Source organism: Falsigemmobacter faecalis, assembly GCF_003863335.1.
Classification (GTDB): Bacteria; Pseudomonadota; Alphaproteobacteria; order Rhodobacterales; family Rhodobacteraceae; genus Wagnerdoeblera; species Wagnerdoeblera faecalis.
Map to the genome: position 1 here is coordinate 1 of NZ_RRAZ01000025.1, position 53,873 is coordinate 53,873.

Genomic DNA, 53,873 nt, shown 5'->3' on the forward strand with positions numbered 1-53,873 from the left:
CCGCTTCGGCGAGGAGTGTCTCAGCGCTCACGGGTGCATGACGCTGGCAAATGCGAAGGAAAAGATGGAGACTTGGTTGAGCGACGACAACACTGAACGACCGCATGGCGCCATTGGCGACAAGACGCCCTGCGAGCTGGCAAATCCGGGGCCCGCTTCCGGCCCGAGCCCCGGCCAAACACCCGAAAACTCCAGCCTCGGGTGATCCGGATTAGGGGCTCACTTCAAAGGTCGGAAAACTCTGCCTCCGGGTGGTCCATAGTTGGGTAGCGGATCAAACAACAACCGGGCGCAAGTCGCGGCCGGAGGGAAGTTCAGTGGCAGGTCACCTGCGGGCGCCCCATCGAGCGCCTTGTTCTCAAATGCGCCTGCAACTCTTTCTTGAGAACGCCACGTGTCTGAATGAACAAGCTTTTGTAAATCGTCTCATGCGCCACACGCTGCGCTGGACTGCTTGGATACTCACGCATCAACCAGCCTGCAATTTGTTCGGGAGACCATGTACGCAAGAGTTTTGCCGATATGATACGACATAGATGGACCTTGCCCACCAGCTTGCAGGTCTTAGGCCGACGGGGCCGATCCCACGCCGCTTGATCCGCAGAGGTCGCGCGATAGGCAACACAACCGCCATTGCGGTTGACCTCGCGGCTGATCGTGGAAGGCGCGCGCTTCAGCCTGCCTGCTATAGCGCGCAAACTATCCCGCGCATGCAAGCCTCGTGAAATCTCTTCACGCTCAGAGCATGACAGGGCCTGACAGGATCTGACACGCGATGGAGGGCGAAGGCCACCAGTGCGTGCCAATAGGGGATGGACCGACGAGGAAGCGCGATCAAAGCTTCGTCCGATCGCATTCATGGCCTCCCCGCGGTGCCAAGGATCCCAAATCCAGGCCTTCTGCTGATCGGTAAAAAATACGCCGGCGATATGCCATGGATCACAGTCCTTCTCTCATTAAAGAATAAAGTGTTGCCGCCACCCGTTGAACCCACCGGACGAAGCTGCCGCTCGGATCGAGTCAAGGATCTGCAGCAGGCTGGCACCGACCAGACGCTCAGGCGAAATCGAGGGACGTCCAAAGTTGAACCGCACCGGGTTTACCGGAGGCTTTTATTCGTTAGCTAGGCGGCCATTTGTTTTGTGTCCGGAGCCGCGTAGAAATTGGCCTCTGCTTCTGCTGGCGGTATGTTCCCGATAGGCTCAGCAGGCGCCGATTATTGAACCAGTCGATCCATTCCCAGGTCGCGTATTCCACCACCCCGCAGCCCTGCCATGGTCCACGCCGGTGGATGACTTCGGCCTGGAAGAGACCATTGATGGTCTCGGCCAGAGCATTGTCATAGCTGCCACCGACGCTTCCGACAGAGGGTTCGATACCGGCCTCTGCCAGCCGGTCGGTGAATCGTATCAACAGATATTGGCTGCCCCCTGTCGCTGTGATGGATAAGGCCCATGCCCTTTGCGGGGCGGCGTTCATGAACCGCCTGATCGAGGACCCGCCTGGGCTGAAGTGCTGACCCGCCAGCCCAGGATACGGCGGGCATAGGCCTCAATGACAAATGCAACATAGACGAACCCCTTCCATGTGGCGACATAAGTGAAGTCACTGACCCACAGCCTGTTCGGTGCGGACACGAGGAATTGGCGGTTCACCCTACCCAATGGACAGGGCGCTTTGTTGTCCGGAATGATTGTCCGATGCGGCTTGCCGCGGATAACGCCTTGAATGCCCATGCCTTTCATCAGCCGTGCCACTGTGCATCGCGCGACATCAAAGCCCTCGCGGCTCAGCTGTCGCCAGACCTTCTGAGCGCCATAGACCCGCCAGTTCTCCTCGAACACACAAAGGCCCCCCGGGCGAAGAGTCTCGTCCCGGCGCGCCCGAGCCGACAGCCGAGACGGATCGCCACGCTTTGCCAGATGATCATAGCAGGTGGACGGGGCGACCGGCAGCACGCTGTAAGTCGGAAGTCGCCATGGTCACTCGGACCAGGGGCGTGACCATGGCTTCGCCCCATGGGTACCACGATGGGCATCAATAAAACCCACCATTACTTCGACCGGCGGTCGGGCATCTGCGGTCATGCCCGAAGCAGTGCCGCATTGCCTTCGATCATGGCAACATACGCGTTCGCCAGTGCGCTTGAACCAGTGGCGCCTTCACTGGCTCACCCCTGCGCAGGATCTCATTCGCCTGCCACCGCGATCCATGCTCTGTCTTATTGTCGAAAACCCGACGCACCGCGCGGTCGCGCACTTCAGGGGAAAACTTGTTCCTAGTCTTGCTCATGATGCTCCATCTTACTCAGGAGTTGGAGCCTCCGGAAAACACGTTGTGTTTCAGTTGATTGCGGCCCGGTTTCAATGGGACCGCGACCACAAGGAAGAGAGAGCGATATGACAGCAGTGACTGTCATCACAGGCATAGACGTCTCGCGCGACTGCCTTCATTGGCTCTTTTGGCCAAAGGGTCAGACGGGCGAATACGCCCGCGGGTTACGAGGCCCAGGTCGCCCGCCTGAAGGCACTCAGCCCGACATTGAAAGTGGGGTTTGAGGCGACAGGCGGGTTGGAATGGCGGCTTTGGCAGGCCTTGTTGCAGCGGGTATAGCCGCTGTCCGGCTGCCTCAGGCTCAGATCAAAGCTTTTGCCAGATCTCGTGGTACACGCGCTAAAACGGACCGGATTGATGCAGAGCTTCGTGCTGCTTTGATGATTTTTCGCCGTGAGGCCGGTCGGGAATTGGCTGATGAAAATTTTGTTACATTAAGGGCTTACACGATAAATCGGGCGCATTCGTGGAGATAGAGAAGCGTCTGAAAGCGGAAAGTCCGGGGCGATTGAAACAGGATGCGCCAGCGGACATAAATGATCGTGGCGATCAAAGCCCGGATTCGAACGCTGATCTGTGCTTCTGATCAGATGCACGAAGATGAGAGGCTGCTGCGCTCAGGACCGGGTATAGGTCCTGTTTGCGCCCGCCTTTTGAGTGCCGAAATGCCCGAACTCGGCTCCAGGAAAGCTGGACAGGCAGCAGCCATGGCCCCCATCGCCGAGGCCAGCGGCGCGCTGAGAGGACGCCGTATGATCGCTGGAGGACGAAGAGATTTGCGGCAAGCGCTGGTTCAGGCAGCGCGCGCGGCCTCCTTGCACAATCCGCTCTGAAGGCGGCAGCCCAGCGGCTTTGCGATAAAGGGAAAGCCCCATAAAGTCGTGAGTACTGCTATCGCCAGGCGGCTTGTGGCGATTGCAATACTCACATCAAGGGAGATATGGCTCGCGCGAGCCGCCTGGAGACACAGTTACCGGGATGCCCCCCCGAGCGCAGAGAGCGCCTGCCGGCCTTGCCATGAACGGGGCAGGGGGGCCCTTTGTCAGCCGTGTTTCACCATGACATGGCGCACAACGGTGTAATCTTCCAGCGCATAGCCCGACAGATCCTTGCCATAGCCCGACTGCTTCAGCCCGCCATGCGGCATCTCATTGGCCAGCATAAAGTGCGTATTGATCCATGTGCAGCCATAGCGCAGCCGCGCCGCCGTCGCCATGGCGCGGCCGACATCCTTCGTCCAGACCGAGGAGGCCAGACCATAGGCGCTGTCATTGGCCCATGTAACCGCTTGATCTACCTCAGTAAATGGCGTGACGGACACCACAGGGCCAAAGACCTCGCGGCGCACAATTTCATCCTCCTGGGTGGCTCCGGCGATCACGGTGGGGCGGTAGTAATAGCCTTCTTCCATGGTTTCGCCACCCGTCGTGACCTCAACATGGCTGAGCTCGCGGGCGCGGTTGACGAAACTTGCCACCCGCTCACGCTGGCGCTGGCTGATGAGCGGCGGGATCTCATTGAGGCTGTCATCAGCACCCGCCAGTTGGATGGAAGCAGCAGCAGAGGTCAGATCGGCGACCAGATTGTCGTAGACCTTTTTGCCCGCATAGACACGGCAGGCGGCGGTGCAGTCCTGGCCTGCGTTATAGAAAGAAAACGCCCGCAGGCCTTCGACCACTTCCGAGATATCGGCGTCATCAAAGACCAGAACCGGGGCCTTGCCGCCGAGCTCAAGATGGGTGCGCTTGACGCTGCGCGCCGCCGCGTCGAGCATTTTTTTGCCGGTCGCCACATCGCCCGTCAGCGAGATCATATCGATGCCTGCGTGATGGATCAGATGGTTGCCCACCGTCTGACCGCGTCCGGTGACGATATTGACCACGCCTTCGGGCAGCTCTTCGGCGAGGATCTGCGCCAGTTTCAGCGCCGTCAGCGGCGTCTGCTCGGAGGGTTTAAAGACCACGGTATTGCCGCCCGCAATCGCCGGGGCGAGCTTCCAGGCCATCATCATCAGCGGGTAATTCCAGGGCGCAATAGAGGCCACGACCCCCACCGGATCGCGCCGGACCATCGAGGTATGGCCGGCGAGATATTCCCCCGCCAGCGCCCCGTGCTGGTTGCGCACCGCGCCGGCGAAAAAGCGGTAGCAGTCCACAATCGCGGGGATTTCGTCATTTGTCGCAAGGCCGATGGGCTTGCCGCAGTTCAGCGCCTCAAGGGCGGCGAAGGCCTCGGTCTCGCGCTCAATCCGGTCGGCGATCCGCAACAGCGCGGCAGAGCGTTCGGCAGGCGTGGTCAGTGACCAGCGCTGAAAGGCAGTTTGCGCCGCCGCAACCGCGCGGTCGACCTGGCCCATTGAGGCCTCGGGCACATCTAAAATCACTGCGCCGGTGCGGGGGTTCAGGATTTGCTCAGGCTGCTCTTCGCCCTGCTCAAAAGAAGCGCCGATCAGCAAACGGGTCTCAATGGCGGTCATCTCTCGGGTCTCCTTTGGAAGATCATTTGCCCATGCCAGCGGTCTCAGAGCCGCCGCGGGTCAGGTAATAGGCTGCAAGGATTGGCAAAAAGGTCACCAGAAAGACCACGATGGCGACCACATTGGTCACCGGCCTCTGGCGGGGCCGCACCAGCTCATTCAGCATCCAGATCGGCAGGGTAGATTGCTGCCCGGCGGTGAAGGTGGTGACGATCACCTCATCAAACGACAGCGCAAAGGCCAGCATGCCGCCCGCCAGCAGCGCCGAGCCAAGGTTCGGCAGCAGCACATAGCGGAAGGTCTGAAAGCTGTTGGCCCCCAGATCGGCCGAGGCCTCGGCAATCGCGCCTGACAGGCGGCGCATTCGCGCCACCGCATTGTTGTAAACGATCACGATGCAGAAGGTGGCGTGGCCCAGCACGATGGTCCAGGTCGAAAAGGGGATCTCCATGATGCCAAAGGCCGAGCGCAGGCTCATGCCGGTGATCACACCGGGCAGGGCGATCGGCAGCAGGATCAGCAGGGTGATCTGATCGCGGCCGAAGAATTTCGTGCGGCTCATGGCGGCAGCGGCCAGGGTGCCGAGCACCATGGCGAGGGCGGTGGAAATCGCCGCGACCTTCAGCGACAGATAAAGCGGTGGCCAGATGTCGGGACGGTCATTCCAGGCCACGCCAAACCATTTCAGCGTGAGGCCAGGGGGCGGGAACTGATAGCTGCGCTCTTCGGTGGTGAAGGCGTAAAGGAAGATCAGCAGGATCGGCAGATGGAGGAAGAGAAGGGCGACAATCGCCCCGATCTTCAGCCCAAGGGAGGCGCGTTCAGAGTGCATCAAAGGCCCCCATCTTCCGGGCAATGGTCAGATAAATCACCATGATGATGATCGGCACCACCGCAAAGGCTGCCGCCAGCGGGATATTCCCGGCGGTGCCCTGCAACTTATAAACCGCCATGCCGATGAAATTGGCGCTGTTGCCGATGATCTGCGGGATGATGTAATCGCCCAAAGTCAGCGAGAAGGTGAAGATCGAGCCGGCGATGATCCCCGGCAGCGCCAGCGGCAGGATCACCGTGCGGAAAGTCTGGCCGCGGTTTGCGCCCAGATCGGCAGAGGCCTCAATCATGCTGCGCGGCACCCGCTCAAGTGCGGCCTGCATCGGCAGGATCATATAGGGCAGCCAGACATAGACAAAGACCAGCCAGGTCCCGAAAGGCGAAGTGGAAAGCGAGCTGGACGAAAGCCCCGGCACCGACAAAATCCCGTCGATCACAAAGGAGGTGCCGGTCCCGGCGGCAGCCCAGGTCAGAATGCCTTCTTTGGCCAGGATCAGCTTCCAGGCATAGACCTTGACCAGATAGCTCGACCACAACGGCAGCATGATGCCGAGGTAACAGACCGCCTTCATCGCCCCCTGCGCATGGCGCGCGGCGTAATAAGCGATCGGGAAAGCGATCACGGCGGAAGCCAGGGTGACCGCCGCCGCCATAAACAACGTGCGCAGGATGATATCGACGTTCTGCGCGCGAAAGAGTTCAGCATAGGTGGAAAGTGTGAATTCTTCCTTCACCATGCCCGAGAATTCGTCGATCGAATAAAAACTCTGCAACAGCAGCGCCGCGAGAGAGCCAAGATAGACCACCCCCAGCCACAAAAGCGGCAGCGCGATCAACAGCAGCAGCAGCACCCCCGGCCTGCGCCAGAACAGCCCCGTCAGCCGGTCCCAGGCGCCGCGCGTGGGTAAAATCGCGGGGGCGCGGCTCATCCCTCGCCCTCCATGATGTTCAGCGCCTCGGGGGCGAAGCTCAGCCGGACCTGATCGCCGGTGGCGGGCAGGGGCACGCCTGCGGGCACAAAGGCCGCAAGCTCTGTGCCCTCGGTCTGAATGGCGACGCGGGTGCCCGAGCCGAGATAGCGCAGGGCGGTGACGCGCCCGCCCAGGGGGCCATCTGCGCTCAACCGGATTTGTTCGGGGCGCAGCGACGACCAGCGGGCAGGGCCACCCAGGCGCGCCGTCAGATCGGGGGGTAACACATTGGCAGAGCCCACAAAATCCGCAACAAAGCGTGAGCGCGGCGCGTCATAGACCTGCGCAGGGGTGCCGATCTGCGCGATGCGGCCCTCGGAGAAAACGGCCAGGGAATCCGCCATCGACAGCGCTTCATGCTGGTCGTGGGTCACAAAGACAAAGGTCAGCCCAAGGCGCATCTGCAGCGCCTTCAATTCATCCTGCATGGCCTCGCGCAGCTTCAGATCCAATGCGCCAAGCGGCTCATCCAGCAGCAGCACCCGGGGCCGGTTCACCAGCGCCCGCGCCAGCGCCACCCTTTGGCGCTGCCCGCCCGAAAGCTGCGAGGGTTTGCGGCTGCCAAAGCCCGAAAGCTTCACCAGCTCCAGCATTTCTTCTGCCTTTTCAAGGCGCTGGCGCTTTCCCTCGCCCTTGACCATCAGCCCGTAGGCGACATTGTCGCGCACGCTCATATGGGGGAAAAGCGCATAATCCTGAAAGACGGTATTCACGTTGCGCAGATGCGGCGGCACCCGCGAGACATCTTCGCCAAAGATCCGGATCTCGCCCCCGGTGGGGCTTTCAAAGCCGGAGATCAGCCGCAGACAGGTGGTCTTGCCCGATCCGGACGGCCCGAGCATGGCGAAAAATGAGCCCTCTTCTATGACCAGATCCACACCGTCGACGGCTTTAACCAGGCCGAAGTGACGGGCGACATTACGAAATTCTACGGCAGCGGCCATTATGTCTCCGGGGGGCAGTCAGGCATTTGGGGGAGGTCCGGCCCCGCAGGACGCGGGGCCGGACAGGGGATCAGCGCCCGCCGATCACGCCGATGTAGTCAGAGACCCAGCGGTAATAGGGCACGCAGGCCCCCTCGCCGAGCGAGCAGTTGGAGACCGGCGTGGTCCAGAAGGCGATCTTCTCAAAATCATCCGAGCCGTTCGCCGTGCAGATCTCAGGCGTCAGCATGCCGCGCTTGTCGGTGCAGGCGGCGGGCACCGAGGGGTTCGCGCCAAACCAGACCGAGAGATCCGATTGCAGCTTGGACGAAAGCTGATGCTCAAACCACATATAGGCGCAGTTCGGGCTTTTGGCGTTGACATGCAGCATCGAGGTATCGGCCCAGCCGGTCACGCCTTCCTGCGGGAAGGTCGAGGCGAGCGGCACGCCATCCGCCTTCAGCAGGTTCACCTGGAAAGGCCAGGAGCCCGAGGCCGCAAGGCCTTCGTTTTTGAAGTCGTCGATCTGGATGAAGGCGTCATGCCAGTAACGCGAGGTCAGCTTGCGCTGCTCGCGCAGCAGATCGAGGGCGGCTTTATATTGATCCTCATTCAGCTCATAGGGCGATTTGATGCCCAGCTCGGGCTTATGATGCATCAGATATTGCGCGGCATTGGCGATATGGATCGGGCCGTCATAGGCCTGAACGCGGCCCTGGTTGGGCTTGCCGTCGGGCAGATCCATCGGCTCAAAGACCACATTCCAGGACTTCGGCGGCTCAGGGAAGACATCGGTGCGGTAAGCGAGGATATTCGGGCCCCAGACGTAAGGCACGCCGTAATGCACGCCATCAACGGTGTGCCAGGGCGCATTTTGCAGCCGCTCGTCGATCTCTTTATAGCTTGGCACCAGATCAATATTGATCGGCTGCACCCGGCCGCCCGCCACCAGCCGCAGCGAGGCATCGCCCGAGGCGGTGACCATGTCAAAGCCGCCCTCATTCATCAGAGCGACCATCTCGTCTGAGGTATTGGCGGTTTTCACCGAGACCTTACAGCCGGTCGCGGCCTCAAAATCGGTCACCCAGTCGAATTTCGGGTCGGTCTGACCGCGCTCAATAAAGCCTGCCCAGGCGACGATGGACAGGCTGCCCTCTCCGGGGCCGATGGAGGCAAGCTGGGCGAAGACGGGGGTGGTGGCGATGGTCAGGCTCAGGGCCGAGGTGGCCAGCAGTTTCAGGCGGTTCATGGCAACTCCCTGGGTGATGCGGCAAAGCGGTGCGCGGTCTTGCAGCAGCGTTCCCCGGGGCGCGACCTTTCACAAACGCAAAAACTTGAAGCGAGCTATCGGATTTTCCGAACGCAGAGCGGGGCAGGGATGTACCCATTTGATTTTAAAAGATTTCTGCGGCTGCAACTTCCGGAAACGGCCACGGGCGTTCCGCCCCGGGGGGGTATTTTGCCGGATTTTCGGGCGGCAAGGGTGCCGGATCAGCGCTGCGCGATCGAGCCTTGGGCGATCCGCACGAAATCGGCGGCCGGGCCGGGCAGGGGAAATCCGCGCCGCCAGGCCAGGCCCACCTGCACCGTGGGCAGATCGCCCGAGACATCGCGGGTCTCAATCCGGTCGCCTTCCAGCGACCAGGGCCGATAAACAAGACTGGGCAGGATCGCCACGCCTGCGCCGGTGGCCACCAGCGAGCGCACCGCCTCAACCGAGCGGGTGCGAAAGGCCACGCGCGGGCGCACGGCCAGCCCCTGGGTCAGCCTGCGGGTGATCTCTTCGATCTCATCGACCATCAGCTGGATCAGCGGCAGACCCGAAAGTGCTTCAAGATCAATGCTCTCCAGATCCGCCAGCTCATGCCCCATCGGCAGCCAGAGCCGATAGGGCGAGACCAGCAGCGTCTCAACATGCATGGCCATGCGGTCCTGGATCGAGGAGGTCATCAGAACCGCCACATCCAGCTCTCCGCCGATCAGAAGATGCTCCAGATAATCGGCATTTTCCTCAATGACCGAAAGCTCAATGCGCGGGAAAGCCCGGCGGTAGCGCGACAGGATATCGGACAGCACATAGCCCGCCACCAGCGAGGTCACCCCCAGCGACAGCCGCCCCGGCTGGCTTTCCGCCTCATCGCGAAAGCTGGAGCATGCGGAGGAGACATCTGTCAGGATCCGCCGAGCATGGCGCAAAAAGGCCTGGCCCTTATGGGTGATCTCCAGCCCCCGGGCCTGGCGGTCAAAAAGCCGGATGCCAAGGTCTTCTTCCAGCGCGCGGATCGCCTCAGTCACGGAGCTTTGGCTGATGGAAAGCTGCCGTGCCGCCCCGGTCACGGAGCGGGTCTCTGCCGCCGCGATGAAAAACTGCAATTGCCGTAAAGTGAATGCCATACCGCCCCCTGTCCGGGGTCAACATGGCAAAGAAACCGCAAAGCGCGAAGGTCTTTCGCGCCAAAAGCCCGGCCTTTCGACCGGGCTTTTCATCTGCCGCTTAAAGCGCCACGCAGTCCGCGTAGTGGCGCACCAGGCCATCGGCGCCAACCTCGGCGACGAGGCCGTGGATATCGGTCTCAAAGCCCGGGCATTCGCGCGCGAAATCGCGGTTAAAGCGCAGGAAGTCGACGATGCCTTTGTTGAAGACCTCGCCCGGGATCAGCAGCGGGATGCCCGGCGGATAGGGCGTCACGAGGCTGGTGGTGATGCGGCCTTCCAGCTCATCCACCGGCACCCGCTCGGTCTTGCGCTTGGCGATCTGCGCGAAGGCGTCTGAGGGGGTCATGGCCGGGGTGTGATCGGTCAGATAGATCTCAGTCGAAAGACGCGCGATGTCATATTTGGCATAAAGTTCATGCACATGCTGGCTCAGATCGCGCAGGCCCATCTGCTCATAACGGCTGTGACGCGCCGAGAATTCCGGCATCACGCGCCAGAGCGGCTGGTTGCGGTCATAATCGTCTTTGAACTGCTGCAGCGCGGCCAGCAGGGTGTTCCAGCGGCCCTTGGTGATGCCGATGGTGAACAGAATGAAGAAGCTGTAAAGCCCGGTCTTCTCGACCACAACGCCATGCTCTGCCAGATATTTCGACACGATCGAGGCCGGGATACCGGTGGTATCAAAGCGTCCGTCAATATCGAGGCCGGGGGTGATCAGCGTGGCTTTGATCGGGTCAAGCATGTTGAAGCCCGGCGCCATATCGCCAAAGCCATGCCAGGCGTCTTCGCCGTCGCGCTGCACGCCCTCGGAATCGGTACGCCGCAGCTCCCAGTCGCGGGCGCGGCCGATGCCTTCTGCCTCCAGCTCATCCGGGCCCCAGACCTGGAACCACCAGTCATTATCGCCAAATTCCGCATCGACCTTGCGCATGGCGCGGCGGAAATCCAGCGCCTCAAGGATCGATTCTTCCACCAGCGCGGTGCCGCCCGGAGGCTCCATCATGGCCGCCGCGACATCGCAGGAGGCGATGATCGAATATTGCGGGCTGGTGGAGGTATGCATCAGATAGGCTTCGTTGAAGAGATGCCGGTCCAGCTTCACCGTTTCGCTGTCCTGCACCAGCACATGGCTGGCCTGGCTGATGCCTGCCAGCAGTTTGTGAATGCTTTGCGTGGCATAGGTCACCGAATGCCTGGTGCGCCCGCGTTTGCGGCCCATGGCGTGATAGGTGCCATAGAAGGGGTGGAAGGCGGCATGCGGCAGCCAGGCCTCATCGAAATGCAGGTTGTCGACATAGCCGTCGAGCAGACGTTTGATCTCTTCGGTATTGTAGAGAACGCCGTCATAGGTCGATTGCGTCAGCGTCATCACCCGCGGGGTCACCGCATCGGCATCGACACCCGCCAGCAGCGGGTTGGCGCGGATCTTGGCCTTGATCGCCTCAGGCTCAAACTCAGAGCGGCCGATGGGGCCGATGATGCCGTAATGGTTGCGCGTCGGGCGCAGGAAGACCGGGATTGCGCCGGTCATAATGATCGAATGCAGGATCGATTTGTGGCAGTTGCGGTCGACCACCACCACATCGCCCGGCGCGACCGTGTGGTGCCAGACCATTTTATTCGAGGTCGAGGTGCCATTGGTCACAAAGAAGCAGTGATCGGCATTGAAAATCCGCGCGGCATTGCGCTCGGATGCGCCGATGGCGCCGTTGTGGTCCAGCAGCTGGCCCAGTTCTTCGACCGCATTGCAGACATCGGCGCGCAGCATGTTTTCACCGTAGAACTGGTGATACATCTGACCGATCGGCGATTTCAGGAAGGCCACGCCCCCCGAATGCCCCGGGCAATGCCAGGAATAAGAGCCGTCTTCCGCATAATCCAGCAGCGCCTTAAAGAAGGGCGGCTGGATGCTTTCGAGATAGTTCTTGGCTTCGCGGATGATGTGACGCGCCACAAATTCCGGCGTGTCTTCAAACATATGAATGAAGCCGTGCAGCTCTTTGAGGATGTCATTGGGCAGGTGCCGCGAGGTGCGGGTCTCGCCATGCAGAAAGATCGGCACATCCGAGTTTTTCCAGCGCACTTCTTCGATGAAAGCGCGCAGCTTTGAGATCACGCTGTCTTTTTCGTCTGTGCCGTCAAACTCTTCATCGTCAAACGACAGCACGAAAGCCGAGGCGCGGCTTTGCTGCTGGGCAAATTGCGACAGATCGCCATAGCTCGTGACCCCGAGCACCTCAAGGCCCTCACGCTCGATGGCGTCAGCCAGCGCACGGATGCCAAAACCCGAGGTATTCTCGGAGCGGAAGTCTTCGTCAATAATGACGATCGGAAAGCGGAATTTCACAGGAGGTTTCCTTTCGTCACCACAACTCGCGCTGCTCATCACAACCTGTGGTCTTCGGGTCAAGCCTTTCCTGCGGCAGCGCGGCCTGCAGGACGATATCTCTGCAAAAAACTGCCGGTGGCGCGATGAGTTCCGCCGATCCGTCCTGAACATCGAAGGCCAAAGCGTCCCGGGACAGGGCAGAGAGGGGGAGGGCAGCGGCAGTCCTCAGGGGATGTCCCCCCGTTTTCAGCGGTTCTAATCGGACACCCCCCGGGTTTTGGAGGGTGATCAGGAAATGTTCCCGCGCAGCCTCTCCCCATTCAGCACCCTTCGCGGTTTTCTGCGCATGCAAACACCGCGAAGCGGCGGGATTGCGCCGGAATCGCCGGTCTTTCGTTTTGCACTTGGGAGGGGGGCGTGCCTGCCGCAGGCTTGGCACATGCTGCAGATATCTGATCCCGACCCCGCGTCGCTGCGTCCGCTTTTGCGGGCAGCCGACCTTCCCGATCCCGCCCGCCTGGCCTGGTTTTTTGACCTCGACGGCACGCTGATCGACCTCGCCCCGCGCCCCGATGCCGTCACCTGCCCCCCGGGGCTGAGCGCGCTTCTGGACCGTCTGCGCGACCGCAGTGAGGGGGCCTTGGCCATTATTACCGGCCGACAGCGGCGTTTTGCTGAGGATCTGCTTGGGGTTGAGGGGCTGACCATCCTCGGTCTGCACGGCGCTGAGCGCCCGGGGCTGATCCCGCACCGCCCCTCAGACATTGTCGCCGGGCGGCTGCGGCGCTTTGCCGAAGACACTCCCGGCGTGATCTTTGAGGACAAGGGGGCGGCCCTTGCGCTGCATTACCGCCTCGCTCCGGCCGCAAAGCCCCGCGTTGAGGCGCTGATGCGTGAGGGGCTGGTACAATCGGGTGCGGGGTTTCAGCTGCGCCCCGGTCATATGGTGGTTGAGCTGTGTCCCGCCACCGCCGGTAAGGGTAAGGCGCTGGCCCGTCTGATGCGTGAGCCGCCTTTCGCCGGGCGCATTCCCTTTGCGGCGGGCGATGATCTGACCGATGAGGCGATGTTTTCTGAGGTGAACCCCCGCGGCGGGCTGTCGCTGCGCATCGGGTCTGCGGGGCCTGACTGCCTTGCCTCCTTCGGACTGCCGGGCCCTGCGGCGTTTCGCAGCCTGCTGCAGCAGGTGGCCGGATGACGGGGCCGGGTGATACGGATCTGAACCTTGCCCTCATCGGCAATGCGGCGGGGGCCGCGCTGATCTCTTCGGAAGGGGCAGTGACCTTTATGTGCGCGCCGCGCATGGACGGGGATCCGGTCTTTTGCGGGTTGCTGAACCCGGTTTCGGGCCCGCCTGAGGGCGAATGGCAGATCCGCCTGACCGGGCAGACCCGATCAGAGCAGCGCTATCTGCGCAACACCCCGATTGTTGAGACGCTGCTCCATGATGCCGAGGGCAATTGCCTGCGCCTGCTCGATTTTATGCCGCGCTACAAAAATGAGGGCCGGACCTTTCGCGGCCGCACGCTGGTGCGGATCGTGGAGCCGGTCTCGGGCACGCCGCGGCTGCAGATGCGGCTGCGGCCGCGGTATGGCTATGGCGCGCATCCTGCCACCCGAACGGCGGGCAGCAATCACATCCGCTATGATCTGGGCAGCCAGGTTCTGCGCCTCAGCACCGATGCGCCGCTGGATTATGTGCTCTCGGAGACGCCCTTTCTGGTCGGGCGGCCGATGGCCTTTCTCTTTGGCCCCGATGAGGGGCTCAGCGATGATGCCCTGGTCGTCGCGCAGCATTTTCTGCGCCGCACCAGGGGCTATTGGCAGGACTGGGTGCGCTCTCTGGCGCTGCCGCCGGATTACCAGCAGGTGGTGATCCGATCTGCGATCACGCTGAAGCTTTGTTCTTATGAGGACACCGGCGCGATCATGGCGGCAATCACCACCTCGATCCCGGAATATGACGGCTCGGGCCGGACCTGGGATTACCGTTTTTGCTGGCTGCGCGACAGCTATTTCACCGTCCAGGCGCTCAACAGCCTCAATGCGACCCGCACCATGGAGAACTACCTGCTCTATGTCTCCAATGTGGCGGCCGGATCGCCCGATGGCGTGCTGCAGCCGCTCTTTGGCCTCGGCGGAGAGCGGGAGCCGCTGGAGGAGCTGATGCCCGATCTTGCGGGCTATCGCGGCTCGGGTCCGGTGCGGCGGGGCAATGCGGCTTATACGCAGGTGCAAAATGACGGCTATGGCTCGGTGATCATGGCGGTGACCCAGGCCTTCTTTGATGAGCGGCTGCCCAATCTCGGCGGCGTGGATCTGTTTCGCCGCATGGAACAGATCGGCGACGAGGCGCGGCGGCGCTGGAATGAGCCGGATGCGGGCCTTTGGGAATTCCGCACCCGCAGCGCCGTGCATACCCATTCCGCGCTGATGTGCTGGGCGGGCTGCGACCGGCTGGCAAAGATCGCCCGTCATCTGAACCTGACGCCCGAGGCGGACCGCTGGGCGGCGGAGGCCCATGAGATCCGCGAGGCCATTTTGCACGGGGCCTGGAACAAAGAGCGGGGGTCTTTTGTCTCAGAGTTCGGGGGGGAGGATCTGGACGCCAGCCTTCTTCTGATGGCCCAGACCGGGTTTCTGCGCCCCGATGATCCGCGCTTTCTCGCCACGCTGGCGGCGGTCGAGCAGGATCTGCGCTTTGGCGATCACGTCTACCGCTACCGGCGTCCCGATGATTTCGGGGCCCCGGAAACCGCCTTCAGCGCCTGCACCTTCTGGCTGATCGACGCGCTGCACCGCGTGGGTCGGCAGGAGGAAGCGCGGCAGATCTTTGAAGGCATTCTGAGCCAGCGCACCGCGCTTGGGCTGTTGTCTGAGGGGGTGCATGTTGAGACCGGCGCGCTGTGGGGGAATTTCCCGCAGACCTATTCGATGGTCGGTCTCATCAATTCTGCAATGGCGCTCTCGCGCCGATGGGAGGAAGTCCTTTGAGCCGTCTGATCGTCGTCTCCAACCGCGTCCCGCAACCGGGCGCACCCTCCACCGGGGGGCTGGCCGTCGCCCTGCGCGCGGCTCTGGAAGCTGAGGGCGGCATCTGGATGGGCTGGTCCGGTAAAACCTGCCCTGATGATGAAGACCCCGGCTTCACCCTGCACCAGAACGGTGCCATCACCTGGGCGCTCAGCGATCTGACCGAGCGGGATCTGGCGGAATACTACCAGGGCTTTGCCAACAGCGCCCTCTGGCCGCTTTTTCATTACCGGCTGGGGCTGACCGAATTTGCCCGGGGCGACAGCGCGGGCTATCACCGGGTCAACCGGCTCTTTGCGGAGCGCCTGGCGGGTATGGTGCGTCCCGGCGATCTGACCTGGGTGCATGATTATCACCTGCTGCCCCTCGGCTCAGAGCTGCGTACCCGCGGCATCAGCGGGCGGATCGGTTATTTTCACCATATCCCCTGGCCCTCGCCGGATGTCTTTCTGGCGCTGCCGGGGGCCGAGCGGCTTTTGCAGGCGATGACGGCCTATGATCTGATCGGCTTTCAGACCGCGGTCGATGCGCAGAACTTTGAGGCCTGTCTGCTGCGCGCGCTTCCCGCCCGGCGTCAGGGGGCGGATATGGTCTGCGGCACGCGTCGCTTTCGGGTCGGGGCCTTTCCGATCTCCATCGACACCGCCGGCTTTGAGCGCCGCGCCGCCCAGGCCGCCGGAGAGCCGACCCTGCGCCGGATGCGCGCCAGCCTGACCGGGCAGCGCCTGCTGATCGGGGTCGACCGGCTCGATTATACCAAGGGCATCCCGGAACGCATCGGCGGTTTCCGGCGCTATCTCAGCGATTACCCCGATCAGGCGGGCCAGGTCTCCTTTTTGCAGATCGCCCCCCGCTCGCGCTCAGATGTTGAGCAATATGAGGCGCTTGAGCGCGAGATCGCCACGCTTGCGGGGCAACTGGCGGGCGAATGGGGGCGGCTCGACTGGACGCCCCTGCGCTATGTGAACCGGGCCTTCGGGCAGAATGTGCTGGCGGGTCTTTACCGCCAGGCGGATGTGGCCCTGGTCACCCCGCTGCGCGACGGGATGAATCTGGTGGCGAAGGAATTTGTCGCCTCGCAGGATCCCGGGAACCCCGGCGCTCTGGTGCTTTCGCGCTTCGCGGGCGCGGTGCAGGAACTCGGCAATGGGGCGATTGTGGTCAATCCCTATGACCAGGAAGCGATTGCCCAGGCCATCTCGCGCGCGCTTGCCATGCCGCTGCCCGAGCGTCAGAGCCGTCACACCGCCATGATGCGCAGCCTGCGCGCCAACACCGTCTTTGACTGGTGCCGCACCTATCTCACCGCGCTGGAGGGCCATGAGATGGGCCTGGAAAAGCTGCCCGCCTGAGCCGGAACATCGCGCCTTCCTCCCGGTTCAGGACAAAACGACAGAGCGAAGGAGCCGAGCATGACCCAGCCACGCCCGCCGCGACCGGGACTGAACGGCCGCGCCGCGCGGCCCCGGATGTGACGGATCAGCGCCAGCAGCAGATGGACCCGACCGGGCCTCACCGCGCCGCGCCCAATGCGGACCGCGGCACCTCGCGCAAACCGCCGGGGCCGGGCAGGGAGAGCGGGGAAACTGAGGGCTGAGCCGCTGCCCCCCAAAGGATTGCGGTTTGGCCCGATCGGCCCTGAGGCGGTGCCCTGAGCCACCGGGGTTCTGCCCCGTTCTCATGCTCTTTGCCGTCACAACCCCGCCCGCAGGGTTGGCCCGCGTCCTGCCCGTCGCGACCTGGCGGTGAATGGGATGCGGTCACGGGTGACCGTCCTGATCGGCCTGTTGCCGGATCTGGCGGCCTTTACGCCGCCCGCGCGGAGGGACAGATATCTCTCTTCCCCCAGGCCCGCCGCCGATCCCGCAGCCCCGCTGCGCCGGGGGGGTGACATCGCCTCCCTCAGGTGTTCGCCAGTGCGCCTTGATATGGATCCTGCACCGCGCGCCATAGTCCGCCCCCGTCCGGGAGGATGGCGGGCGCGGTGCTCGCTTCCGCCGAAGTTCCGTATCGCGTTCCATCGTGCTATGGCCTGCCCTCCGGCAGGGCCGGGCATGAGCACTGAGAGAGAGACGGAGCAGATGGAGACTATCCGGATTATCACCACTGATTATCCATGGATCGGAACGGCCTTCTGGCTGTTCGCACTGATGGCCACGGCGGGTGTCGTTAACTTTGTGGTGCCGGTCGCGCTGGTCAAACTTCTGCACCGTGTGATTGAGCGGGTGCAGGTCCTGGAGGGGCCGGAAGTGGTGCGTTCAGGCGTGATCGCGCGGCTGGCCAATGCGGCTCCGGCCATCGTGATCTATGCAGGCATTGCCATGGTGCCGGGGCTGCCTGGCGCGCTTGCGACCGTGGTGCGCAATGTGGCCAATGCGGTGATCATCCTGTGCATGGCGATGGCCATCGTGGCGGCGCTGGATCTTTTCCATACGATCTGGCGGCGGCGGCAGGGCGATAACGGCCGCTCGATCAAGGGCTATGTCCAGGTCACCGCGATCATCGTCTATATCGTGGCGGCCCTTCTGATGATCGCGGCGGTGATCGACCGCTCTCCGCTGATCCTTCTGTCGGGGCTTGGTGCGCTGACGGCGGTGCTGATCCTGGTGTTTCAGGACACGCTTTTGTCGCTGGTGGCTGCGGTGCAGATTTCCTCGACCGATATGCTGAAGGTCGGGGACTGGATTGAGATGCCTGCACAAAACGCCAATGGCGATGTGCTTGAAATCGCGCTTCACACCGTGAAGGTGCAGAATTTCGATAAAACCATCACCACGGTGCCAATCCGCAGTCTGGTGACGCAGCCCTTCAAGAACTACCGCGCCATGCGCGAAGCCGGCGGGCGGCGCATCAAACGCTCGCTCCACATTGATCAGAGCACCATCCGCTATCTGACCGAGGATGAGGTGGCGCATCTGGCCGGGATGAAGCCGCTCAGGGCCTATGTGGAGCGCAAGGCCCGTGAGCTTGCTGAGTGGAACGCGCAGCTGGGGCCGTCAGAGGCGGGGATGAACCGCCGCCGCCTGACCAATATCGGCACCTTCCGGGCCTATGTGGAAAGCTATCTCAAGGCCCATCCCAACCTGCGCCTTGATCTGACGATGATCGTGCGTCAGCTGGAGCCCGGGCCCGAGGGTCTGCCGATTGAGGTCTATGCCTTCAGCAATACCGTGGTCTGGGTTGAATATGAGGCCATTCAATCGGATATCTTTGACCATCTCTATGGTGTTTTGCCGGAGTTCGGCCTGTCGGTCTTCCAGACCCCGGCGGGGCGCGATCTGGCCCGGCTGACGCAGCAGAAAAGCCCGCGCGCGGCCCCCCGGTGACATCGGGGCGGTGCCTGGCGCTGGCACTCATACGCGGCCGTGTGTTTCTTTACGGCGGGTGTCGCTGCTTTATGACCCCCGCGCGGCTGCGCTGATGGGGCCTGGCGGGCCCGGGACTATCCGGGCGGCGCGGCTGCCGGGGTGGCAGGCCGCGTCAGAAACAGAGGATCTCGGCCTCGGCCTGGGCGCGGCGCAGATCGGCGAGAATGGCAGTATTGGTGGGATTGCCACGAAAGAGCGCGGCGCGCTCTCCGCCGCCCTGGCGCATCCTCAGGACGGTCTCAGCGGCGACGTAATCGTCCCAGCTCAGAATGCCGGCGATCTGGTCAATCGAGCACGAACAGCGCGTCAGCGCCTCAGCGGTCTGCCCGTTGGTGGCCATGCAGGCAAAGACATATTCCGCCCGCGCCGCGGTGGGATAATCATTCACCACCTGCGCCGCTGCCGGAAGGGCAATCGCACAGAAAAGGGCCGAAAGGCTCAGGTATTTCATCATTTACTCCGCCTGTTCAGAGGTGAAAATCTCGCTGTAACGCTCGGGTCTGTCGGGCAGGGTGGCTGAGAGCAGCGTCAGTTTATCCGGGGCCTCGGGCTGCCAGCGGATATCGATCATCAGCCCGGCAAAATCGCCAAAGCGGCTGCGGTTGGGATCTCCCTCGAAGGGCGCGATCGTCAGGCGCGCCTCAGAGACCTCTGCGGCACCCAGGCTCTGGCGCATGCGATTGCGGATGTAATGCGGATTGCCGCCGGTCTCCTGGGCGGTGATGCGCATGACGTTTTCGAGAAACATCAGCAGAACCGGATGCGGTGAGGAGGCGGGAAATTCCGCGAGATGCCGACCCGCCTGCTCAAGGGTCAGCTTGCCTTCAGGCGCGGCCGTCAGCCGGATATCCTGCCCGGGTTCCGCGCCAAGACGGCGATAGCCCCCGGCAGGGGGCGGGGCATCTGCGGCCGCGTCCGGCAGGACGCGGCTGTGGCGAAAGGTCAGGCTTTCGCCCGCGGGCAGGGCCTTCAGATGGCCCGGTGCCATGACCAGCGCGCCGAAGGTTTCGGCGCCCGCCCCCACTGGCAGCAGGCTCAGCAGAAGGGCCGCCATCAAAGGCCGAAAACGGATCATGGGTCGCTCTCCTCAGGGGTGTGTCCGGCGGGTTCCAGCACGAAGCCCCGCCCCCGCAGGGTGCGCAGAACCAGGCCATAGGCGGTGAAATTTCCAAGCTTTCGGCGCAGATAGCCGATGTAAACATCGACGACATTGTCGGTTGAGCCGCCATGCGGGGCCCAGAGTGCGTCAAAAATCGCGCCGCGCGTGCTGATCTGCCCGCTGTTGCGGATGAGCCAGGACAGCAGGTCCCCCTCGCGCTCGGTCAGCGCCACATCGCGCCCCGCGCCGCGCACAAGGCGGGTCTCGGGGTTCCACGAAAGCCCGCCCAGCGTCAGCGGTGCGCTTTGCGGGATATGGCGGCGCAACTGCACCTCTAGCCGGGCCAGAAGTTCAGAAAACTGAAAGGGTTTGACGATGTAATCCTGCGCCCCGGCATCCAGCCCCTCAGCGCGCTCCTCCACCCGAGACAGCGCTGAGAGCATCAGCGCGGGCATTTTATGCCCCGCCGCCCGCAGATCGGCGAGGATCGCGGCCCCGTTTTCATCGCCAAGCATCATATCGACGATCGCCGCATCACAGGGCCGCTCAGAGAGCGCGCGCCGCGCCGCGGCATGGCAGTCGGCATGTGTGGCGCTGTGGCCGGCAGCGGCCAGACCGCGGCACAGCAGCGAGGCGATATCGGGGTCATCTTCAATGAGGAGAATATGGGCCATCTGAGCTTTCTCCGGCGGCAGTCAGTTCCAGTTCCAGCCCGAAGCCATCCGCTTCGGGCAGGCGGCGCAGATCGCCGCCAAAAGCCTGCGCCGCCCAGCGGGCCAGCGCAAGGCCGATGCCAAAGCCGCTGACGCCGGGCGGCGCGCTGCGGGCATGACGATCAAACAGCGGCGCATCGGGCGCGGGCTGCGGCCCGCTGCCGTTGTCGCGCACCTCAACAAAGACCCGGCCCTGATTTTCGCGGGCGGTGATGCGGATGGTGGCCCCTTTCCCTGCAAACTTAACGCTGTTTTCAAAGAATCCCGCAAAAATCTGCCGCAGCCAGTCGGGATCGGCGCGCACATACAGCCGCTCTGGCAGCTCAGCCGTCAGCTCGACGCAGGCCCGCGCGAGCAGCGGGGCCACATCTGAGCGCGCGGCCTCAATGGCCTCCGACAGGCCGACATCGCGCAGAGTCAGTTCCAGCTCACCACTTTCAGATCGGGCGATCCGCAACAGATCCTCAATCCGGCGAAAAAGCCGCTCGGCGCGGGCAGAAATGGTGTGGAAGCTCTGCCGCAGGTCCGGGTCTGCGGTCGCCGCGCCCAGTTCCGCTTCGCCCATGATCACGGTGAGGGGGGTGCGCAACTCATGGCTGACATCCGCAAAGAAGCGGCGGCGCGCGGCATCAATCGCGCTGAGCCGGCTGTTGGCGGCGCTGAGTTCGGTTGTGCGGGTCTCGACGATGCTTTCCAGATCGGCCAGATCACGCTCCAGCCGCGCGCGCCTGCGCGCGATGCGGCGCGAGGCCTGGCGCATCCGCGCAAACATCAGCCCCAGTTCGTCATGGCGGTCCGAGGCGGCAAAGCCGCCCGCGCCGCTGAGGGCCGGGGCCTCTGCCGCCACACGGCGCAGTCCCTCAAAGAGCGGGCGCAGCGTGCCGCGCCAGAGCAGAAACAGCAAAAGCGGTGCGGCGATCGCAAAGGCCGCCATGCCAAAGCGCAGCGGGCGGCGCAGGGCCTCAAGGCCCTTCAGCGCACTATCGCGGCGGCGGGTCTCATGCTCCATCCGGCTGGAAATGATGGCGGGCGCATGGGTCAGGTGAAAGGCAATCCCGGCCTGGCCCGCAGGGGTGTCTGGCGACAGGCCGCGAAGCTGGCTGAAAAAGCTTTTCATCCGCGCGACATGGCGGATGTCTGCGGCGCGGCGGCTGGCGTCTTCTTCATCGGCGGCGGCGGCCACATCGGCGGCGGTCAGCGCCTCAAGCCGGTCAAGCGCGCTCTCAATACCGGCGGCGCCGCCACCGGGGGCGCCGCCCTGAAGCATCCGCGCCAGCATCCATTCGCTGATCCGGGTCGAGAGGCTGCTCCAGGCCTCCAGACGGGTCTGCGCGGCGAGCGCTTCTTCGGCCCGCCGCTCCGTCGCGGTCAGCCCGAAGACCGCCAGCCCCGCGCCGCTTAAGGTCAGCACGCTGAGGCCCACCGCGCCGAGCCAGAGCCGGAACCTGAGAGAGGGGCGACAGGGCAGGGCTGCAAAAGTCACGGCCCCGCCTTCGGCCGTTCAGCGAAAGTGACCTCAATCGCTTCGCGCAGAGCCTTATCGGTGAAGGGTTTGCGCAGCACACGGCGCGCAAGGGTGCCCGCTTCCTGGCGGATTGAGGCGGTGTCTTCTGCGCTGATGATGATGGCAGGCGGACGCCGCCGCCAGAGCGGCGAGAGGTCGCGCAGCACATCAATCCCGGTCTCGCCATTGTCGAGCCGGTAATCGGTGACGACCAGATCGGGGCGGCGCGCCTCGGCCGCGGCGATGGCGTCAGCCACGCCTGACACGCCGATGGTTTCAAACCCCCAGCCGCCCAGCAGCATGGCAACCGCGCGACGCATATTGGGGTCGTTTTCCACGATCAGCACGCGCTGCCCGCTGTAATCGGGCTGTTTGACCGGATCATCGGGGCGGGCCTCGGCGGTCTGCAGACGGCCACGGTGCAGCGGCAGCGCCACCCGGAAGCGCGATCCCGCCCCGGGTTTTGAGGAAAGCTCCAGCCGGTGGCCCAGCTGATCACAGGCGCGCCGCACGATGGACAGCCCAAGGCCGGTGCCGGGCTGACTGGTGCAGGACAGCCGCTCAAACTCAATGAAAATCCGCTCCTGATCGCGGGGATGGATCCCCGGCCCCCGGTCGAGCACCTCCAGCCAGACGGTCTCTCCCTCTCGCCGCATGCCAATCAGAACCCGGTCACCGGTGGTGTATTTCAGCGCATTGGTGATCAGGTTCTGCGCAATCTGGCGCAGATAAACCGGATCGCTTTCCACCGTCACCGATGAGGCAACAAAGCGCAGATCGACCTGGCGCGCCTCAGCCAGCGGGCGGGTGTCGATTTCAAGGCGGCGAAACAGCCGGTCAATGGCCAGCGGCACCCGGTTGGTCTCAAATTTGCGGCTGTCGAGGCGGGCGATATTCGACAAAGCCTCAATGAGTTCGCCCGCCGAATCCAGCGTGGCGGTGACGGTGCGGATCAGATCGCACTGGCCTCCATCGGCAGAGGTTTCCTCAAGATGCGACAGAAAGAGCTTGGCGGCACTGAGGGGCTGCAGAAGATCGTGGCTTGCGGCGCGCAGAAACCGGCTTTTGGCGCGGTTGGCCTCATCGGCGATGCTGTTGGCCTGCTCAAGTTCCGCATTGATGCGTGCAAGGCGCTGCAAGGCATCCTCAAGGTCGCGGTTGCGTCCGATCAACTCCCGTTCCAGCACTGCGGCGGTGCGGGTCTGCACCCAGCCGGGCCCGCGCGTTTCCCCGATGCGGACCAGGCGGTCCATCAGCGTGGTGTTGATTTTCTCAAGCTTGCTGATGCGAAGCTCCAGATCAGTGGTGCTGCCATGCATCGCCGTCCCCTCCGTCCTGTGAGGGAGCATGGCGGGCAGGGGCGCGGAACGCCAGCCCGACAAAGGTCTGATTCACGTGGAAACCGCCATGCTGCTCGCCATAGGTCGAGAAGCCCGCGACGCGGTGGCGGGCATAGAGGTCGGCGACCCGCCCCTCTTCGCCCGCCTGTTCCACCGCGAGGCGCCGGAGCACGCAGTCAAATCCCAGCACCATCTCGGCCGCGGGCATGGCATCCAGCCGTGCGGCCAGCCGCTCGGCCAGACTTTCCGCCCGCCCGATGCCCAGGATCGCGCCGGTCTCAATGGCGGACATCAGCGAGAGGCCCCCGGCACCGTCCCGGCCGCGAATGGCGCGCACGAAGTGCCGTCCACCCTGGGTCTCAATCAGCGGATGGGCGGCAAAGACCGCCGGGCTCAGAGCCTCGGGGGCGACGCCGATCAGCCGGGCATATTCAAAGGCCGCCGGCTCTGCATTTAACTCGCGCAGGATGCGGTTTTCCGGATCGGCATCAGTGACGACGATCTTATCGCCCTCGGGGGTGAAGTGATCGAGGATGATCTCTTCAATCGCAAAATCCGTGGCGATCCGGCAAAAGACCGCCGCGACCTGGCGCTCTTCGCCCTGCAGGGCCAGATGCGTGCGCCCAAAGCGCAGCCCGTCCGCCGCCGAGCCGCCGACCACCATCAGCGAGGGGATCACCGCCTCGCAGGTCGCGGTGACCAGCTCTTCATGGCCGGAGGCGCCGTCGATCAGCAGCACCCCGAAATGATTGGGGAAAGCCTCCGCGCCCTCCAGCCGCTCCAGCGGACGCAGGGCGCGCATCCATTCCATCACCGGGGTCTGGGTCAGGTTTTCCAGCCAGACCGCCCCGGCCCGGAAGTGCCGCGCCGGAAAGGCAATCAGCACCGTCTTTTCATCATCATAGCCGCCATAAGCAAAGCCGCCCGCGGACGAGCAGGCCAGCACCAGACACTGTGTCCCGAGCAGGTCCGAGATCCCCGCGCAAAGCGCGCGCACCTCAGACCCGCGGGGACAAAAGATCAGCACAAGCGCCGGTGCGCAGCTTTGCAGTGCGGGCAGGGCGGCGGTGACCACCTCCTGCGGCCCGCCCGTCAGGGCGAGGGTCAGGGGCGGCGCGAAAGACGGGGCCTTTGCGGACATTTCAGCGTGCAAAAAGCCCTGCTTTGCTTGCCAGAAGCGCGGCCTGGGTGCGGTTGCTGACGTTGATCTTATTCATGATCGCCGCGATATGGGTCTTCACTGTGGCCTCTGCGATGGAGAGTTCCCAGGAGATAACCTTATTGGGCCGCCCCTCGCACAACAGCCGCAAAATCCGCATCTGCTGCGGCGTCAGCGTGGCAAAGGTGCGCGCAAGCGGCGGCTCAGCGTCCAGCTGCGCGGCACTCATCCCCTCGGGCAGCACCTGCTCGCCGCGCCACATCCGCTCAAAGGCATCGCCCAGGGCGCTGCGTGGCAGCGTCTTTGAGATAAAACCGCAGGCCCCCGCCGCAATCGCAGCAGAGACGCGCGCTGAATCGATCTCGGCGGAAATCACCGTCAGCGGCACCGCGCCCAGACGCCCGCGCAGATGCAAAATTCCTTCCATGCCCTCTACATCGGGCAGGTTCAGGTCCAGCACCACAGCGTCAGGAGCGCCCTCATTGCGGATCGAGGCCTCAGCCGCGGCAAGGCTTGCTGCCTGACGCACACGTCTGAGGGAAAACAAATGGCCCAGTGTCAGCGACAGGGCCTCACACATCAGCGGATGATCGTCGACAATCAGAACATCCCGGATAACAGACCGGCCTGGACCTTTGCCGGACGCAGCCGCCTGACTGAACTCAGCCTGGTGGTTCATCAAAGTCTCCTCCATGCGCGAAGGCCGGCCTCCACCCGGTTGTTCCTTCGCACGTTCAGTTTACGCAAAGGCGTTAAGGAAGCGAGAACTTTCTGTATACCGTGGTGTTCTAAGAAGATTTTCCCGTCATTCCCGCGCCTTCAGCGCCGCCGCCATCACCCGTGCCAGGGCAAAGGCGCGCTGCTCCAGAATCACCGGGGTTTCGCAGACATAGGTCAGCGACTGCTGACGATCGAGAAAGATGCGGGTGGACCAGTCGATGGCGGCTTCCGCTTTGTCGATGCGGTCGAAATCTTTCGGCTCGGCCTCCATCAGGCGCTCAAACTCGCGGCGCTGCGTGTTGATATCGGCATCAAGTCCGGCCTGTTTGTGGGCATAGCGGGTGATGCCTTCCATCACCCGGGCGCGGCTGGCCTGCAGCTGGGCAAAGGTCGCGAGGAAAAGTGCCTGCTGCTCATCGGCGCTGTGACCGGCGGCGAAGGCTTCGATCTTTGCGCGCGCCTCTTCCATCGGGGTGCGCCGCGCGGCGAGTTCAGCGCCAAGGCTGCGGATCGCCGGTGTCTCAGCCAGGGCCCCGGCCTCTGCACCCGCAGGCGGTCCGGGCCAGATCTGCGCCACCGAAAGCGCGGGCTGGCGGCGCTGGATGCAGGGCCAGTCCGGATCGACGGGACCGGCGGCCTGAACGGGCAGCGCGGTGATCGACAAAGCAAGGATCAGGTGCAGCAGTCGGGTCATGACTTTCCCCCCCGGGCAGCCCGCCAAAGGCCCTTGGCGGGATTATACATGAAAAGTGTCAGCGCAAAAAAGACCGCGGTGCAGCCTGCGGTGACCAGCAGGGCCTCAAGGTTCAGTTTTGCGTAAAGTGCAAAGCGGATCAATTCCACCGCATGGGTGAAGGGGTTGAACCAGGCAATATTCTGCAAAAGCGGGCTCGATTCCCGCAGACGCCAGAGCGGATAAAGCGCGGAAGAAGCAAAGAACATCGGAAAGATCACGAAGTTCATCACGCCCGCGAAATTCTCAAGCTGTTTGATCGCTGAGGAAATCAGCAGCCCGAGTGCCCCCAGCATCAGCCCCGCCATCAAAAGCGCCGGGGCCACCGTCAGCCAGCCCCAGGGATCGGGCTTCACGCCCCAAAGACGCGCGATCAACAAAAACGCATAGACCTGCAACAGCGCAACCAGCACCGAGGCCAGCAGTTTTGATCCCAGCAGATACCAGCGCGGCGCCGGGCTGACCAAAAGCGAGCGCATCGCCCCCGTCTCGCGGTCATAGACCATGGAGAGCGAACTTTGCATGCCCGCGAAGAGCAAAATCAGCCCACAAAGCCCCGGCGTCACATAGACCTCATAAAGCACATAGGTGCGGTAAGGCGGCGTGATCGAGAGCCCGAGAACCGAGCGGAAGCCGGCGGCAAAGATGAAAAGCCACACCAGCGGGCGCACCAGGGCGGCAAAGAAGCGCTCTTTCTGGCGGATGAAGCGTAAAAACTCGCGCAGCGCGATGCCGCGGAAGACATACCACCAGATCATGCGGCCGTGGCTCCCGTCATGGCAAGAAAAGCCTGCTCCAGCGTGCGGTCCCCGGCAATTTCGGCGCAGGTCGCATCGGCCAGAACCGCGCCGCGATGCAAAAGAATTGCGCGGTCAGCGGGCTGTAATTCTTCAAAAATATGGGTGGCCCAGAGGGTGCTGACGCCTTCTTCGGCGATCAGGTGGCGCACAAGCGCCAGAAGATCGCCGCGGGCGCGCAGATCCAGCCCCGCCGTTGCCTCATCGAGCAGCAAAAGCTGCGGCCGGTGCAAAAGCGCGCGCGCAATCTCGGCACGGCGCTGCTGCCCGCCCGAGAGCGTGGCGACGCGGGCTTTGCGCTTACCGCTCAGATCGACCAGCTCCAGCACTTCGCCGATGCGCAGCCGCGCTTTCGCGGGCGCGATGCCGTGCAGGGCGGCGTGATAGCTCAGGTTCTGCTCCAGCGTCAGATCGGCATCGAGGGCGCGGCTTTGAAAGACCACGCCCAGCTTTGACAGCGCCTGGCGCGGGTTGCGGCGCAGATCATGCCCCGCCACCCCGATTTCGCCGGAATTCGAGTTATAAAGCCGGGTAATCAGCGAGACGAGCGTGGTTTTTCCCGCCCCGTTCACCCCCAGAAGCGCGCAGAACGCGCCCTGGGGGATCGAGAAAGAGACCTCGCGAAGGGCCTGAACCCGCCCGAAGCGGTGGCTCAGGCCCGAGATCTCCAGTGCGGACAAAGCCGCAGGCGCGGGGATCATTCCTTCCGGCGCTCCTTCTCGGTGAAGTCGGCATTCAGTTTGACGTCATACTGGCCGTCGGCGCAGATCACATCATCCAGATCAAAGCTGCCGTCATCTTCGACTTCAATGTTGTCGCTGTCGACTTCGCATTTCATCGCCGCGAGAACTTCATCGATTTTGGCGATCTGCTCAGCCGTCGCTTTTTCATCTGCGAAGGCCGGAAAAGCGAAGGCGGTCAGGGCAGTGGCAAGAAGAATTTTACGCATGGGTCACCTGTCAGCGGATGTTAAAGACGGCTTTCTGGCTGTCGCCCGAAGAGCCAGGGATCGACAGCGAATAGCTGCCGGGCGAAATGGCAATGAAGCTGATCTCGGCTTCACCACCGGCATCAAATTCCAGCGAATGGACACCCATCGGCCGGACTTCGATTTTGTTAATGACGATCTCATTGATCCAGATCGCGCGGAAGAAATCGCCGCCCGAAAGCGCGAGTTCCGCCGAGCCGTCGGCGACGATCTTCATCTTGTAATAGGTGCCCGATTTCAGATCGATCGGCGCGTCAGAGACCGGCTTGCCCGAAGCCAGCGTCAGCGAGGGCAGCGTGACCCGGTTCGCTTTGCCCATCAGACCGGCAAAACCATAATCGAACTGCTGAGCGGTGGCGGCACCGGCGCCAAGGACCAGTGCTGCGGCGATAAGAACTGCTTTCATTGGAATTTCCCCCCTGGAAATTAAGATTTCACCGCGACCACGCCCCAGGGCTGTTCGCCCACCTGGACCGAGACGGTGACTTCATCGGTCTCGGTATTGATCACCGAGATGTCGTTGGAATTGCCGTTGGTGGTGTAAAGGAATTTGCCATCCGGCGAGAAGGCCAGCTGCCAGACGCGCTGGCCCACCAGCAGGTAATCCGTCACCGCCATCGAGGCGATGTCGATCACCGCGACGCGGTTGGCCGGACCAAGCGCGACATAGGCCTTTTTGCCGTCTTTGGTGACGCGCAGACCCACCGGTTGCAGCGCCTCGGGCAGGATGCCGGCCACTTCAAAGGTGACCTTCTGAGTGATTTCATGGCTGGTGGTGTCGATCACGGAAACCGTGCCGCCGATCTCTGCGGTCACGAACAGGATCTTGCCGTCGGGCGTATATTCGGCAAAGCGCGGGCGGCTGTCGACGAGGACATTGGCGACGATCTCGAAGGTTTCGGTGTCGATCAGGTGGGCCATATTCGTCGTTTCCGACGTATTGACCACGATTTTGCCGTCGGGGCTGACGCCCATGCCCTCCGGCTCAACGCCGACCGGGACTTCCGCCAGGACCTGGCGGGTTTCGGTATCGACCACGGTGACGATATTGTCGTCCTCATTGGCGATGAACAGCTTCTTGCCTTCCGGGTGCAGCACGAAAAGCTCCGGATCCGGGCCTGAGGGCAGCGAGGGCAGCTCCTCATAGGTTGCGGCGTCATAGACCCGCACCAGGTTGTCGTCCGAGGCGCAGACATAGATCACTTTCCCATCGGGCGAGGCGGTGATCCCGCGCGGGCGCTGCATGCCGGTGATGGTATGGATCACCTCCAGCGAGGCGGCATCCAGCACCGTGATGGAGTTACCTTTCTCGTTCGAAACGAAAATCTTATCTGCGAATGCCGGAGCCGTTCCCAGAATCGTGCAGGCAGCCAGTGCCGTAAGAAGCTTCATAGTTCCCTCCCGTTTTGTTTATTTTTTGCAGGTGGTTTCCTGTCGGTCGATGCCGAGCGTGTCGAGATGGCTGGTCTGGTGCAGAAATTCCTCCTGCGGTGAGACCGAAGTGATCACCAGATCCGAGGCCAGCAGGATCGGCTGGCGCAGTTGCCCGTCCCAGTCGCGGAAGGTCAGCTTCTGGCCCTTAAAGGCGGCAAGGCTGAACTCGGGCGACAGAATGTGATCGCGCAGCGCGGCAAAATCACCGCCCTTGGTGCGGGTCGCGGCCTCTCCCACCACGCGCAATGCGGTCCAGACCTGGAAATCCACCGGGGTCGCCTGACGCCCGGCCAGCTTTTCAAAACGCGACTGCCACTGGGTCGCCCCCCAGGCCTCATGCGCCGGGTGCCAGGTGACCGGCTTCAGCCCGGCCGAACCGGTCACCGGACGCGCGTCCCAGGTGTGATAGGGCAGCCAGTCGGCGAAAACGCCGGAATGATCGGCCGCGACCACTACGTGATGGTTGGCGGCGCCCTGAGTGAAGACCGGCATCTGTGCCTGGACCTGCACATGGCCACTGTCAGTGCGCCGCGCGCCGCCGGTGTCCTCAAAGACCCGATCGGTCGTAATGCGCGCGCCGAATTTATCCGCCGCACGGCGGTAGGCCGCGCCAAGGGCGCGGTCCTGCGGGTGGCTGCCCTCGATCAGGAACCAGTCGCTCCAGCGTTTCCAGACCAGATATTGCGCCAGCGCATCGCTGAGCATCGCATCTGAGGGGGCGATATGCAGCAGATTGGCGCGGCAGTTCTCGCCCCTCAGCGCGTCATCGGTGGCGGTTGCGTTGAAAACCATCGCCCGCTCGCCCGCGAGGTCTGAGGCCTGTTGCACCGAGGCACTGTCGCCCAGCACCACGAACCACTGCACACCTTCGCCCAGCAGCCGTTCCATCTCAGAGGCGAGGGCATCGGGCGCGATGGCCAGACTTTCCGTCTCAAAGCTTTGCTTCATAAAAGCGCCGGTGGTGGCATTGTCGGCTGTGCCCAGATTGCCCCCGGCAAAGCCCGCATCCGCAGCGGGCAGGCTGAGCCGTGAAATGGGCATCGGCCCCGGCGTATCAATCCGCAAAACGGCGGCGCGGTAGAGGGTGGTATCGGTTTGCGCCTGTGTGGCGCCCGGTGCGGCCAGCGCCGCAAGGGTGGCCGCCAGCAGCAGCCCTGAGGATGTCGGATCTCGCAGCATGATGTTTCTCCCTTCAACTATTAGGGAGCGGTTCCTGCATTGAATCAAAGCAGAAAGGCCTAATAAGAAATTCATAAGCGTATGATTTCAATGGTCGTCATACTTTCGTCTGACTGTGTCGGGACATTTATCCCGCACATCCTCATCCGGCAGAGGCCCCGCAGAGCGGCGGGGCCGGAAGGAAAGGACGCAGAATGTTTGCAAGATTTGCCGCAGGATTTGTACTCGCCATCGGGCTGGCAGCGCCGGCTTTGGCACATGGGCCGGCGCGGTTGAAGACCGAGCAGAGCGTGGTGCTGGATGCGCCCGTCGCAGAGGTCTGGTCGGTGGTCGGAAATTTCAGCGACCCGTCCTGGGACCCCTCGACCGAAAGCTTTACGCAGGCAAAGAACGAAAAAGGGGCCACCCGTGAGCGGGTGCTGAAGACCGGCGGGGCTGTGACCGAAGAACTGATGCGGCTTGATCCGGCGAAACATGCCATCTCGGTGCGTTTTGTGAGCGACAATATCGCAGCGGTGAAGGCGTCTAACTACGCCGCGCATATCACGCTGAAGGAAGAGGGCGGCAAGACGCGGGTGGACTGGCGCGGCGCCTTCTACCGGGCCTTCCCGCAGAATGATCCGCCCGCTGATCTGAACGATGAGGCCTCCACCGAGGCGGTGCGCGCCCATCATCAGGCGGGGCTTGACGCGCTGGCCGCACGTTTTGGCAAAGTGAACTGATGCTCCTGCGCGCCGCCGTCATCTGGGTGGCCGTCGCGGGCGGCGCGCAGGCGGATCTCGCCGTGATCACCAGCCAGAGCGCGGGGAAGTTAAGCTTTCTGCGCACCCCCGGCGCAGAATTGCTGCGCGAGGTGGATCTGCCCGGTCAGCCCGCCGCGCTTGCGGTGAGTGACCGGTATGTCGCCGTGATCGCTGTGGGCACAAAAACCCTGCATCTGCTGGATCTTCACGGAGCCGGGGTGGCGCGTCACGTCTTTGACGGCGCGCCCTTTGCCCTGGCTTTCGATGGCTCAAACGGCGATCTTCTGGTGACGGATGCTGCGGCAGAGGGGGCGGTTCATCGCCTCTCGGTGCCGGATCTGACGCGGCGCGCCCGTCTGCGGGCCGCCGCCAATCCAACCGGGATCGATACGGATGACACCGGGCGCTTTGTCGTCGCGGCCCGGGACGCCGATCTGGCGCTGATCTATCCTGCCGGTTGCCTCACCTGCGCGCCCCTGGAGGTGCCGGTCGGCCATCACCCCTTTGGTGTGACTTTGCATGAGGGGCGGGCGTTTGTCAGCAATGTGCTGTCGGATGATCTCTCGGTCATTGATCTGCCAAGCGGGGCGGAAGTGGCGCGCATCCCCACCGGCAGCCGCCCCTATGCCACGGCTTTCGCGGCGGGGCGGGGATTTGTCAGCAATCAATATGATGCCAGTCTGACGGTCTTTGATGCGCAAAGCTTTGAGGTGACCGGGCGGATTGAAACGGGGGATTATCCCGAGGGGCTGTCGGTCGATTCCCAGGGGCGCCTTGTGGTCGCCAGCTGGTTTTCGGATCTGGTGCAGATCTTTGACACCGAAAGCCTGGAGCTGATCTCAGAGGCGAAGATGCCCGAAGGCCCGCGGGCCTTCGGCCGGTTCATCACGGCTGAGCCGCAGCCTTAAGCGTTTTGCCGTAGTCATCCACCAGGGGCACGCCCGCCTCGCGCAGAATGGCGTCGATCCCGGCCTGATTGCGGCGGATCAGGCTGTTGAGCTGGTGTTTCCACTCAATCTCACCCGCGCGCACCCCCATGGTGATGCGAAAGAACAGCCGCGGTGTTCCGGTCTCTTCGACAAGCGGGATCACCTTCAGACCCGGGGTCTCTTTCGCCAGCGGCCCGGCGATTGGCCCCCACATCAGCGCGAAATCCGTCACACCCTCTGCCAGATCGCGCAGCATATCGCCCGCAGGGTTTTCCACCCGCCGGTCGATCATCAGATCATAGGGTTTGGCAAGCTTCATCATGCCGCGCCGCGCCGCATGAGTGGTCACCGGAGAGCCTGCCACCACGCCCCCCCTGCGCCCCTGCAGGCGCGGATCGGAGAGGGTAGTCACATCCGCCAGATCACTGTCGGCGCGCACCACCATCACATGGGTCGAGGTGTAATAATGGTTGGTGTTCAGCACCAGCTCATCGCCCTGCGGCGCGCCGATCACCACATCGCATTTGCCCGCCGTCAGCGTCTGGCGCACAAAGCCGATGACCTGGGGAAACCAGGTGTAGCGGACCGGACGCTCCAGCTTTGCGGCCAAAAGCTCTGCGATGTGGTTTTCAAAGCCGCTCCCGTCCTGCGAGGACAGCGGCAGATTGGCCGGATCGGCGCAGACGCGGAAGCTGCTTTTATCCACCAGATCCGCCACCTGGGCGTAACCGGGGCTGCTGATCAGCCCCAGTGACAGACAGACCGCGCCGGTCAGGCGATACATCATGACCCCTCCATACAGGCCTTTTCTGCTGCTGCATATTCGTCGGATTTGTCCATCCGTTTGGCGGGGCGTCCGCGCGGGATGGCCTCAGTGCCACGGGCACGCAGATAGGTGTAGATGTCGTCAAGATAGCACATCACGTTGGGATTTGTCGCAAAAGCGGGCATCACCTGGTTCGAGGCGGAGCTGACCTCCTGCTTGCCGCTGGCGACTATCCCCACGAAGTCATAATAATCCATCTTGATGGCCGAGTTTTTCAGCGCCGGCGCATAGGTCGAGCCTTCGCCATCCGGCCCGTGGCAGACGTGGCATTCCGCGTGATAGCGCCGGAAGCCCGAGAAGGTCGGCCAGTCAACGGCGCCGTCCTCATTGATCACATAGGTCGGAATGTCTTCGGCGTTGAAATGGCGCACACCATCCGTGCTTGCAGCCGCGACATCCACTTCCGCCCGTCCCGGTCCTGCACCGGCCGCGGCAATCAACAGGGCCAGAAGCGGCGTGGTGAATTTCATGAATCAGTCCTCCCTTAATCCCAGGACTGAGGCTAGCGGAGGAGTGACCGTCCGGACACTCGACTTTAGTAGGAGGTCGGGTCCCCGGGGCCTGCGGGCAATGAAAAACCGCCCCCCTTTGCGAAAAGGGGGGCGGCAAATGTCACTCTGTCTTCCGACGCGGATCACTCCGGCAGTTTGAAGACCGTCAGCTGACCGCCAAGCGCGGTGTAATCCGAAAGCGCCGCATAGCCGCCCACAGCACCCAGACCGTCGTTGGGGTTGGTCAGGCCTGCTGCCAGACCGATCCCCGCCCAGCCGCCGATCCCCGAGAGCACGCCGACATATTGCTTGCCGGCATTTTCATAGGTGAAGACGTTGCCGATGATGCCCGAGGGGGTTTTGAATTTGTAAAGCTCTTTGCCGGTCTCGGAGTCGACGGCCTTCAGGTAGCCTTCCAGCGTACCGTAGAAGACGATGTCGCCCGCGGTGGCCAGCGCCCCCGACCAGACCGAGAACTGCTCAGGCAGCGACCATTTGATCTCGCCTTTGGCAGCGTCCCAGGCGATGAAGTTGCCCATGCCGCCATGGCTGTTCGGCGCCGGGAACATCGAGAGGGTTGCACCGACATAGGGCTGACCGGCCGCATAGCTGACGCGGAAGGGCTCATAGTCCATGCAGACGTGGTTGGTCGGCACATAGAACAGATTGGTCTTCGGCGAGAAGGCCGCCGGCTGCTGGTCTTTCGAGCCGAGGGCGGCCGGGCAGATGCCGGTGGTATTGGTGTCTTCGCCGTTCTGAGCGGTCGAATATTCCGCCACAACCTGCGGACGGCCATATTGATCGGAGGTTTTGTCCATCTCAACATGGGTTGCCCAGTTGACCTGGGGGTCGAACTTCTCAGCAACCAGCAGCTCGCCGGTGACGCGGTCGAGGGTATAGCCAAAGCCGTTACGGTCAAAGTTGACCAGAACTTTGCGCATCTGCCCGTCGATTTCGATATCGGCGAGGATGTTCTCGTTCACACCGTCGAAGTCCCACTCGTCATGCGGGGTCTTCTGGTAGAACCACTTCGCCATACCGGTGTCGGCATCGCGGGCCATGATGGTCATCGACCATTTGTTGTCGCCCGGGCGCTGGCTCGGGTTCCAGGTCGAGGGGTTCCCGGTGCCGTAATAGATCAGGTTCAGATCAGCGTCATAGGTGGACCAGCCCCAGGTGGTGCCGCCGCCGATCTGCCACTGGTCGCCTTCCCAGGAGTTGAGCGAGCTGTCTTTGCCGATCGGCTTGCCCAGCACCATGGTGTTTTCCGGGTCAACCAGCATTTCCGCATCCGGGCCGGTCGAATAGGCGCGCCAGGCAAGGCTGCCGTCTTTGGTGTTATAGGCGGTCAAGTGACCGCGCACACCATATTCACCGCCCGAGATGCCGACGAGCACCTTGTCGTTGACGATGGTGACGGTGGCGGTGTTGGTTTCCCCTTTGGACGGATCGCCGTTCACGACCGACCATTTTTCCGCGCCGGTTTTCGCGTCAAGCGCGACCAGCTTGGTATCCGCCTGGTGCAGATAAATGGTGTCATCCGCATAGGCGAGACCGCGGTAAACGGTGTCACAGCACATCACCCCGATCACATCGGCGTTCTGCTCGGGCACATAGCGCCACATGATCTTGCCTTCATCGGCAAGGTTCAGCGCGTAGACCATATTCGGGAACGGGGTATGGACATACATGATGCCCCCGATCACCAGCGGCGAGCCTTCATGCCCGCGCAGCACGCCGGTTGAGAAGGTCCATGCGACCTGCATTTTGCCGACGTTGTCTTTGTTGATGGCGTTCAGCTCTGAGTAGCGCTGCCCGGCATAATTGCCAAGCTGCTGTGCCCATTGCTTGGAATCCGCCTGCAGCGCCTTGACGGAGTCATTGGCAAGCGCAGGTGCTGCGGTCGATACAAGAAGCGCGGCCAACAGACCGAGCATTGATCGTTTCATCTCAGGTTCTCCTCCCCTGGGTGCATAAGCTCACCGTCGGCCTCCTCAAGCCTGAAGACGGGTTCTTAATATTTTCTTATGAAGCGGCAGTTGCGGGATTCTGTCAACGTGTCCGGTGTCTGCTGCGACCAAAGTATGAGGCGCGCGGGCCCATAAAACAAAGGCCGCCCCGAAGGGCGGCCCGATCCGCGGCAGCGCAGGATCCGTTACTCGGCTGCAGGGGCCTGGGCGTGCAGATAGGCAATCAGATCCGTGCGCTCATCGGCTTTTTTCAGGCCGGCAAAGGACATCTTATGGCCTTTGTACATCAACTTCGGATCGCTCAGGAAGGCGTCAAGCTGTTCATCGCTCCAGACATCGCCCGCTTCCCCGGCGGCTTTGAGCGGATTTGAGTAAGCAAAGCCTTCGAGCGAGCCAACGACGCGGCCGGCCACGCCATGAAGATTGGGCCCGGCCCGTTTCGGACCATCCGCCTCGACGGTATGGCAGGCGGCGCATTTGCGAAAGACTTTTGCGCCCTTTTCCGCATCACCCTCAGCAAAAGCAGCCGGGGCAAGGCTCATCAGGGTCAGCGCGGTCAGCGCACCGGTCAGTCGGATCATCTTTTCCTCCTCAGATTCCTGAGCACGTTGTGCCTCAGGTGCACAGGTTTGTCGCGTGGAACTTCACATGGTCCTGCATCACGCTTGCGACATAGAAATAGCTGTGATCATAAGTTTCAATCAGCCGGAAGCGCAAAGGCTGCCGCTTCAGGGTCGCGGCCGTCACCAGTGCCTCAGGTTTCAGCAGATCAAGGAACTGATCTTTCGCGCCCTGATCGACCATGATGGTGCCGGGATAGCCTTTTTCCGCCAGCAGGAGAGAGGCGTCGTGACCCGCCCATGTGCTCTCATCCGCGCCAAGATAGGCCGTCAGCTGCTTGCGGCCCCAGTCGCTGGCCGTGGGATTGGCGATGGGCGAGATCGCCGAGACGGAGCGGTAGATCTCAGGGTGGCTCAGCGCCAGGGTCAGCGCGCCATGCCCGCCCATGGAATGCCCGGTGATGCCCTGGGCTTCGCGGTCGAGCGGGAAGTTCTCAAAGACCAGATCGGGCAGTTCTTTGGCGATATAGTCCCACATCTGAAAATGCGGCGCCCAGGGGGCTTCGGTCGCGTTGACGTAAAAGCCCGCGCCCTGGCCCAGATCATAGGCCGCATCATTGGCCACGCCCTCACCGCGCGGCGAGGTGTCGGGAAAGATCAGCGCGATGCCTTCTTCTGCGGCCCATTGCTGTGCACCGGCTTTGGTCATGGCGTTTTCATGGGTGCAGGTCAGGCCTGAGAGAAACCACAGCACCGGCACTTTGCCGTGTTTGGCCTGGGGCGGCAGATAGACGGCGAAGGTCATCTCACACCGGCAGGCGTCAGAGCTGTGCGAATAGACGCCCTGAACCCCTCCGAAGGAGGCGTTTTCTGACAGGGTTTTCATGGCAGGGTCCTTTGGCTGAAGCGGCAGGCGCAACCTGGCCCGCGCGCGACGGGCCTGACCGCGCAGCGCTCTGCGCGCGGTCAGGCGTTCAGGGGATCAGAATTCGACGACGGCGCGGATCGATTTGCCTTCGTGCATCAGATCGAAGCCCTTGTTGATCTCCTCAAGCTTCAGCTTATGGGTGATCATCGAGTCGATCTCGATTTTGCCCTGCATGTACCAATCCACGATCTTCGGCACATCGGTGCGCCCGCGTGCGCCGCCAAAAGCGGTGCCTTTCCAGACGCGGCCGGTGACCAGCTGGAACGGACGGGTCTGAATTTCCGCGCCCGCCGGGGCCACGCCGATTACCACCGAGACACCCCAGCCGCGGTGGGTGCATTCCAGCGCGTCGCGCATCACCTTGACGTTGCCGGTGCAGTCGAAGGAATAATCCGCGCCGCCGATCTGATCGAAGGGGGTCTTGGTCAGATCCACGATATGCTGAACGACCGAGCCTTCGATCTCTTTGGGGTTGACGAAGTGGGTCATCCCGAACTTCTCGCCCCATTCTTTCTTGTCGTTGTTCAGATCCACACCGATGATCATATCGGCCCCGGCCATTTTCAGGCCCTGGATGACGTTGAGACCAATGCCGCCCAGACCAAAGACCACGGCTTTCGCGCCGATTTCCACCTTTGCGGTGTTCAGAACGGCCCCGATCCCGGTGGTCACGCCGCAGCCGATATAGCAGATTTTGTCAAAGGGTGCTGCCGGATCCACTTTCGCCAGCGCGATTTCGGGCATGACGGTGTGGTTCGCAAAGGTCGAGCAGCCCATATAGTGATAGATCGGCGTACCATCGAGCATCGAGAAGCGGGTGGTGCCATCGGGCATCAGGCCCTGGCCCTGCGTCGAGCGGATCGAGGTGCAGAGGTTGGTTTTCTGCGACAGGCACGAGGGGCATTCGCGGCACTCAGGGGTGTAAAGCGGGATCACGTGATCGCCCGGCTTCAGCGTGGTGACGCCCTCGCCGACTTCGATGACGATGCCTGCGCCTTCATGGCCCAGAATGCAGGGGAAGATGCCTTCCGGGTCCGCGCCCGAGCGGGTGAACTCATCGGTGTGGCAAAGGCCGGTGGCTTTGATTTCAATGAGGACCTCGCCCTTCTTCGGGCCTTCGAGGTTCACCTCCATGATTTCCAGGGGTTTGCCGGCGGCAAGGGCGACGGCGGCACGGGTGCGCATCATGGATATTCTCCTGGGGTTCGACTTTGGTCAAAGGGGCAGGGGCACAGGCCCCCGGATCGGTTCAGACAGAAGCGGGGCCGGGCGGCGCGAACGCCGGGCCCGGCCCCTTCGGGAGGAAGAGGATCAGGCTTTCAGCGCGCCCGATTGTTTCGCAACATGGGTCGCAATCGCATCCATCAGCGGCGGCGACAGCGCGTCATAGGGCTCAAGGCCGAGCTCTTTCAGACGGGCGCGGATATCGCCCATCCGCGAAGGCTCAACGCCGGATTCGATGATCGAAGAGACGAAGGCCGCAAACTGCGGCTCGCTCCAGCCGTCCTGGTCCGAGAGTTCGGTGTGAACGAAATCAAGGCCGTAGAACGGATGCCCGGTGTTCTCAATGCGGCCATACATATGCGCACCGCAGCCCGAGCAGGCATGGCGCTGAATGGGGGCCGCTTCATTGACGATCTTCAGTTTATGACCGTTCGCGGTGACGCTGACCGCATCACGGCCGACAACGGCAACCTGGCTGAAGACGGCCCCGTCGGGCTTCCAGCATTTGGTGCAGCCGCAGACGTGGTTATGCGCGGTCTGACCGCCCACTTTCACTTCCACCTTATCGGTGGCGCAGTTGCAGTGCAGCGTGCCACCGGCGAAATCTGCGCGGCCCTGTTTCACGCCACCGTCTACCGCCGGATGGATCTTAATATGTTCGTAAGTCACGTCCGTTCTCCTCCTGAATCGAACCGATCCCGGGGAGTGTCGGCTGCGCCCGCCGCTCGCGCAATTCAGCAAAAGGGTGGAGACGCGAAGCCCCGCCACCCAAAGCGCCTCTCAACCTAAAGCATGAGGGGGAAAGCCCGGAAAATCGTTGGCGGACTGGTTTAAACGCGCCAATCTGCCGTTCGGAGGTCAGGTTCGGGAGGGCTGAGGATGATCGAAGCAACAGCGGTTGCCACGCAACCACGGGGGGCGGATGGCGCGGCCATGGCGCCCCTGATTGCCCTCGCGGCAGATCTGCGCCGGGGCCTTGTGGGACATGAATATCTGACGGACCGTCTGCTGATCGCGCTGCTGACCTCGGGCCATGTGCTGATTGAGGGGCCGCCGGGGCTGGCGAAGACGCGGGCGGTGAAGCTGCTCTCTGCGGGGCTGTCGGGCAGTTTTGCACGGGTGCAGTGTACCCCGGATCTGATGCCCTCTGACATCACCGGCACCCAGGTCTATCACCCCGACAGCGGCGCCTTCAGCTTCCGCGAGGGGCCGCTTTTCCACAATCTGGTGCTGGTCGATGAGATCAACCGCGCGCCGCCGAAGGTGCAGTCGGCGCTGCTGGAGGCCATGGCCGAGCGTCAGGTGACCAGCGGGGGCGAAACCCGCATGCTGCCGGACCCTTTCCTTGTGGTCGCGACCCAGAACCCCATTGAACATGAGGGCACCTTTCCGCTGCCCGAAGCGCAGCTGGACCGCTTTTTGCTGCATGTGGATCTGGCACTTCCGGGCGCCGAGGATGAGCGCGCGATCCTAGATCTCGTTGAGGCTGAGGGCCTTGCACTGACGCCGCCCGCCCAGAACCGCATCACCCGTGTTGAGGCTGGCGCAATTCATGCGGCCCGCGCCCATGTGGCGCAGATCCATCTGGCCCCGGCTCTGCGCGATTATATCGTGCGGCTGGTCGTCGGCACGCGGGAGACGGCGGGCGGCCCGCTGGACGGGCTGGTCGGACATGCGGTCTCGCCGCGTGGCTCGCTGGCGCTGGCGGCGGGGGCGCGGGCGCGGGCCGCGCTGCTCGGGCGTGATCATGCGCTGCCTGAAGACGTCACGGCGCTGGCCCCCGATGCGCTTGGTCACCGGATTATTCCGGGCTGGCGTGCGACCTCTGAAGGGGTCACCGGACGGGATCTGATTGCGCGGCTGCTTGATCATGTCCGGCCCTGGTAACACCCCGGCCGCCAGAGCCCCGGCCCTCAGCGGCGATCAGGTGACGGTGGCCGCCCTTCTCGCGCTGGAATTCGCGCCGCCGCTGCCGCAGGACATCCCTGCGCTGGCGCTGGCGAAGCGCCCGGGCATCACGGCCACCCGCGCCGCGGGGCAGGGCCATGTGATCCGGGAACTGCGCCCCTTTGCCGACGGCGATGACCCGCGCTTTCTCGATGCGGCGGCTTCGGCCCGGGCGGGCAGCCCGCAGGTGCGCGGCTTTCATGAGGACCGCGAGGGGAACCTGCTGCTGATCGCCGATTTTCGCCGCCCCATGCTCTGGGGCAGCCGGCTGCGCTTTCGCTCGGTTGCGGCGGCAGAGGTGCTGATGCGGCTCGGCTGGCAGGCTATGGCGGCAGGCGGCGCAGCAGGTCTGGTGACGCTCTCGGATCAGGGCCTTGAGGTGACGCGCCCCCGCGCCCGCCACAGCGGGATGTCGCGGATCGCCTCTCATCTGGCCCGCGCCCACCAGGCGGCACTGGCCGCACAGCAGGGCCCCCATGAAACCCCCGATCTCGACAGCCAGCTTGCAGCGGCCCTGCGCCATGCCCCGCCCGGGGCTATGGTGGCGCTGGCCAGCGGTCTGGATGCCCCTGGCGCGGGTCTGACAGCGGTGCTCGCAGCCCTGGCGCAGCGCGGACCGGCCACCCTTTTGCTCATTGAAGACCCGATGGAGCGCGCTGCGCCGGCGGGGGCGCTGGCCAGTCACCGGGCCGGTGCCGCCCCCTCTGAGCTTTTGTCCTTCGGCGCGCTGCCCGCCAGCCGCAGCCGCCGGGCGGCAAATCTGCATCTGCCTGGCCTTCGGGTCGCGCGGATCGCCTCTGACACCTCTGCGCGGGAGGCGGCAGGATGAGCGCCGGGGTCGCCGCCAATCTGCATCCCCCCCGCCTGCCGGAGGCTTTCCTGACCGCGGGTCCGGCGGATTATCTGCTGGCCTTCGGGCTGGGCCTTCTGCTTGCGGGTCTGATCTGGTGGCTGATCGCACCGGGCCTGAAGCGCAGACCGCCGCGCATCCCCCTCAGGGCCGCGGCGCAGGCGGCCCGCGATCTTCCCCCGGGTGAAGGGATGCTGGCCCTTGCCGCGCTCGCCGCAAAACGCGGCGTGGAGCTGACATCTGCCGAGCAGTCGGCGCTTTACGCCCCCGATCCCGGGCCTGCGCGTGAGGCTCTGGCGGCGCGGCTCTCGCGCCGGGGGGGACTGCGATGATCAGTTTTGCGCTGCCGCTTGCGGTCCTTCTGCTGCTGGTGCCCTTTCTCGTGCAGCTGCTGCCGCCCCGCGCCACCGCGCTGAGCAGTCTGGAGCTGCCCGAGGGCATCCGCGCCGAGGGGCAGCCGCCCGCAAGGCTCAACCCGCTGCGCGGACGCCGGGGGCTGTCGCTGCTGATCTGGGCGCTGCTGACGCTGGCGCTGGCGCAGCCGCAACAGGTGAAGCTGCGGCCGGACCGCAGCGCCACGGGGCGCGATATTCTGCTGGTCCTTGATATGTCGGGCTCTATGGCGACCGAGGATTTCACCCTTGATGGCGAGACCGTCTCACGGCTGGCGGCGGTGCGCAAAGTGGCGGGCGAATTCATCCGCGACCGTCAGGGCGACCGGGTCGGGCTGATCGTTTTTGCCGACCGCGCCTATGTCTTAAGCCCGCTCAGCCATGATCTGAACGCCGTGGTGCGCGCCCTTGATGAAGCGGTGATCGGGCTGACCGGGCGCTCGACGGCGATCTCGGACGGGCTGGGGCTTGCGCTGAAACGCAGTCTGGCGTCGGAGGCCCGGTCGCGGGTGATCGTGCTCTTTTCAGACGGGCGCGATACGGCGGCGCGGATCGACGCCAGAGAGGTGGCGCGGCTTTCAGCGCAGGCGGGGATCCGCATTCACAGCGTGGCGCTTGGGCCCGATGATCTGGAAACAAGGCCCACGGCGCGTGATGCGGTGGACATCGCCACCCTGCGCGATATCGCCGAAATTGCCGGGGGCGAGACCTTCCGCGTCCGCAGTCTCGAAGATCTGCAGGCCATGGCCGACACGCTGGACGCGCTGGAGCCGAACCCGGCGCTGCGCCCGCCGATCGCGGTTTATCAGGGGCTCTGGCCCTGGCCTGCCGGTCTGGCACTCTTGCTTCTGGGGGTACTGATGTGGCGCAGACCGTCATGAGTGAGCTGATCTTTCTGCGGCCCTGGTGGCTTTTGGCGCTGCTGCCCCTCGCGGCTCTGGCCTTTCGGCTCTGGCGGGATCCGCCGCATGGCGACTGGGGGCGGGTGATCGCGCCTGAGATGCTGGCGCTGCTGCAGCGCTATGGCTGGCTCAGGACGGGGGCGGCGGGGCGGCTGCGGATCTGGCTGCCGCTGTCGGGCGCACTGCTGGTGCTGGCGCTCTCGGGGCCTGCGGTGCCGCGCGCGGGGCAGGCGGAGTATCGCCGCCTTGATCCTTTGCTGCTGCTGCTGGATCTGTCGCCCTCGGTGGTGGCCTCTCCGGTGGCGCTGGCGGGGCTGCAGACCGCCGCCATGCGGCTTTTGCAAAGCGCAGAGGGGCGGCCGGTGGGGCTGATGGGCTGGGCGGCGGATGCCTATCTGATCTCGCCGCCGACCTCCGATGCCGAAAGCCTTGAGGGGACGATTGCGGTGCTGTCGCAGGACACCATGCCGGTGGCCGGCTCGCGCCCCGATATTGCGCTGTCGATGGCCCGCGATCTGTTCGCCGATCCTGAAGAGGGCGGTGGACCGGGCATCGGCGGCGCCGATCTGGTGGTGATTTCTGACGGTGCGGGCATCCGTGAACTGGCGGTCGAAGAGGCCCGCCGCCTCGCCTCGGACGGGGCGCGGGTCTGGGGTCTGGCGCTGCCCGCAAGCGCTGAGGGCGCGCCGCCGCCGGAGCCCGGGTCCCTGAGGACGCTCGCCCAGGCGGGGGGTGGTCAGGCCTTTGACGAAGCGCAAACCCCGGATCTGGCGCGGGCGATTGCCTCTGCTGCGCGGATCCGGCTGGCGCGCGATCCGCAGTCGGCGGCCGCTTTGCAGGACTTTGGCCCCTGGATCCTTGGTCTTGCCCTGCTGGCGCTGCTGCCGCTGTTCCGGAGGCGTGAGGGATGAAAGCTCTGTCTGCAGTCGCGCTGCTCTGCCTGATCGCGGCTTTCGCGCTTGGCGGCACTGCCCCCTTTGCCCGCCTTGCCTTTCTGCTGGGACTGCCCGGGCTGGCCGCGCGGGTCAGTGATGATCCCTCTGTGGCCGGCGTGGGCTGGTATCTTGCGGGCGATTACCCAAAGGGCGATGACGCCTTTCGTCGCGCGGGGCGCAATTCCACCTATAACCGCGGCCTCAGCCTGGCTTCGGTGGGGGCCTATCCACTCTCGGTTGCCTACTTCCGGGCGGTTCTTTTTGTGAACCCCTCCGACAGTCAGGCACGTGAGAATATGGCCTATGTCTCAACTCTTTACCCCCCGGTCGTCGGCGAGGCCAATAACGCAGGCCGCATCAAGGCCGAGGCCTATAAGACCCATGGCGGCGCCGTGGTTGAGGGCGTCCGCCGGCTGGAGCGTCCGCTGGATGAAGGCGGTCGGGTCGCCGATGCGGCCTGGCTTGCCGCGCTGGCGGATGATCCGGGTGAATTTCTGCGTCTGCGCCTTGCCGAAGAGCATATGCGGCGGCTCTCATTGGGGCTGACCCCGCCGGAGGAGGGCGACCCATGGTGATCCGTCTGCTCCTTGCACTGCTGCTTCTGTGGCCGCTGACGGCCCGGGCTGAGGGCGAGTTTTCCCTGAAATTTCTACTGGCAGAGCCGGTGGATCGCCCCGTCGTCGGGCAGATGATCCCGGTGATCCTGCGCGGGCGCTATGACCGTCACATCGCCGGTGAAAAGCTGGTTCTGCCGCCCAGCGACACCTTTGACTGGATCCAGACCAAAGCCGATGAATGGTTCGAAGAGCGCATCGACGGCAAAAACTGGATGATCCTGCAGCGCCATCTGGCGATCTGGCCGCGCCATGACGGCGTTTTGCAGTTCGGCCCTGCCGAGCATCAATTAACCATCATCACCCGGGCGGGCCAGCGCGCCACGGCCAGCGTCAAGGCTGAGCCCCTGGTGGTCTCGGTCGCGCCCCATCCCGATCCGAGGATGAACGGCTGGAAATTCGCGGCCCGCGCGGTGGAGATTGAGGACAGTCTCTCAGGCGATCCCGCGCGGCTTCCTGACGGTGAGGCGGTGACCCGCCGTGTGACGCTGCGCGCGCTCGGCTCGCTGCCCGAGCATCTGCCGCCGCGACCGCTGATTTCCGAGCCCTGGCTGATCACCTTTTCAGCGCCCGTGCGCCGGGAGATGCGCCGCACCCCGGAGGGCCCGGTGTCCGAGGTGGTCTGGGAGTGGCAGTTCCGTCCCGAACATGGCGAGCCGGGGGTGCTGGAGCCGATCATCATTCCCTGGTTTGACACCGTCAACCACCGCATGAGCAGCGTGGAAATTCCATCTATTACAATTGGCTACGCCAGTTATTACACCGGGCAGAATGTAACGGGCCGTCTGCCTGGCTCTTTGAAATGGGGCCTTGCCGGGGCGGTGTTGGCCGGTCTGGTGGCGGGCGCCGTCTTAGCCCTGCTGCGCTTTGACGCGCTGCGGCCCGGGACGGGCCTGACGGATCGGCTGCGCAGGTTTGACCCGCGGCGATGGCTGGCCCTGTGGCAGGCGAAGCGGCGCGGGGATCTTCTGACGGAGCGTCGGCTGGCGGAGGAGCTGAACCTGCCGCCCGCCCGCCGCGCCGCGCTCGATCGGCGGATTTATGGCCGGGGACAGGTCTGAGGCGGTTCAGGGCTTTGGGCGCAAAGGTGACGGCCGCACCGGCGTTGCGCAATCTGCGGGGGCGGAGCGACTTTCACGCCTTTAGAACGCGCCTTAAAAGCGCGCCTTTCCCCCCGCTGAGCAGGCCACTGCGATGGCCAGGGCTTCGGGATTACGCCTGAACCCGGATTTCAGACCGGCAGGGTGTCGGGCATGTCCGGAGGCAGATCGCCCGGCGCAGGGCCGGTCGGATCGCCCGGCAGATCGGGGCCGGGATCCGGCGCGGGGTTGCGCCCGGGGGGGCCGGGGGGCCGCATGGCATCACTCCTTCAGCGGCTGTCCGATGAGGCGGCGGCGGCGCAGATCCTCTGGGTCGTTCTGCTCCGTCTCTCCGTTGTCATTCGGATCTTCATCCAGCGGATCATTGCCGGGCAGAACATTGCCGTCCTCGTCGAGGTTCAGCGGCTCGTCATCCGCGAGGGGCAGATCCTCCTGCGCGCGGTCAAAGACCGGCTCATCGGCGAGAGGATCGGGGGTCCGGGTCGCATCAGGGCGGCCCTGCAGAGGCTCAGGTCGGGGCATGGGGGATCTCCGGTGCTATAGCGCTGTGCGGGGATAACCCGCAGAGGGGCCGCTCTGTTCCCGCCTGGTGTCAGGGCGGGCCCGCAGGGCAATCGCGCAAAGACCGGCATCCGCAAAGAAAACGGCTGCCCGCCTTTCGACGGGCAGCCGCAGATCTGTGTCGGTGCCTTATTTTGGCGCAATGCGGAAGATCTGGCCTTCCTCAAGCACCGCGTAAAGCGCGTTGTCGGGGCCAAGGGTCAGCCCGCGGAAACGGCCATCAATGCCCGGCAACTCCATGGTGACAACTTCAGCGGCGCTCTGGCCATCCTCAGAAAGGTCAACCACATCAATGCGGTTGCCAAGCGGCGTGCCGCCAAAGGCAATGCCCATCAGGCCAACAGCCAGCCGACCATTCCAGTCGCCCCATGCGTCGCCCACAAGGAAATCCGCCGAGCCGCTGCCCTGCGAGAGGCCGTTGTTGTTCCAGGCCGGCTTCATCGCATCGGGATAGAGCGCGAGGTCGGTCATCGACATGAATTTCGCCCGCTCAACCGGGTCCATTCCGTCGTGCTGGTTGGGCGAATAGCCACAGTAATTATCGGGGCACTCACCGCGGCCGGACTGATTGGGGCGCGGATCCCAGCCGCCGTTGCCGCCGACCACAAGGGCGGTGATCTCATCAGAATGCCAGGGGCCATGCTCTGCCACCACCGGCTGACCGGTGCCGGGGCGGAAGCCGATGCCCTGAACGTTGCGGTGGCCATAGGTGTAGATGCGCGGATCAAAGCCTTCCGGCGGCTTGTTGTCGGCAGCAGCCTTGCCGTCCTTGTCGATGCGCAGGACTTTGCCCCCCAGCAGCGTCCCGCTTTGCGGCACTTCGCTGTTATGGGTGTCGCCGGTGGTCACATAAAGATAGCCGTCCACCGGGTTAAAGCGGATACGCCCGCCATTATGCGCGCCCGACCCGCCGAAGGGGTGGTCGGAATCCTTCAGCTTATAGGGGATATCTTCAATGATATCCGTGCGGTCTGAGACATTCGAAAAGTCCTCAGCCACTTTATATTTCATCAGCCGGTTGGTGGTCGGCTCTGCCTTTTTAGAGGCCGAATAGACGTAGATCGTGCGGTTTGAGGCAAAATCGGGATCGACGGCCACGCCGTTCATCCCGGCCTGACCGTTGCAGATCAGATCCTCCTGCGGGCTGGCGAAGCCCTCAGTGCCCTCCATGCCGATCAGCTTTGTGATATCGCCTGAGGGCAGGCGCACCGAAAGGCCGTCGCATTTTTCCGTGATGAACATTGTGCCATCGGGCAGGAAGGCCACATCCCATGACTGATCGAGCCCGCTGACCACCTCGGTGATCTCAAGCTCAGGGGCGGCGGCCAGCGCGGGCAGGGCGCCCAGCCCGGCAAGCGCCAGAGCCGAGACGGTGGCATGGTAAAAACGTGAGGCGGGTCCTGGCATTTGTAAGTCTCCTCCCAGAGATAAAGCCTGCCCTGTCACGCCTGCGGACAGTCAGGCCGGAACCACAGCCCGGGCTTTGGCCCTGTCTCAACACCTGGTCGGGTGAGGGGGCAGGTTCCGGGCAACCATCCAGAGACTAACATCTTTTCGCGATCTGTCGCCTGTTTTCCGTGAGGCCGTAAAAAATTCGCGCGCGGCGCCGCCTCACAGCTTTCCCGCTGCGAAACCGCCGGGCGGCACAGACGAAAAGGCCCGCAGGGCGCGGGCCATGCGGGCTTTGCTGTCACGGGCGGTGCGGGTCGGATCAGGCCTCGGGGGCCGCGTGGATCGGGTCCACCCAATAGACATTCTCAGGCGGCTCAATGGGGTCGACGTCGGTGATATTGACCACCACCGCCTCATTGTCCGAGCGCACCAGCACGCATTGCAGCACCTGGGTGGGATCGGCGTTGATCTCCTGGTGCGGCACATAGGGCGGGACATAGATGAAATCGCCCGGACCGGCTTCGGCCACAAACTCCAGCCGCTCGCCCCACCGCAGACGCGCAAGGCCCGAGACCACATAGATCACGCTTTCCAGCGGGCCGTGATGGTGCACGCCGGTCTTTGCATCGGGTGCAATCGCCACGGTGCCGGCCCAGATTTTCTGAGCGCCGACGCGGGCATGGTTGATCGCGGCCTGACGGAACATGCCCGGGGTCTGAGCGGTATTGCTGTCGAGCTGGTCGCCTTTGATCACGCGCACGCCGTCGAACTTCCACTTCGGCGCATCGCCGTCATGGGCGTGGTCGTGGGAGTGATCGTGGCTGTGGTCGTGATCGTGCAGATGATCGTGCGGCATGACGCTTTCCTTCTTTCGCAGCGCGAAGCTTCCGCGCAAAGGCAGAGACCTCAGTCCTCCGCCCGTCGCTCTGACTTAGCCGCGCAGCGCCAGCCTGTGCAAGCGCGGCGCTGCGGCGGAACAAAAGCCGGATTTTGAGCCGCGCAGCAGCCTCAAAGCCCGCCCCCGATCTGAGGCGCGGGGTCCGGCACGCAGATGCGGGCGCAGGAAGATCCTTTCAGTCTGCCTTGTTTTGCTGGGATTTCAAATAACTGAGCTGTGAGCGGCGGCGGGTTTTCTTATGACGGACGGCCCGGACGCAGCCCCTTGGGCAGCACAGGGTTCTCTCGCTGGCGGGTCCTGATGCGGAATTCGGCGGCGAAATTTCCCCGGGGGAGGAGAATATTTCTCTCCCCCGCAAAAGCCCTGAGGGAGAGCCCCCTTGGGCCCGGGAAAATTACCGAAGGGCCTCTGCGCAGCGGAATGTCCTTCCCAAAGGTCACGCCAGGCGGAATATTTTCCCTGCGAAGGGCGGGGGAGAGGAATGGCGCGCCTTCCTGCGGATCAAAGGCAGAGCGGCCCCGGATCCTCATAAAGCTGCCAATGCAGGCCTTCACGTGGTTTTTTATTTCTTTTTTGCCGCAATCTTTGAATGTTCCTGCTACCGCCAGGCAGTGAGTGGTCCTTGCGGCAGCGCCCGTCTTGGTGCTTTTGCAAAGAGAGCCGAAGCGCAATGACCCTGCCTGCCCGGGGCCCGGAGAGAACCATGTTCCAAGTTGATGAAGCCCGCCTTGCCGGACCGCTGAGCCAGCCGCTGGGCTATATGCGCCGCACGCGGGAATGGTATCTCGGTCTGGGCTACGACAAACCCTATGAATGGGCGCATAACCCGGATGCGCCCTTCACCCGGCCCGGCAAGCCGCTGTCGGAGATGACGGTGGCCCTGATCACCACCGCCGCGCCCTATCAGGCCGATAAGGGGCCGCAGGGTCCGGGGGCGCCCTATAACTCGGCGGCGAAATTCTATGAGGTCTTCTCCGGCCCTTCGGATCACGATCCGGATCTGCGCATCTCACATGTCGGGATTGACCGCAAAAACGCCGATATGGCCGATCAGGGGGCCTGGTTTCCGCTGCTGGCTTTGCGCAAAGCCGAAGCTGCGGGCCGGATTGGCGCGATTGCGCCGCGCTTTCATGGCGCGCCGACCAACCGCAGCCAGCGCCATACCCTGGAGGTCGATGCACCCGAGCTGCTGAAGCGGCTGCGCGAAGACGGTGTTGATGCGGCGATCCTGGTGCCGAACTGCCCGGTCTGCCATCAGACCTGCACGCTTGTGGCGCGGTATCTGGAGGAAAACGGCCTCATCACCGTGGTGATGGGCGCTGCGAAAGACATCGTGGAATATGCCGGCGCGCCGCGCTTTCTCTTCTCGGATATGCCGCTTGGCAATGCCGCCGGCCGCCCGAATGATCCCGAAAGCCAGCTGCGCACGCTGAACCTGGCGCTGGATCTGCTGGAGCAGGCGCCGGGGCCGCGCACCACGCTGGCCTCTCCCGAAGAGTTCCGCCCCGATCATTCCTGGAAGCTCGATTATTCGAACATCCACCAGCAGACGCCCGAGCAGATCAAAGCCCTGATGGAGGAGGCCGAGGCCGCCCGTATCCTCGCACGTCAGATCCGCGAAGACACCCTGAAGAAGGAAGCCTGAGATGTCGGCACTGTTCCAGGGCGTCCGCATCCTTGATTTCACGCGGTTTTTTGCGGGACCGTTCGGCACCCATCAATTCGCGTTGCAGGGGGCGGATGTCATCAAGATCGAGCCGCCTGAGGGGGAGGACCAGCGCCGCTTTCAATCGACGCCCGAATGGGTGGCGCGCAATATGGCCCCGGCCTTTGCCTCGGTGAATGTCAACAAACGCTCGCTGACGCTGGATCTGCGCAGGCCCGAAGCGCGGGTGATCCTTGAGCGCCTGGTGGCTGAGGCCGATGTCGTCTGGGAAAACTTCCGCCCCGGGGTGATGGAGCGGCTGGGCTTTGGCTTTGACGCGCTTAAAAAGATCAATCCACGCCTGATCTATTGCGCGGTCAGCGGCTTTGGCCAGGACGGGCCAGAGCGCGGCACCGCCGCTTTTGACGGCAAGATCCAGGCCATGACCGGTCTGATGACCATGACCGGCAATCCCGAAGACGGCCCGATGCGCACCGGCATTCCGATCTGTGATCTGATCGGCGGGATGAGCGGCGCTTTTGCGGTGGCGGCCGCACTTTATCGCCGCTCGGTGACGGGCGAGGGCGAGTTTCTCGACGTCTCGATGGTCGAATCCACGCTGAACGTGCTGACGCAGCAGGTGTCAGAGGTGACCATGGCCGGGATCGTGGCGCAGCAATACGGTAATCTTTCGGTGACGCGCAAAGTGACGGCCGACCGCTTTGCCTGTGGCGGCGGCTGGCTGATGCTGGCGATCCTTCTGGAAAAGCAGTTCATCCGCCTGATGGAGACCATCGGCCGCGCCGATGCGCTGGCGGATCCGCGCTTTGCCGACTGGCAGTCGCGCAGCGATCACGCTGCCGCTCTGCGCGCCATCATTGAGGGCGCGATGACCGCGGGCACGCCCGAGGGGTGGGCGGCAAAGCTCACGGCTGCGGATGTGCCCTGCTCGGTCATCCTGAGCATCGATGAAACGCTGCAGCACCCGCAGCTTCAGGCGCGCGGTTTCCTGCAGACCGTGCCGTCGGACTACGGCCCGATGACCTTTGCGGGACCGGGGTTCCGCACCGCCAATGGCCCGGGCGTCATCACCCGCGCCCCGGTCGCTGCCGGGACCGACAACGAGCAGATTTTGACAGAAGCGGGCTTCAGCCCGGATGAAATTTCCGCCTTCCGCAGCGCGGGTGCGCTGTGAGCGGCCCCAGATATCCCAAGGGAGCATTCCATGACTGAGATCCGTTTGCGTTCTTTCCTCGCCGGTCTTGCGCTGAGCGCGGGCGTGGCTTTCGCCGCTCCCGCCTCGGCTGAGGTGTCGGAAGTGACCCTGGCCAACCAGTTCTCGCTGTCGCATCTGCCGCTGATGATCATGAAAGATCAGCAGTTTATCGAAAAGCAGCTGGCGGCCCAGGGCCTGCCGGACACGAAGGTGAACTGGGTCAGCCTTGCGGGCTCCTCGGCGATGATCGACGGTCTGCTCTCGGGCAGCCTGCATGTCGCCTCGACCGGCACTTCGGGCTTTGCGGTTCTGTGGGACAAGACCAAAGGCGAAGTGAAATCGCTGGGTGCCCAGACCTATAACGTGCTGAATCTGGTGACCCGTCTGCCGGGCGTCGAAAAGATTGAAGATCTGCCGCTTGACACCAAGATCGCGGTTCCGGCGGTGGGCACCTCGCCCCAGGCTCTGGCACTGAAGATCGCGGCGCTGCAGAAATTCGGCCCCGAGCATATCACCCGCTTTGACCAGATGACCGTGACCATGGCGCATCCCGATGCCTATGCCGCGCTGCAGTCCAGCGGCTCGGGTGTGGATTCGCATTTCACCGCGCCGCCCTTTGAAGTCTGGGAGACCGCCCGCATCGAGGGCGCGAAAGTCATCCTGACCGCAGAAGACGTTCAGGGCGGCGAGCCTGCGACCGGCACGGTTCTGATGGCAACTTCCAAGTTTCGTAATGCCAATCCCAAGACCTTCCTCGCCGTTCACGAAGCGCTGAAAAACTCGGTCGATTTCATCAATGAAAAGCCCGAAGAGGCCGCGAAAATCTATCTCGCTGCCCTGAACAATACCAGAGACTCGGTTGAAGACACCGCAAAGCTGATCGCTGATCCGCGGATGGGCTATACCGTTACGCCGACCAATATCGTCAAACTTCTGGGCCTCTTTAAAGAGGTCGGGGCGATCAAAAACGTGCCGGAAGACTGGAAAGACCTGTTCTTCCCGGAACTCCACGAACTCAGCGGCAACTGAAAGGTCTGGCCCGATGGAGACGAAACTGCTGAACGTCGACGGCGTCACGCTGCAATATAAGACCCCGGAGTCGCTCATTACTGCCACTTACCGCGTCAGTTTTGATGTGAATAAGTCGGACCGTTTCATCCTCCTCGGGCCTTCGGGTTGTGGGAAATCCACGCTGCTGAAGGCGGTGGGCGGCTATATGACGCCCACGGAAGGTCAGATGAGCCTGAACGGGCGGCGCATCACGCAGCCCGGCCCCGACCGGATGATGGTGTTTCAGGAGTTTGACCAGCTTTTGCCCTGGAAGACGGTGCTGGAAAACGTGATGTTTGCCCTGACCGCCAGTGGCCGTCTGAGCAAACGCGAAGCGCGCGAGCGTGCGCTGCATTATATCGACAAGGTGCGGCTGACGAAATTTGCCGACACCCATCCGCACCAGCTTTCGGGCGGCATGAAGCAGCGCGTGGCCATCGCGCGCGGCATGGCCATGGAGCCGGATATCCTGCTGATGGATGAGCCCTTTGCCGCGCTTGATGCGCTGACCCGGGTGCAGATGCAGGATGAGCTGCTGCAGCTTTGGGACGATACGAAATTTACCGTGCTGTTTGTGACCCATTCCATCGCTGAGGCGATCCGCATCGGCAACCGCATCCTGCTGCTCTCGCCGCATCCTGGCCGGGTGCGCGCCGAGATGATTTCAGACGGCGAAGACCGCATTGACCCCGCGACGGGGCGCAAAATGTCCGAGATCATCCACGACATGCTCTTTGAAAACGATCAGAAGGGAGCCGAGGCCCATGGCTGAGCCCGTCACCGCCACCCCCTTCATCATCCGCGAAGAAAACACCTCTCAGGCCCCGGCCGATCTGGTGATTGAGCGCCGCCGCCTCTCAGCCTTTGAGCGGCTCTGGTCGATCGGCACTTTGCGTAAAGCCCTGATCCTGATCGCCATCGCGCTTTTCTGGGAGGGCTATGCCCGCTGGGCCGATAATGAGCTGCTGTTTCCGACCTTTACCGCCACGCTTTCGGCCATGGGGGATGGGATCAGCAATGGCAAACTGCTGACCGCGACCTGGTCCTCGCTGAAGCTGCTGCTGGTGGGCTATTTCGGCGGGATCATTCTTGCGGCGCTGATGTCGGTGGCGGCGATCAGCACGAAGATCGGCAATGACATTCTGGAAACCATGACGGCGATGTTCAACCCGCTGCCTGCGATTGCGCTGCTGCCGCTGGCGCTGTTGTGGTTCGGACTGGGCATGGGGTCGATCATCTTTGTGCTGATCCATTCGGTGCTCTGGCCGGTGGCACTGAACACCCACAGCGGTTTCACCGCCGTCTCGCCGACGCTGCGGATGGTGGGGCGCAACTATGGCCTGCGCGGTTTGCCGCTGGTCTTGAAAGTGATGATCCCGGCGGCTTTCCCCTCGATCCTGGCCGGTCTGAAGATCGGCTGGGCCTTTGCCTGGCGCACGCTGATCGCGGCAGAGCTGGTCTTTGGCGCGACCGCAGGGGGCGGTGGTCTTGGTTGGTATGTCTTTGAGAACAAAAACATCCTTGAGATCCCTTCGGTTTTTGCCGGGCTTTTGTCGGTCATCATCGTGGGCCTTGTGATCGACAACTTCGTCTTCCGCGTGATTGAGCGGCGCACCATCGCCCGCTGGGGCATGAGCCACGGCTGAGCTGCGCCGGAACTATGCTGGTGGCGCCCCGGCGCGGCGCCACCAGCCATGCAGGAGAGAAAGAAGGCGTAACAAACGAAACCCTGATGGGGGGGACTGTTAGGGGTCGATGTCGGAAAGAAGTTGCACCCGACGGCTCTGGTTCGGCCCTCCGGCGGCTGAAGTTTTCCCGCGGCCGTCGCCTGGAAACCCGTCCGGGGCCTCATCGGCCTGATTGCAGTTCGCGCGCCATGGGACCACGTCCGCAGTATGCCGGATCACCCTGTGAGGCCTTGGGTCAAATCCAACACGTCGGGCATGATCGATACTGCGGCTATCGCCGAAGCCGCGATGAGCCCCACATGTGTTTTTAAGGAATATCCGCAGCTGGCGCATCGGTCGACATGCAGGCGCTGCACCGGGCCTGAGACAGGGTGATCGGTCAGGCAGAGCGCTCATGAACCATGGCCCGGGCGGCCTGCCATGTGTCAATCGGCGTGGAAAGCTGCCCCTCTGTCGGCGCGCACGATTGAGCCCACCGGGCGGTCGGAGATCAGGGCCTGAGCCGAGGGAACTGATCATGGTGTGAAAGGCGGCTCAGGCCCTGATCGTCAGGCGCGGTTCCTGACGCGCAGGGCTCGTTGCCGGTCGCAATGGCGGGTGAGCCGGTCCGGCAGCGCAGGCGTCATCTTCGGATCGCGGAAC

Annotated in this window: 53 protein-coding genes and 2 pseudogenes; 21 read left to right on the forward strand and 34 right to left on the reverse strand. The window is 63.5% G+C overall.

What is annotated here, in order from left to right:
* The coding region (locus tag EG244_RS15005) for an integrase core domain-containing protein (protein ID WP_148097635.1) at positions 1-205 on the forward strand (205 nt) is incomplete at its 5' end.
* 130 nt (positions 206-335) lie between these two features.
* Here EG244_RS15005 and EG244_RS15010 read toward each other — a convergent pair.
* Both EG244_RS15010 and EG244_RS21015 read right to left on the reverse strand, forming a co-directional pair.
* Positions 336-936 (reverse strand): annotated as a pseudogene (locus tag EG244_RS15010) (transposase); the annotation flags it as partial.
* A gap of 187 nt (positions 937-1,123) precedes the next feature.
* Positions 1,124-2,292 (reverse strand): annotated as a pseudogene (locus EG244_RS21015) (IS3 family transposase).
* Between the two features lie 284 nt (positions 2,293-2,576).
* Here EG244_RS21015 and EG244_RS21520 point away from each other — a divergent pair.
* Positions 2,577-2,810, forward strand: coding sequence for an IS110 family transposase (locus EG244_RS21520; protein ID WP_199737994.1), 234 nt, complete (start codon positions 2,577-2,579; stop codon positions 2,808-2,810).
* 114 nt (positions 2,811-2,924) lie between these two features.
* Positions 2,925-3,167: a transposase gene (locus tag EG244_RS21525; protein WP_407644051.1), complete on the forward strand. Its 243-nt coding sequence runs from the start codon at positions 2,925-2,927 to the stop codon at positions 3,165-3,167.
* A 209-nt stretch (positions 3,168-3,376) separates the two neighbouring features.
* Here EG244_RS21525 and EG244_RS15030 read toward each other — a convergent pair whose 3' ends face one another.
* From EG244_RS15030 to EG244_RS15060, 7 genes are all read right to left on the reverse strand, one after another.
* On the reverse strand, positions 3,377-4,810 hold the full coding sequence (locus tag EG244_RS15030; protein WP_407644049.1) for a gamma-aminobutyraldehyde dehydrogenase: 1,434 nt from the start codon (positions 4,808-4,810) through the stop codon (positions 3,377-3,379).
* Between the two features lie 22 nt (positions 4,811-4,832).
* Positions 4,833-5,642, reverse strand: coding sequence for an ABC transporter permease (locus tag EG244_RS15035; protein WP_124965903.1), 810 nt, complete (start codon positions 5,640-5,642; stop codon positions 4,833-4,835).
* Complete coding sequence (locus tag EG244_RS15040; protein WP_124965905.1) at positions 5,632-6,573, reverse strand: ABC transporter permease; 942 nt, start codon at positions 6,571-6,573, stop codon at positions 5,632-5,634. Before EG244_RS15040 ends, EG244_RS15035 begins: the two co-directional genes overlap by 11 nt.
* Positions 6,570-7,559, reverse strand: a complete 990-nt coding sequence (locus tag EG244_RS15045; RefSeq protein ID WP_124965907.1) for an ABC transporter ATP-binding protein — start codon at positions 7,557-7,559, stop codon at positions 6,570-6,572. The genes EG244_RS15040 and EG244_RS15045 overlap by 4 nt, the downstream gene beginning before the upstream one ends.
* Before the next feature lie 70 nt (positions 7,560-7,629).
* Positions 7,630-8,787 carry an ABC transporter substrate-binding protein gene (locus EG244_RS15050; protein ID WP_124965909.1) on the reverse strand — a complete coding sequence of 386 codons (1,158 nt, stop codon included), beginning with the start codon at positions 8,785-8,787 and terminating at the stop codon, positions 7,630-7,632.
* A 242-nt stretch (positions 8,788-9,029) separates the two neighbouring features.
* Positions 9,030-9,932, reverse strand: coding sequence for a LysR family transcriptional regulator (locus tag EG244_RS15055; protein WP_124965910.1), 903 nt, complete (start codon positions 9,930-9,932; stop codon positions 9,030-9,032).
* A gap of 100 nt (positions 9,933-10,032) precedes the next feature.
* Complete coding sequence (locus EG244_RS15060; RefSeq protein WP_124965912.1) at positions 10,033-12,321, reverse strand: arginine/lysine/ornithine decarboxylase; 2,289 nt, start codon at positions 12,319-12,321, stop codon at positions 10,033-10,035.
* 421 nt (positions 12,322-12,742) lie between these two features.
* Here EG244_RS15060 and otsB point away from each other — a divergent pair, with 421 nt between their 5' ends.
* From otsB to EG244_RS15080, 4 genes are all read left to right on the forward strand, one after another.
* Complete coding sequence (gene otsB, locus EG244_RS15065; protein WP_158617322.1) at positions 12,743-13,501, forward strand: trehalose-phosphatase; 759 nt, start codon at positions 12,743-12,745, stop codon at positions 13,499-13,501.
* Positions 13,498-15,297 (forward strand): glycoside hydrolase family 15 protein, encoded by a 1,800-nt coding sequence (locus EG244_RS15070; protein ID WP_124965916.1) that lies wholly within the window; start codon positions 13,498-13,500, stop codon positions 15,295-15,297. Before otsB ends, EG244_RS15070 begins: the two co-directional genes overlap by 4 nt.
* On the forward strand, positions 15,294-16,688 hold the full coding sequence (locus EG244_RS15075; protein WP_124965918.1) for an alpha,alpha-trehalose-phosphate synthase (UDP-forming): 1,395 nt from the start codon (positions 15,294-15,296) through the stop codon (positions 16,686-16,688). The genes EG244_RS15070 and EG244_RS15075 overlap by 4 nt, the downstream gene beginning before the upstream one ends.
* A 702-nt stretch (positions 16,689-17,390) precedes the next feature.
* Positions 17,391-18,662 (forward strand): mechanosensitive ion channel family protein, encoded by a 1,272-nt coding sequence (locus EG244_RS15080; protein ID WP_199737996.1) that lies wholly within the window; start codon positions 17,391-17,393, stop codon positions 18,660-18,662.
* Positions 18,663-18,816: 154 nt separating this feature from the next.
* Here EG244_RS15080 and EG244_RS15085 read toward each other — a convergent pair whose 3' ends face one another.
* The 14 genes from EG244_RS15085 to EG244_RS15150 form a co-directional block, all read right to left on the reverse strand.
* Positions 18,817-19,155 (reverse strand): hypothetical protein, encoded by a 339-nt coding sequence (locus EG244_RS15085; RefSeq protein WP_124965920.1) that lies wholly within the window; start codon positions 19,153-19,155, stop codon positions 18,817-18,819.
* 3 nt (positions 19,156-19,158) lie between these two features.
* The gene (locus tag EG244_RS15090) at positions 19,159-19,779 is read right to left on the reverse strand and encodes a hypothetical protein (RefSeq protein WP_124965922.1); all 621 of its coding nucleotides are present in this window, start codon (positions 19,777-19,779) and stop codon (positions 19,159-19,161) included.
* Positions 19,776-20,477 carry a response regulator transcription factor gene (locus EG244_RS15095; RefSeq protein ID WP_124965924.1) on the reverse strand — a complete coding sequence of 234 codons (702 nt, stop codon included), beginning with the start codon at positions 20,475-20,477 and terminating at the stop codon, positions 19,776-19,778. The genes EG244_RS15090 and EG244_RS15095 overlap by 4 nt, the downstream gene beginning before the upstream one ends.
* Complete coding sequence (locus tag EG244_RS15100; protein ID WP_124965926.1) at positions 20,455-21,999, reverse strand: sensor histidine kinase; 1,545 nt, start codon at positions 21,997-21,999, stop codon at positions 20,455-20,457. The genes EG244_RS15095 and EG244_RS15100 overlap by 23 nt, the downstream gene beginning before the upstream one ends.
* Positions 21,996-23,339, reverse strand: a complete 1,344-nt coding sequence (locus EG244_RS15105; protein ID WP_124965928.1) for an ATP-binding response regulator — start codon at positions 23,337-23,339, stop codon at positions 21,996-21,998. Before EG244_RS15105 ends, EG244_RS15100 begins: the two co-directional genes overlap by 4 nt.
* Complete coding sequence (locus EG244_RS15110) at positions 23,320-24,513, reverse strand: FIST N-terminal domain-containing protein (protein ID WP_199737997.1); 1,194 nt, start codon at positions 24,511-24,513, stop codon at positions 23,320-23,322. The genes EG244_RS15105 and EG244_RS15110 overlap by 20 nt, the downstream gene beginning before the upstream one ends.
* Positions 24,503-25,198, reverse strand: a complete 696-nt coding sequence (locus EG244_RS15115) for a response regulator (RefSeq protein WP_124965932.1) — start codon at positions 25,196-25,198, stop codon at positions 24,503-24,505. The genes EG244_RS15110 and EG244_RS15115 overlap by 11 nt, the downstream gene beginning before the upstream one ends.
* Before the next feature lie 126 nt (positions 25,199-25,324).
* Positions 25,325-25,933 carry a hypothetical protein gene (locus EG244_RS15120; protein ID WP_233589032.1) on the reverse strand — a complete coding sequence of 203 codons (609 nt, stop codon included), beginning with the start codon at positions 25,931-25,933 and terminating at the stop codon, positions 25,325-25,327.
* Entirely contained in the window at positions 25,930-26,730 is an 801-nt protein-coding gene (locus tag EG244_RS15125; protein WP_124965933.1) for an ABC transporter permease, read from the reverse strand. The genes EG244_RS15120 and EG244_RS15125 overlap by 4 nt, the downstream gene beginning before the upstream one ends.
* Positions 26,727-27,470: an ATP-binding cassette domain-containing protein gene (locus tag EG244_RS15130; RefSeq protein ID WP_124965935.1), complete on the reverse strand. Its 744-nt coding sequence runs from the start codon at positions 27,468-27,470 to the stop codon at positions 26,727-26,729. The genes EG244_RS15125 and EG244_RS15130 overlap by 4 nt, the downstream gene beginning before the upstream one ends.
* Positions 27,467-27,718: a PepSY domain-containing protein gene (locus tag EG244_RS15135; protein ID WP_124965937.1), complete on the reverse strand. Its 252-nt coding sequence runs from the start codon at positions 27,716-27,718 to the stop codon at positions 27,467-27,469. The genes EG244_RS15130 and EG244_RS15135 overlap by 4 nt, the downstream gene beginning before the upstream one ends.
* Positions 27,719-27,728: 10 nt before the next feature.
* Positions 27,729-28,163, reverse strand: coding sequence for a cupredoxin domain-containing protein (locus EG244_RS15140; protein ID WP_124965939.1), 435 nt, complete (start codon positions 28,161-28,163; stop codon positions 27,729-27,731).
* A gap of 20 nt (positions 28,164-28,183) precedes the next feature.
* Positions 28,184-29,149 carry a PQQ-dependent catabolism-associated beta-propeller protein gene (locus EG244_RS15145; RefSeq protein ID WP_124965941.1) on the reverse strand — a complete coding sequence of 322 codons (966 nt, stop codon included), beginning with the start codon at positions 29,147-29,149 and terminating at the stop codon, positions 28,184-28,186.
* Between the two features lie 18 nt (positions 29,150-29,167).
* Complete coding sequence (locus EG244_RS15150) at positions 29,168-30,370, reverse strand: ABC transporter substrate-binding protein (protein ID WP_124965943.1); 1,203 nt, start codon at positions 30,368-30,370, stop codon at positions 29,168-29,170.
* Between the two features lie 194 nt (positions 30,371-30,564).
* On the opposite strand from EG244_RS15150, the gene EG244_RS15155 reads away from it, so the two are divergent.
* Positions 30,565-31,092: an SRPBCC family protein gene (locus EG244_RS15155; RefSeq protein ID WP_124965945.1), complete on the forward strand. Its 528-nt coding sequence runs from the start codon at positions 30,565-30,567 to the stop codon at positions 31,090-31,092.
* Positions 31,092-32,021, forward strand: a complete 930-nt coding sequence (locus EG244_RS15160; protein WP_124965947.1) for a hypothetical protein — start codon at positions 31,092-31,094, stop codon at positions 32,019-32,021. Before EG244_RS15155 ends, EG244_RS15160 begins: the two co-directional genes overlap by 1 nt.
* On the opposite strand, the gene EG244_RS15165 is transcribed toward EG244_RS15160, so the two are convergent.
* The 7 genes from EG244_RS15165 to gfa form a co-directional block, all read right to left on the reverse strand.
* Positions 31,999-32,829 carry a substrate-binding domain-containing protein gene (locus EG244_RS15165; RefSeq protein ID WP_407644050.1) on the reverse strand — a complete coding sequence of 277 codons (831 nt, stop codon included), beginning with the start codon at positions 32,827-32,829 and terminating at the stop codon, positions 31,999-32,001. The two genes, EG244_RS15160 and EG244_RS15165, sit on opposite strands and share 23 nt — an antisense overlap.
* Complete coding sequence (locus tag EG244_RS15170; RefSeq protein WP_124965951.1) at positions 32,826-33,338, reverse strand: c-type cytochrome, methanol metabolism-related; 513 nt, start codon at positions 33,336-33,338, stop codon at positions 32,826-32,828. Before EG244_RS15170 ends, EG244_RS15165 begins: the two co-directional genes overlap by 4 nt.
* 164 nt (positions 33,339-33,502) lie before the next feature.
* Positions 33,503-35,308, reverse strand: coding sequence for a methanol/ethanol family PQQ-dependent dehydrogenase (locus EG244_RS15175; protein WP_124965953.1), 1,806 nt, complete (start codon positions 35,306-35,308; stop codon positions 33,503-33,505).
* 206 nt (positions 35,309-35,514) lie between these two features.
* On the reverse strand, positions 35,515-35,910 hold the full coding sequence (locus tag EG244_RS15180; RefSeq protein ID WP_124965955.1) for a c-type cytochrome: 396 nt from the start codon (positions 35,908-35,910) through the stop codon (positions 35,515-35,517).
* Between the two features lie 34 nt (positions 35,911-35,944).
* Positions 35,945-36,775: an S-formylglutathione hydrolase gene (fghA, locus tag EG244_RS15185; protein WP_124965957.1), complete on the reverse strand. Its 831-nt coding sequence runs from the start codon at positions 36,773-36,775 to the stop codon at positions 35,945-35,947.
* Positions 36,776-36,871: 96 nt separating this feature from the next.
* The gene (locus EG244_RS15190) at positions 36,872-38,002 is read right to left on the reverse strand and encodes an S-(hydroxymethyl)glutathione dehydrogenase/class III alcohol dehydrogenase (protein WP_124965992.1); all 1,131 of its coding nucleotides are present in this window, start codon (positions 38,000-38,002) and stop codon (positions 36,872-36,874) included.
* A 126-nt stretch (positions 38,003-38,128) separates the two neighbouring features.
* A complete protein-coding gene (gene gfa / locus EG244_RS15195; protein ID WP_124965959.1) occupies positions 38,129-38,710 on the reverse strand; it encodes an S-(hydroxymethyl)glutathione synthase in 582 nt (193 codons plus the stop codon).
* A gap of 264 nt (positions 38,711-38,974) precedes the next feature.
* On the opposite strand from gfa, the gene EG244_RS15200 reads away from it, so the two are divergent.
* From EG244_RS15200 to EG244_RS15230, 7 genes are read left to right on the forward strand one after another with little or no spacing between them, the layout of a single operon-like run.
* Positions 38,975-39,928: an AAA family ATPase gene (locus EG244_RS15200; protein ID WP_199737998.1), complete on the forward strand. Its 954-nt coding sequence runs from the start codon at positions 38,975-38,977 to the stop codon at positions 39,926-39,928.
* Positions 39,912-40,817: a DUF58 domain-containing protein gene (locus EG244_RS15205; protein WP_124965963.1), complete on the forward strand. Its 906-nt coding sequence runs from the start codon at positions 39,912-39,914 to the stop codon at positions 40,815-40,817. Before EG244_RS15200 ends, EG244_RS15205 begins: the two co-directional genes overlap by 17 nt.
* Positions 40,814-41,170, forward strand: a complete 357-nt coding sequence (locus tag EG244_RS15210; protein ID WP_124965965.1) for a hypothetical protein — start codon at positions 40,814-40,816, stop codon at positions 41,168-41,170. Before EG244_RS15205 ends, EG244_RS15210 begins: the two co-directional genes overlap by 4 nt.
* Positions 41,167-42,111 carry a VWA domain-containing protein gene (locus EG244_RS15215; protein ID WP_124965966.1) on the forward strand — a complete coding sequence of 315 codons (945 nt, stop codon included), beginning with the start codon at positions 41,167-41,169 and terminating at the stop codon, positions 42,109-42,111. Before EG244_RS15210 ends, EG244_RS15215 begins: the two co-directional genes overlap by 4 nt.
* Positions 42,108-43,043, forward strand: coding sequence for a vWA domain-containing protein (locus EG244_RS20445; protein ID WP_158617323.1), 936 nt, complete (start codon positions 42,108-42,110; stop codon positions 43,041-43,043). The genes EG244_RS15215 and EG244_RS20445 overlap by 4 nt, the downstream gene beginning before the upstream one ends.
* The gene (locus tag EG244_RS15225; protein ID WP_124965968.1) at positions 43,040-43,642 is read left to right on the forward strand and encodes a hypothetical protein; all 603 of its coding nucleotides are present in this window, start codon (positions 43,040-43,042) and stop codon (positions 43,640-43,642) included. Before EG244_RS20445 ends, EG244_RS15225 begins: the two co-directional genes overlap by 4 nt.
* A complete protein-coding gene (locus EG244_RS15230) occupies positions 43,636-44,742 on the forward strand; it encodes a BatD family protein (protein ID WP_124965970.1) in 1,107 nt (368 codons plus the stop codon). Before EG244_RS15225 ends, EG244_RS15230 begins: the two co-directional genes overlap by 7 nt.
* 170 nt (positions 44,743-44,912) lie before the next feature.
* On the opposite strand, the gene EG244_RS21320 is transcribed toward EG244_RS15230, so the two are convergent.
* The 4 genes from EG244_RS21320 to EG244_RS15250 all read right to left on the reverse strand — a co-directional run bounded on the left by EG244_RS21320 (position 44,913) and on the right by EG244_RS15250 (position 47,590).
* Positions 44,913-45,038, reverse strand: coding sequence for a hypothetical protein (locus EG244_RS21320; protein ID WP_267900288.1), 126 nt, complete (start codon positions 45,036-45,038; stop codon positions 44,913-44,915).
* A gap of 4 nt (positions 45,039-45,042) precedes the next feature.
* Positions 45,043-45,303 carry a hypothetical protein gene (locus EG244_RS15240; protein WP_233589033.1) on the reverse strand — a complete coding sequence of 87 codons (261 nt, stop codon included), beginning with the start codon at positions 45,301-45,303 and terminating at the stop codon, positions 45,043-45,045.
* 168 nt (positions 45,304-45,471) lie between these two features.
* On the reverse strand, positions 45,472-46,749 hold the full coding sequence (locus EG244_RS15245) for a PQQ-dependent sugar dehydrogenase (protein ID WP_124965972.1): 1,278 nt from the start codon (positions 46,747-46,749) through the stop codon (positions 45,472-45,474).
* Positions 46,750-47,053: 304 nt separating this feature from the next.
* A complete protein-coding gene (locus EG244_RS15250) occupies positions 47,054-47,590 on the reverse strand; it encodes a cupin domain-containing protein (RefSeq protein ID WP_124965974.1) in 537 nt (178 codons plus the stop codon).
* A 745-nt stretch (positions 47,591-48,335) separates the two neighbouring features.
* Between EG244_RS15250 and EG244_RS15255 the strand changes: the two genes are divergently transcribed.
* From EG244_RS15255 to EG244_RS15275, 5 genes are read left to right on the forward strand one after another with little or no spacing between them, the layout of a single operon-like run.
* A complete protein-coding gene (locus EG244_RS15255) occupies positions 48,336-49,277 on the forward strand; it encodes a glycine/sarcosine/betaine reductase selenoprotein B family protein (protein WP_124965976.1) in 942 nt (313 codons plus the stop codon).
* A 1-nt stretch (position 49,278) separates the two neighbouring features.
* Positions 49,279-50,472, forward strand: coding sequence for a CaiB/BaiF CoA transferase family protein (locus EG244_RS15260; protein ID WP_124965978.1), 1,194 nt, complete (start codon positions 49,279-49,281; stop codon positions 50,470-50,472).
* A 30-nt stretch (positions 50,473-50,502) separates the two neighbouring features.
* Positions 50,503-51,522 carry an ABC transporter substrate-binding protein gene (locus EG244_RS15265; protein ID WP_124965980.1) on the forward strand — a complete coding sequence of 340 codons (1,020 nt, stop codon included), beginning with the start codon at positions 50,503-50,505 and terminating at the stop codon, positions 51,520-51,522.
* Between the two features lie 13 nt (positions 51,523-51,535).
* Positions 51,536-52,315, forward strand: coding sequence for an ABC transporter ATP-binding protein (locus tag EG244_RS15270; RefSeq protein ID WP_124965982.1), 780 nt, complete (start codon positions 51,536-51,538; stop codon positions 52,313-52,315).
* Complete coding sequence (locus EG244_RS15275) at positions 52,308-53,189, forward strand: ABC transporter permease (RefSeq protein ID WP_124965984.1); 882 nt, start codon at positions 52,308-52,310, stop codon at positions 53,187-53,189. Before EG244_RS15270 ends, EG244_RS15275 begins: the two co-directional genes overlap by 8 nt.
* Positions 53,190-53,873: the final 684 nt, after the last annotated feature.

What these genes read in the sequence shown, in the direction of transcription:
- EG244_RS21520 (WP_199737994.1), top strand. Translation starts at nt 2,577, where the DNA reads ATGGCGGCTTTGGCAGGCCTTGTTGCAGCGGGTATAGCCGCTGTCCGG.
- EG244_RS21525 (WP_407644051.1), top strand. Translation starts at nt 2,925, where the DNA reads ATGCACGAAGATGAGAGGCTGCTGCGCTCAGGACCGGGTATAGGTCCT.
- EG244_RS15030 (WP_407644049.1), bottom strand. Translation starts at nt 4,810, where the DNA reads ATGACCGCCATTGAGACCCGTTTGCTGATCGGCGCTTCTTTTGAGCAG.
- EG244_RS15035 (WP_124965903.1), bottom strand. Translation starts at nt 5,642, where the DNA reads ATGCACTCTGAACGCGCCTCCCTTGGGCTGAAGATCGGGGCGATTGTC.
- EG244_RS15040 (WP_124965905.1), bottom strand. Translation starts at nt 6,573, where the DNA reads ATGAGCCGCGCCCCCGCGATTTTACCCACGCGCGGCGCCTGGGACCGG.
- EG244_RS15045 (WP_124965907.1), bottom strand. Translation starts at nt 7,559, where the DNA reads ATGGCCGCTGCCGTAGAATTTCGTAATGTCGCCCGTCACTTCGGCCTG.
- EG244_RS15050 (WP_124965909.1), bottom strand. Translation starts at nt 8,787, where the DNA reads ATGAACCGCCTGAAACTGCTGGCCACCTCGGCCCTGAGCCTGACCATC.
- EG244_RS15055 (WP_124965910.1), bottom strand. Translation starts at nt 9,932, where the DNA reads ATGGCATTCACTTTACGGCAATTGCAGTTTTTCATCGCGGCGGCAGAG.
- otsB (WP_158617322.1), top strand. Translation starts at nt 12,743, where the DNA reads ATGCTGCAGATATCTGATCCCGACCCCGCGTCGCTGCGTCCGCTTTTG.
- EG244_RS15070 (WP_124965916.1), top strand. Translation starts at nt 13,498, where the DNA reads ATGACGGGGCCGGGTGATACGGATCTGAACCTTGCCCTCATCGGCAAT.
- EG244_RS15080 (WP_199737996.1), top strand. Translation starts at nt 17,391, where the DNA reads ATGAGCACTGAGAGAGAGACGGAGCAGATGGAGACTATCCGGATTATC.
- EG244_RS15085 (WP_124965920.1), bottom strand. Translation starts at nt 19,155, where the DNA reads ATGAAATACCTGAGCCTTTCGGCCCTTTTCTGTGCGATTGCCCTTCCG.
- EG244_RS15090 (WP_124965922.1), bottom strand. Translation starts at nt 19,779, where the DNA reads ATGATCCGTTTTCGGCCTTTGATGGCGGCCCTTCTGCTGAGCCTGCTG.
- EG244_RS15095 (WP_124965924.1), bottom strand. Translation starts at nt 20,477, where the DNA reads ATGGCCCATATTCTCCTCATTGAAGATGACCCCGATATCGCCTCGCTG.
- EG244_RS15105 (WP_124965928.1), bottom strand. Translation starts at nt 23,339, where the DNA reads ATGCATGGCAGCACCACTGATCTGGAGCTTCGCATCAGCAAGCTTGAG.
- EG244_RS15115 (WP_124965932.1), bottom strand. Translation starts at nt 25,198, where the DNA reads ATGAACCACCAGGCTGAGTTCAGTCAGGCGGCTGCGTCCGGCAAAGGT.
- EG244_RS15120 (WP_233589032.1), bottom strand. Translation starts at nt 25,933, where the DNA reads ATGACCCGACTGCTGCACCTGATCCTTGCTTTGTCGATCACCGCGCTG.
- EG244_RS15125 (WP_124965933.1), bottom strand. Translation starts at nt 26,730, where the DNA reads ATGATCTGGTGGTATGTCTTCCGCGGCATCGCGCTGCGCGAGTTTTTA.
- EG244_RS15130 (WP_124965935.1), bottom strand. Translation starts at nt 27,470, where the DNA reads ATGATCCCCGCGCCTGCGGCTTTGTCCGCACTGGAGATCTCGGGCCTG.
- EG244_RS15135 (WP_124965937.1), bottom strand. Translation starts at nt 27,718, where the DNA reads ATGCGTAAAATTCTTCTTGCCACTGCCCTGACCGCCTTCGCTTTTCCG.
- EG244_RS15140 (WP_124965939.1), bottom strand. Translation starts at nt 28,163, where the DNA reads ATGAAAGCAGTTCTTATCGCCGCAGCACTGGTCCTTGGCGCCGGTGCC.
- EG244_RS15145 (WP_124965941.1), bottom strand. Translation starts at nt 29,149, where the DNA reads ATGAAGCTTCTTACGGCACTGGCTGCCTGCACGATTCTGGGAACGGCT.
- EG244_RS15150 (WP_124965943.1), bottom strand. Translation starts at nt 30,370, where the DNA reads ATGCTGCGAGATCCGACATCCTCAGGGCTGCTGCTGGCGGCCACCCTT.
- EG244_RS15155 (WP_124965945.1), top strand. Translation starts at nt 30,565, where the DNA reads ATGTTTGCAAGATTTGCCGCAGGATTTGTACTCGCCATCGGGCTGGCA.
- EG244_RS15160 (WP_124965947.1), top strand. Translation starts at nt 31,092, where the DNA reads ATGCTCCTGCGCGCCGCCGTCATCTGGGTGGCCGTCGCGGGCGGCGCG.
- EG244_RS15165 (WP_407644050.1), bottom strand. Translation starts at nt 32,829, where the DNA reads ATGATGTATCGCCTGACCGGCGCGGTCTGTCTGTCACTGGGGCTGATC.
- EG244_RS15170 (WP_124965951.1), bottom strand. Translation starts at nt 33,338, where the DNA reads ATGAAATTCACCACGCCGCTTCTGGCCCTGTTGATTGCCGCGGCCGGT.
- EG244_RS15175 (WP_124965953.1), bottom strand. Translation starts at nt 35,308, where the DNA reads ATGAAACGATCAATGCTCGGTCTGTTGGCCGCGCTTCTTGTATCGACC.
- EG244_RS15180 (WP_124965955.1), bottom strand. Translation starts at nt 35,910, where the DNA reads ATGATCCGACTGACCGGTGCGCTGACCGCGCTGACCCTGATGAGCCTT.
- fghA (WP_124965957.1), bottom strand. Translation starts at nt 36,775, where the DNA reads ATGAAAACCCTGTCAGAAAACGCCTCCTTCGGAGGGGTTCAGGGCGTC.
- EG244_RS15190 (WP_124965992.1), bottom strand. Translation starts at nt 38,002, where the DNA reads ATGCGCACCCGTGCCGCCGTCGCCCTTGCCGCCGGCAAACCCCTGGAA.
- EG244_RS15200 (WP_199737998.1), top strand. Translation starts at nt 38,975, where the DNA reads ATGGCGCCCCTGATTGCCCTCGCGGCAGATCTGCGCCGGGGCCTTGTG.
- EG244_RS15205 (WP_124965963.1), top strand. Translation starts at nt 39,912, where the DNA reads ATGTCCGGCCCTGGTAACACCCCGGCCGCCAGAGCCCCGGCCCTCAGC.
- EG244_RS15210 (WP_124965965.1), top strand. Translation starts at nt 40,814, where the DNA reads ATGAGCGCCGGGGTCGCCGCCAATCTGCATCCCCCCCGCCTGCCGGAG.
- EG244_RS15215 (WP_124965966.1), top strand. Translation starts at nt 41,167, where the DNA reads ATGATCAGTTTTGCGCTGCCGCTTGCGGTCCTTCTGCTGCTGGTGCCC.
- EG244_RS20445 (WP_158617323.1), top strand. Translation starts at nt 42,108, where the DNA reads ATGAGTGAGCTGATCTTTCTGCGGCCCTGGTGGCTTTTGGCGCTGCTG.
- EG244_RS15225 (WP_124965968.1), top strand. Translation starts at nt 43,040, where the DNA reads ATGAAAGCTCTGTCTGCAGTCGCGCTGCTCTGCCTGATCGCGGCTTTC.
- EG244_RS15230 (WP_124965970.1), top strand. Translation starts at nt 43,636, where the DNA reads ATGGTGATCCGTCTGCTCCTTGCACTGCTGCTTCTGTGGCCGCTGACG.
- EG244_RS21320 (WP_267900288.1), bottom strand. Translation starts at nt 45,038, where the DNA reads ATGCGGCCCCCCGGCCCCCCCGGGCGCAACCCCGCGCCGGATCCCGGC.
- EG244_RS15240 (WP_233589033.1), bottom strand. Translation starts at nt 45,303, where the DNA reads ATGCCCCGACCTGAGCCTCTGCAGGGCCGCCCTGATGCGACCCGGACC.
- EG244_RS15245 (WP_124965972.1), bottom strand. Translation starts at nt 46,749, where the DNA reads ATGCCAGGACCCGCCTCACGTTTTTACCATGCCACCGTCTCGGCTCTG.
- EG244_RS15250 (WP_124965974.1), bottom strand. Translation starts at nt 47,590, where the DNA reads ATGCCGCACGATCATCTGCACGATCACGACCACAGCCACGATCACTCC.
- EG244_RS15255 (WP_124965976.1), top strand. Translation starts at nt 48,336, where the DNA reads ATGTTCCAAGTTGATGAAGCCCGCCTTGCCGGACCGCTGAGCCAGCCG.
- EG244_RS15260 (WP_124965978.1), top strand. Translation starts at nt 49,279, where the DNA reads ATGTCGGCACTGTTCCAGGGCGTCCGCATCCTTGATTTCACGCGGTTT.
- EG244_RS15265 (WP_124965980.1), top strand. Translation starts at nt 50,503, where the DNA reads ATGACTGAGATCCGTTTGCGTTCTTTCCTCGCCGGTCTTGCGCTGAGC.
- EG244_RS15270 (WP_124965982.1), top strand. Translation starts at nt 51,536, where the DNA reads ATGGAGACGAAACTGCTGAACGTCGACGGCGTCACGCTGCAATATAAG.
- EG244_RS15275 (WP_124965984.1), top strand. Translation starts at nt 52,308, where the DNA reads ATGGCTGAGCCCGTCACCGCCACCCCCTTCATCATCCGCGAAGAAAAC.